The 57671-nt window shown below is 37.6% G+C and carries 56 protein-coding genes and 1 riboswitch (2 of these 57 running past the window's edge); of the genes, 5 read left to right on the top strand and 51 right to left on the bottom strand.

Annotated elements, in window-relative coordinates; translation table 11 throughout:
- From aroC to IGL36_RS06415, 9 genes are all read right to left on the bottom strand, one after another.
- Positions 1-515 carry the beginning of a chorismate synthase gene (aroC, locus tag IGL36_RS06455; protein ID WP_002357582.1) on the bottom strand. The gene continues 652 nt to the left of window position 1, outside the view, so only the first 515 of its 1167 coding nucleotides appear in the window; its start codon is at positions 513-515; the stop codon falls past the left edge of the window.
- Between the two features lies 1 nt (position 516).
- Positions 517-1593, bottom strand: a complete 1077-nt coding sequence (gene aroB, locus IGL36_RS06450; protein WP_002357583.1) for a 3-dehydroquinate synthase — start codon at positions 1591-1593, stop codon at positions 517-519.
- 22 nt (positions 1594-1615) lie between these two features.
- On the bottom strand, positions 1616-2641 hold the full coding sequence (aroF, locus tag IGL36_RS06445) for a 3-deoxy-7-phosphoheptulonate synthase (RefSeq protein WP_430608881.1): 1026 nt from the start codon (positions 2639-2641) through the stop codon (positions 1616-1618).
- A gap of 36 nt (positions 2642-2677) precedes the next feature.
- On the bottom strand, positions 2678-3544 hold the full coding sequence (gene aroE, locus IGL36_RS06440; protein ID WP_002369402.1) for a shikimate dehydrogenase: 867 nt from the start codon (positions 3542-3544) through the stop codon (positions 2678-2680).
- Between the two features lie 487 nt (positions 3545-4031).
- Positions 4032-4487: a hypothetical protein gene (locus IGL36_RS06435; protein ID WP_002357586.1), complete on the bottom strand. Its 456-nt coding sequence runs from the start codon at positions 4485-4487 to the stop codon at positions 4032-4034.
- A gap of 89 nt (positions 4488-4576) precedes the next feature.
- Positions 4577-4951: a thioesterase family protein gene (locus IGL36_RS06430; RefSeq protein ID WP_002398291.1), complete on the bottom strand. Its 375-nt coding sequence runs from the start codon at positions 4949-4951 to the stop codon at positions 4577-4579.
- Complete coding sequence (locus tag IGL36_RS06425) at positions 4951-6171, bottom strand: CCA tRNA nucleotidyltransferase (RefSeq protein WP_002398290.1); 1221 nt, start codon at positions 6169-6171, stop codon at positions 4951-4953. The genes IGL36_RS06430 and IGL36_RS06425 overlap by 1 nt, the downstream gene beginning before the upstream one ends.
- Complete coding sequence (dapB, locus tag IGL36_RS06420) at positions 6168-6947, bottom strand: 4-hydroxy-tetrahydrodipicolinate reductase (RefSeq protein WP_002398289.1); 780 nt, start codon at positions 6945-6947, stop codon at positions 6168-6170. The genes IGL36_RS06425 and dapB overlap by 4 nt, the downstream gene beginning before the upstream one ends.
- On the bottom strand, positions 6940-7290 hold the full coding sequence (locus IGL36_RS06415) for a nucleotide pyrophosphohydrolase (RefSeq protein ID WP_002363944.1): 351 nt from the start codon (positions 7288-7290) through the stop codon (positions 6940-6942). The genes dapB and IGL36_RS06415 overlap by 8 nt, the downstream gene beginning before the upstream one ends.
- A 123-nt stretch (positions 7291-7413) precedes the next feature.
- On the opposite strand from IGL36_RS06415, the gene IGL36_RS06410 reads away from it, so the two are divergent.
- Complete coding sequence (locus tag IGL36_RS06410) at positions 7414-8298, top strand: YitT family protein (RefSeq protein WP_002357595.1); 885 nt, start codon at positions 7414-7416, stop codon at positions 8296-8298.
- A gap of 37 nt (positions 8299-8335) precedes the next feature.
- Here the strand turns inward: IGL36_RS06410 and IGL36_RS06405 are convergent, their stop codons facing one another.
- The 10 genes from IGL36_RS06405 to IGL36_RS06360 all read right to left on the bottom strand — a co-directional run bounded on the left by IGL36_RS06405 (position 8336) and on the right by IGL36_RS06360 (position 18920).
- Positions 8336-8875: a ReoY family proteolytic degradation factor gene (locus IGL36_RS06405; RefSeq protein WP_002360333.1), complete on the bottom strand. Its 540-nt coding sequence runs from the start codon at positions 8873-8875 to the stop codon at positions 8336-8338.
- A 9-nt stretch (positions 8876-8884) separates the two neighbouring features.
- Positions 8885-10141: a tetratricopeptide repeat protein gene (locus IGL36_RS06400; protein WP_002398288.1), complete on the bottom strand. Its 1257-nt coding sequence runs from the start codon at positions 10139-10141 to the stop codon at positions 8885-8887.
- 9 nt (positions 10142-10150) lie between these two features.
- Positions 10151-11191: a hypothetical protein gene (locus tag IGL36_RS06395; RefSeq protein WP_002398287.1), complete on the bottom strand. Its 1041-nt coding sequence runs from the start codon at positions 11189-11191 to the stop codon at positions 10151-10153.
- 306 nt (positions 11192-11497) lie between these two features.
- Positions 11498-11773, bottom strand: coding sequence for an HU family DNA-binding protein (locus tag IGL36_RS06390; protein WP_002357604.1), 276 nt, complete (start codon positions 11771-11773; stop codon positions 11498-11500).
- Between the two features lie 247 nt (positions 11774-12020).
- Entirely contained in the window at positions 12021-13331 is a 1311-nt protein-coding gene (gene der, locus IGL36_RS06385; RefSeq protein WP_002357608.1) for a ribosome biogenesis GTPase Der, read from the bottom strand.
- Positions 13332-13504: 173 nt separating this feature from the next.
- The gene (gene rpsA / locus IGL36_RS06380) at positions 13505-14716 is read right to left on the bottom strand and encodes a 30S ribosomal protein S1 (RefSeq protein ID WP_002360341.1); all 1212 of its coding nucleotides are present in this window, start codon (positions 14714-14716) and stop codon (positions 13505-13507) included.
- Positions 14717-14829: 113 nt separating this feature from the next.
- Complete coding sequence (gene cmk, locus IGL36_RS06375) at positions 14830-15510, bottom strand: (d)CMP kinase (RefSeq protein WP_002357612.1); 681 nt, start codon at positions 15508-15510, stop codon at positions 14830-14832.
- 236 nt (positions 15511-15746) lie between these two features.
- A complete protein-coding gene (locus tag IGL36_RS06370; protein WP_002384525.1) occupies positions 15747-16367 on the bottom strand; it encodes a LysM peptidoglycan-binding domain-containing protein in 621 nt (206 codons plus the stop codon).
- A gap of 75 nt (positions 16368-16442) precedes the next feature.
- A complete protein-coding gene (locus IGL36_RS06365; RefSeq protein ID WP_002382317.1) occupies positions 16443-17885 on the bottom strand; it encodes a RecQ family ATP-dependent DNA helicase in 1443 nt (480 codons plus the stop codon).
- A complete protein-coding gene (locus tag IGL36_RS06360) occupies positions 17886-18920 on the bottom strand; it encodes a helix-turn-helix domain-containing protein (RefSeq protein ID WP_002379439.1) in 1035 nt (344 codons plus the stop codon). It lies immediately after the preceding gene.
- 35 nt (positions 18921-18955) lie between these two features.
- Here IGL36_RS06360 and IGL36_RS06355 point away from each other — a divergent pair, with 35 nt between their 5' ends.
- Entirely contained in the window at positions 18956-19174 is a 219-nt protein-coding gene (locus tag IGL36_RS06355) for a ferredoxin (protein WP_002357617.1), read from the top strand.
- 22 nt (positions 19175-19196) lie between these two features.
- On the opposite strand, the gene IGL36_RS06350 is transcribed toward IGL36_RS06355, so the two are convergent.
- The 8 genes from IGL36_RS06350 to IGL36_RS06315 all read right to left on the bottom strand — a co-directional run bounded on the left by IGL36_RS06350 (position 19197) and on the right by IGL36_RS06315 (position 27246).
- Entirely contained in the window at positions 19197-20528 is a 1332-nt protein-coding gene (locus IGL36_RS06350) for a zinc ribbon domain-containing protein (RefSeq protein WP_430609065.1), read from the bottom strand.
- A 255-nt stretch (positions 20529-20783) separates the two neighbouring features.
- Positions 20784-21449, bottom strand: coding sequence for an ECF transporter S component (locus IGL36_RS06345; RefSeq protein WP_002384530.1), 666 nt, complete (start codon positions 21447-21449; stop codon positions 20784-20786).
- Between the two features lie 71 nt (positions 21450-21520).
- Positions 21521-21640, bottom strand: a riboswitch (FMN riboswitch).
- A 151-nt stretch (positions 21641-21791) separates the two neighbouring features.
- On the bottom strand, positions 21792-22508 hold the full coding sequence (locus IGL36_RS06340) for a pseudouridine synthase (RefSeq protein ID WP_002357624.1): 717 nt from the start codon (positions 22506-22508) through the stop codon (positions 21792-21794).
- A 3-nt stretch (positions 22509-22511) separates the two neighbouring features.
- Positions 22512-23117 (bottom strand): SMC-Scp complex subunit ScpB, encoded by a 606-nt coding sequence (gene scpB, locus IGL36_RS06335; RefSeq protein ID WP_002357625.1) that lies wholly within the window; start codon positions 23115-23117, stop codon positions 22512-22514.
- Complete coding sequence (locus IGL36_RS06330; RefSeq protein WP_002381915.1) at positions 23114-23908, bottom strand: segregation/condensation protein A; 795 nt, start codon at positions 23906-23908, stop codon at positions 23114-23116. Before IGL36_RS06330 ends, scpB begins: the two co-directional genes overlap by 4 nt.
- A gap of 64 nt (positions 23909-23972) precedes the next feature.
- Positions 23973-24863: a site-specific tyrosine recombinase XerD gene (gene xerD, locus IGL36_RS06325; protein ID WP_002398286.1), complete on the bottom strand. Its 891-nt coding sequence runs from the start codon at positions 24861-24863 to the stop codon at positions 23973-23975.
- A 168-nt stretch (positions 24864-25031) separates the two neighbouring features.
- A complete protein-coding gene (locus tag IGL36_RS06320; protein WP_002357629.1) occupies positions 25032-25961 on the bottom strand; it encodes an alpha/beta hydrolase in 930 nt (309 codons plus the stop codon).
- Positions 25962-26154: 193 nt separating this feature from the next.
- A complete protein-coding gene (locus IGL36_RS06315; RefSeq protein ID WP_002360357.1) occupies positions 26155-27246 on the bottom strand; it encodes a DUF871 domain-containing protein in 1092 nt (363 codons plus the stop codon).
- Positions 27247-27427: 181 nt separating this feature from the next.
- Between IGL36_RS06315 and IGL36_RS06310 the strand changes: the two genes are divergently transcribed.
- Entirely contained in the window at positions 27428-28177 is a 750-nt protein-coding gene (locus IGL36_RS06310) for a peptidylprolyl isomerase (protein WP_002374887.1), read from the top strand.
- Positions 28178-28220: 43 nt separating this feature from the next.
- Here the strand turns inward: IGL36_RS06310 and IGL36_RS06305 are convergent, their stop codons facing one another.
- The 5 genes from IGL36_RS06305 to obgE all read right to left on the bottom strand — a co-directional run bounded on the left by IGL36_RS06305 (position 28221) and on the right by obgE (position 32584).
- Positions 28221-28595 carry a YxeA family protein gene (locus IGL36_RS06305; protein WP_002357632.1) on the bottom strand — a complete coding sequence of 125 codons (375 nt, stop codon included), beginning with the start codon at positions 28593-28595 and terminating at the stop codon, positions 28221-28223.
- A gap of 142 nt (positions 28596-28737) precedes the next feature.
- Positions 28738-29283, bottom strand: a complete 546-nt coding sequence (locus IGL36_RS06300) for a TetR/AcrR family transcriptional regulator (protein WP_002365644.1) — start codon at positions 29281-29283, stop codon at positions 28738-28740.
- A 218-nt stretch (positions 29284-29501) separates the two neighbouring features.
- A complete protein-coding gene (locus tag IGL36_RS06295) occupies positions 29502-30800 on the bottom strand; it encodes a PTS sugar transporter subunit IIC (RefSeq protein ID WP_002363934.1) in 1299 nt (432 codons plus the stop codon).
- A gap of 26 nt (positions 30801-30826) precedes the next feature.
- Positions 30827-31129 (bottom strand): hypothetical protein, encoded by a 303-nt coding sequence (locus tag IGL36_RS06290; protein ID WP_002363933.1) that lies wholly within the window; start codon positions 31127-31129, stop codon positions 30827-30829.
- A 138-nt stretch (positions 31130-31267) separates the two neighbouring features.
- On the bottom strand, positions 31268-32584 hold the full coding sequence (obgE, locus tag IGL36_RS06285) for a GTPase ObgE (RefSeq protein ID WP_002384537.1): 1317 nt from the start codon (positions 32582-32584) through the stop codon (positions 31268-31270).
- A gap of 287 nt (positions 32585-32871) precedes the next feature.
- Between obgE and gap the strand changes: the two genes are divergently transcribed.
- The gene (gene gap / locus IGL36_RS06280) at positions 32872-33882 is read left to right on the top strand and encodes a type I glyceraldehyde-3-phosphate dehydrogenase (RefSeq protein WP_002357638.1); all 1011 of its coding nucleotides are present in this window, start codon (positions 32872-32874) and stop codon (positions 33880-33882) included.
- Between the two features lie 50 nt (positions 33883-33932).
- On the opposite strand, the gene IGL36_RS06275 is transcribed toward gap, so the two are convergent.
- From IGL36_RS06275 to IGL36_RS06190, 18 genes are all read right to left on the bottom strand, one after another.
- Positions 33933-34382, bottom strand: coding sequence for a Fur family transcriptional regulator (locus tag IGL36_RS06275; RefSeq protein ID WP_002357640.1), 450 nt, complete (start codon positions 34380-34382; stop codon positions 33933-33935).
- A 115-nt stretch (positions 34383-34497) separates the two neighbouring features.
- Entirely contained in the window at positions 34498-35379 is an 882-nt protein-coding gene (locus IGL36_RS06270) for a CvfB family protein (RefSeq protein WP_002361792.1), read from the bottom strand.
- A gap of 73 nt (positions 35380-35452) precedes the next feature.
- Complete coding sequence (locus tag IGL36_RS06265; RefSeq protein WP_002398284.1) at positions 35453-37516, bottom strand: cell division site-positioning protein MapZ family protein; 2064 nt, start codon at positions 37514-37516, stop codon at positions 35453-35455.
- Between the two features lie 151 nt (positions 37517-37667).
- Positions 37668-38774 carry an RNA polymerase sigma factor RpoD gene (rpoD, locus tag IGL36_RS06260; RefSeq protein ID WP_002360364.1) on the bottom strand — a complete coding sequence of 369 codons (1107 nt, stop codon included), beginning with the start codon at positions 38772-38774 and terminating at the stop codon, positions 37668-37670.
- Positions 38775-38882: 108 nt separating this feature from the next.
- Positions 38883-40769: a DNA primase gene (gene dnaG / locus IGL36_RS06255; RefSeq protein WP_002363929.1), complete on the bottom strand. Its 1887-nt coding sequence runs from the start codon at positions 40767-40769 to the stop codon at positions 38883-38885.
- Between the two features lie 316 nt (positions 40770-41085).
- Entirely contained in the window at positions 41086-43422 is a 2337-nt protein-coding gene (locus tag IGL36_RS06250) for a cation-translocating P-type ATPase (RefSeq protein ID WP_002365641.1), read from the bottom strand.
- A 128-nt stretch (positions 43423-43550) separates the two neighbouring features.
- The gene (locus IGL36_RS06245; protein WP_002357646.1) at positions 43551-44168 is read right to left on the bottom strand and encodes a lysozyme family protein; all 618 of its coding nucleotides are present in this window, start codon (positions 44166-44168) and stop codon (positions 43551-43553) included.
- Between the two features lie 262 nt (positions 44169-44430).
- Complete coding sequence (alsE, locus tag IGL36_RS06240) at positions 44431-45147, bottom strand: D-allulose 6-phosphate 3-epimerase (RefSeq protein ID WP_002398282.1); 717 nt, start codon at positions 45145-45147, stop codon at positions 44431-44433.
- Positions 45148-45284: 137 nt separating this feature from the next.
- Positions 45285-46385 carry a PTS fructose transporter subunit IIC gene (locus IGL36_RS06235; RefSeq protein WP_002371174.1) on the bottom strand — a complete coding sequence of 367 codons (1101 nt, stop codon included), beginning with the start codon at positions 46383-46385 and terminating at the stop codon, positions 45285-45287.
- Positions 46386-46493: 108 nt separating this feature from the next.
- A complete protein-coding gene (locus IGL36_RS06230) occupies positions 46494-46943 on the bottom strand; it encodes a PTS sugar transporter subunit IIA (protein ID WP_002365638.1) in 450 nt (149 codons plus the stop codon).
- Between the two features lie 19 nt (positions 46944-46962).
- A complete protein-coding gene (locus tag IGL36_RS06225; RefSeq protein ID WP_002357651.1) occupies positions 46963-47280 on the bottom strand; it encodes a PTS fructose transporter subunit IIB in 318 nt (105 codons plus the stop codon).
- Positions 47280-47732: a PTS sugar transporter subunit IIA gene (locus IGL36_RS06220; RefSeq protein WP_002398279.1), complete on the bottom strand. Its 453-nt coding sequence runs from the start codon at positions 47730-47732 to the stop codon at positions 47280-47282. Before IGL36_RS06220 ends, IGL36_RS06225 begins: the two co-directional genes overlap by 1 nt.
- Positions 47722-49203: a BglG family transcription antiterminator gene (locus tag IGL36_RS06215; protein WP_002389096.1), complete on the bottom strand. Its 1482-nt coding sequence runs from the start codon at positions 49201-49203 to the stop codon at positions 47722-47724. The genes IGL36_RS06220 and IGL36_RS06215 overlap by 11 nt, the downstream gene beginning before the upstream one ends.
- 240 nt (positions 49204-49443) lie before the next feature.
- Positions 49444-51441 carry an N-acetylglucosamine-specific PTS transporter subunit IIBC gene (gene nagE / locus IGL36_RS06210; protein ID WP_002374894.1) on the bottom strand — a complete coding sequence of 666 codons (1998 nt, stop codon included), beginning with the start codon at positions 51439-51441 and terminating at the stop codon, positions 49444-49446.
- A 36-nt stretch (positions 51442-51477) separates the two neighbouring features.
- Entirely contained in the window at positions 51478-52311 is an 834-nt protein-coding gene (locus IGL36_RS06205) for a PRD domain-containing protein (RefSeq protein ID WP_002357655.1), read from the bottom strand.
- Between the two features lie 309 nt (positions 52312-52620).
- On the bottom strand, positions 52621-54273 hold the full coding sequence (locus IGL36_RS06200; RefSeq protein ID WP_002398278.1) for a peptide ABC transporter substrate-binding protein: 1653 nt from the start codon (positions 54271-54273) through the stop codon (positions 52621-52623).
- Positions 54274-54290: 17 nt separating this feature from the next.
- Positions 54291-55667 carry a transglutaminase-like domain-containing protein gene (locus IGL36_RS06195; protein ID WP_002398277.1) on the bottom strand — a complete coding sequence of 459 codons (1377 nt, stop codon included), beginning with the start codon at positions 55665-55667 and terminating at the stop codon, positions 54291-54293.
- Positions 55668-55683: 16 nt separating this feature from the next.
- Positions 55684-56748 (bottom strand): dipeptide epimerase, encoded by a 1065-nt coding sequence (locus IGL36_RS06190; RefSeq protein WP_002360381.1) that lies wholly within the window; start codon positions 56746-56748, stop codon positions 55684-55686.
- Positions 56749-57023: 275 nt separating this feature from the next.
- On the opposite strand from IGL36_RS06190, the gene IGL36_RS06185 reads away from it, so the two are divergent.
- Complete coding sequence (locus IGL36_RS06185) at positions 57024-57368, top strand: metal-sulfur cluster assembly factor (RefSeq protein WP_002357660.1); 345 nt, start codon at positions 57024-57026, stop codon at positions 57366-57368.
- A gap of 97 nt (positions 57369-57465) precedes the next feature.
- Here the strand turns inward: IGL36_RS06185 and IGL36_RS06180 are convergent, their stop codons facing one another.
- Positions 57466-57671, bottom strand: the end of a protein-coding gene (locus IGL36_RS06180; protein ID WP_002398275.1) for a GNAT family N-acetyltransferase. The gene runs 334 nt beyond the window's last position; only the last 206 of its 540 coding nucleotides appear in the window; its start codon lies beyond the right edge, outside the window; the stop codon is at positions 57466-57468.

The raw sequence follows: 57671 nt of genomic DNA, 5'->3' as shown, positions 1-57671 counted from the left end.
GGAATCGTAGCTTCAATCCCGCCTAACACCGCGACATGCCCAGCGACTTGGATATCCAGTTCAGCTAAGAGTTTTTTAGCAACCGCACCAATCGCCACACGCATCGTTGTTTCTCGTGCCGAAGACCGTTCTAAAACATTCCGTAAATCATCATGTTGATATTTCATGCCACCGACTAAATCAGCATGTCCTGGACGTGGTTTGCTGACGCGGCGGATTTTCTTTTGTTTTTCAGGAACTGGCTCTACTGACATCACGGAGGTCCAATTTTTCCAGTCTTTGTTTTCGACAATCAACGTTACTGGTGAGCCAAGTGTTTTACCATGCCGAATACCCGAAGTAATACGTACTTGGTCTTTTTCAATTTTCATCCGTCCCCCACGACCGTAACCGCCTTGACGTCTTGCTAATTCTCGGTTAATCTCTTCGCTACTTAAAGGCAGACCGGCTGGTAAGCCTTCAATAATAGCAGTTAATTCAGGTCCATGTGATTCGCCTGCTGTAATAAAGCGCATCTTAAATTCCTCCTTCTCTGTTTAAAAATGCTCGAATTTCTTCCGTTGGTAAAGAGACAATTTTCGCTTGACCAATTTTTTCTAAGACAATGATTTTAATCTGTCCCCCACGTGTTTTTTTATCATGTGTAATTGCTTGATAGAGACGTTCTTCTGACCAACGATCTGTGGTTACTGGTAAATGGAACTTTTCTAGCATGGTGACCAACTCTTGGGTAGTCCCAAGTGGGGAAAGCCCTTGTTGTTCTGCGACTTGAGTTATTTGAATCATTCCTAAAGAAACGCCTTCACCGTGAGCAATCACCCCGTAACCAGCTGTATTTTCTAATGCGTGGCCAATCGTATGCCCAAAATTCAGAATCAAACGTAAGCCCAAATCTAATTCATCTTCTTCGACGACATCACGTTTAATCTTGCAACAGGCCGTGATAATTTCTTCTGCATGTGCCACTAAATCTTGTTCATTTTCCAAAGAGGATAAACGGTGCCACAATTCAACATCAGCGATAGCTGCTGATTTTACAATTTCTGCAATTCCTTCACGAACACGTCTAGGTTCTAATGTTTTAAGTGTATTAGGATCAATTAAAACCCCATCTGGTTGGGCAAAAGTACCGACAAGATTTTTGGCTTTTTTAGTATTAACCGCTGTTTTACCTCCAATGCTACTATCTACTTGTGCCAGTAAGGTTGTTGGTACTTGCAAAAAGTGAATACCGCGCATATAGGTTGAAGCGACAAATCCAGCTAGATCTCCCACAACGCCTCCACCTAGAGCAATTAGACCATCACTTCGAGTCAATTGCTGTTCCGCTAAAAAATCATAAAGCAGCTGAGCTGTTTCGAGGCTCTTACTTTGTTCACCTGCCGCTACAGCAATCAATGATGTTTCAAAACCAGCAGCTTGCAATTCTTTCTCAACAGCTGCGCCATATAATTTATTCACCGTTTCATCGGTAATAATCGCTACCCGTTGTGGCTGCCACAGGCTACGTACCCAGGTGCCAATTTTATCTAAGGCACCTGTTTCGATGGTTAAATCATATGAATGTGTAGGTAACGTTACGGTTAATTTCATGTCCTCTACTCCTCTGTCTTTACTAATCTTCTAAAGCATTAATTTCTTTCATTGCTTTTTCGATGATATGAACTTCTTTCATCATACGTAGGTAAGTTTTTTCATTCAAGGATTGTGGCCCATCTGACCACGCATTCGCTGGGTCTGGGTGAATTTCTACAATCAAGCCGTCCGCACCTGAAGCAACACCTGCTCGGGCCATTGGCGGTACTAAATCCCAGATACCAATACCATGACTCGGATCAACAATAATTGGAAAATGACTTAATTTTTTAATTAAAGGCACCGCACTTAAATCAAGTGTATTGCGCGTAGCGGTTTCGTACGTACGAATCCCACGTTCAATGAAGATCACATTGAAATTTCCTTGCGCAGCAATGTATTCAGCTGCGTTTAGCCATTCATCAATCGTACCAGCAATCCCGCGTTTTAAGCCAATAGGTTTTCCAGTTTTACCAACCGCTTGTAATAACTTGAAATTTTGCATGTTGCGCGCACCGATTTGTAAAATGTCACTGTATTTTGCGACAAGTTCTAAATTCGCTTCATCCATCACTTCTGTAATGACTTGCATATCTAATTCATCAGCCGCTTGGCGAATGTATTTTAGTCCTTCTTCTTCTAGTCCTTGGAAAGCGTATGGCGACGTTCTAGGTTTGAATGCACCACCTCGTAAAATTGTTGCACCGCCAGCTTTAGCAATTCGCGCACATTCACGAATCTGATCTAAGCTTTCGATTGAACAAGGGCCCGCCATCATGGTCATACTGCCGTCACCGATTTTAACACCGTTCACATCAACTACTGTATTCTCTGGATGAAATAAACGACTCGTTAGTTTGTATGACAACGAAATGCGGACACTTTTCTCCACGCCTTCTAATGCTGTTAACTCTGCTTCAACTAATTTTTCTGTATCACCAATCAAGCCTATCACTGTTTTTCCATTATCTTGACTTGTTTGAGTAGTTAAGCCTGCACCTGTTACTAAATCAATGACTTGTTTCATTTGCTTTTCGGTTGCATTTTCTTTCATAATTACGATCATTATATTCTCTCCTCATGCCTTTAAACGGCGCTCTTTTTATCTATTTTCAATTTTACGTTTTACGACTGATACAGGCATTTTTTGTCCTGTCCATTGTTCAAAAGCAGCAGCGCCTTGATAAAGTAGCATGTCCAAGCCGTTGCTTGTTTCTGCACCACGTAAACGGGCTTCTTTTAATAACTGTGTTTCTCTGGGATTATAAATAGCATCATACACAAATAACTTCGGTTGAATCATTGCATAATTTTCTATAGGACTACTATGCGCATGTGGATGCATACCCACACTCGTTGCATTAACTAACAAGACGCTTTCAGCAACATCTTTTGCTAGTTTTTCAGTATCCGCTAAATCGTTTAAATGAATTACACAGTTGGTTCGTTCAGTGAAATTTGCCAGTTTTTTTTGACTGTCGTTAAAGCCCGCGCTTTTCCTGTTGTAAACAGCGATTTCTTTCACGCCATCTAAAGCAGCTTGGGCAATGATTGATAAGGCTGCACCACCTGTTCCTAAGATGGTCATTTTATTCTGAAAAACGTCAACCTTTTTCTCTTTCAAACTCCACATAAAACCAGTACCATCCGTGCTGTCTCCGTAAAGTTTTCCATCTTTGTTGACAATCGTATTAATCGCGCCAACCAGTTGGGCGGTAGGACTTAGTTCATCCATATAACTTACAGCCGCCACTTTATTGGGCATTGATAAGTTGGCCCCTAACATGTGAAACGTTCGAATCGCTTCAATTGCTTGTGGCAATGTCTCTTGTCCAACGTCAAACGCCAGATACCGAGCATCAACTCCTAAATTTTGAAATGCTGTATTATGAATCAACGGTGAAATACTGTGTTGGCTAGGTTTCGCGAATAACCCAGCTAAACGAGTGGCTCCAGTTATTTCTTTCATCCTGTGTGCTCCTTTACGAAATTTTTTTAGTAAGTTTCTGAAATCCTAATTTTTGGCCAAACAAAAAGGATATTCACAGTAAATTTTAAGAAAAATCTACAGTGAATACCCTACAAAAAAGCAATATAAAAGCCACTATAGATTTTCTTAAATCTACATGGCTGAAAGTCATCTTAAATTTCCCTAGCCATTATAGATACAAACGTTTGTTGTCTGTACCCATAATGTTATGAATACAAACCTATCTAAAATAGCTAAAGTAAAAGTTATTCAGTTGTGTATGGTTTTTCTTCGTTGTTGTCATAAGAATCACTCCAAAACTGATTTAATTAAGAATTGTTAACAGTATACCGCTAGAAAAAACATGTGTCAACACTTATTCGCTTATTTTTTCGACTATTCCATTAAAACCAATGTTATTTTATTCGCCAAAAGACTAAAAAAGCCACAGGAACCAGTCATTTCACTGATTCCTGTGGAGCAAAAATTATTTTAATTCTTCAGCGTATACATCATCAACTGTTTGTGTTGGGTCGATAACAATGTATAAGTTTTTAGTTTTTTCGCTGACTTTTGTAGATTGATAGATGTTATCCAAGCCCTCATCTGTTTTATCTTTGTAAGGGAAATAAACTAAATCTGGTGTGCCATTTTTGTAAAGAATTTCCATACGTTCGATATCTTCATATTTTAAAGCACGAGAGAACATCCCTAATTCTAAGCCACCTAAGTTAATATCGTGGGTTTGAACATGATCTCCTTCTTGGAAAATTTCAATTTTGAACCCTTCACATGGATGAATTTCAACAAATTCACTACCATGGATACGGCCAAAACTTGTTGTAATATGTTTGATCCATAAATCACCAATAAAACGACGATCAATCGTCCAAGTTTCACCATTTCTGAAATAAAATTTAAGTCCTGTCATTTCTCTAGCCATAGCACAAATCTCCTTACTTAAAAATAATTTCTTACATTATTAGTTTACCATACTTTTGATAAACGGTCACAAACTTTCGCTGTAGATTCTTAATCTTTTGTTATTCTTTTTAAAAAAGAATCAATCTCAACTACTGCACGTTGGTGAGAACCTTTGGCAATTTGTCGTTCTCCTTCATAAGCAACAAATTCATAGCGTATTTTGTGTGCAGTCTGTTCAATGCTGGTCATCGTAACAACGATTGTCGCCCCTACCGCGGATGGATATAAGTGGCGCAATTCTAACACCGTTCCGACAGTTGTTTCCCCAACTGATAATTGCTCCTTCACAGCTTCTTTGGCTGTTTGTTCAACCATGGCAGCTAAAGCAGGGGTTCCTAAAACTTCTAAGTCACCAGAACCGAGCATTTTAGCCGTTTGTGATTCTTTCACCAAAAATTCTTTTGTAAACATTTCTGTTGGCATTATGCTTTCTCTCCTTTTGAACGTTGTTTTTTGGCAAACGAAAGCAGAACTTCTTGTTTATTCTCTAAGCTACCTTCAACAACGTGTTGCTCGATTTCAGCAATCAGTTCCCCTAACCATTTGCCTGGTGTTTCTTCTAAGACGGCTAAAAGGTCTTTTCCTGTTATGGCCAATTCATGTCTTTGGTGGATGGGTAATGCCTTAACTAACTCTTTTGTTACTTGTACTTGACTCTCTTGGTGGTAATAATATAAAAGCCTTTCAACAAGTACTGCTGATTCTTCGCCTAATTCATAAAGCATCATTGGCTGCCAGTCGTTACTCAAGCGAAAACGCAAACCGCGTACTAATTGTGAAACGTTTTGGATTAATTGATTTGAAAGTTTCCAAGCCTTTAAGAAGGAGCGAATTTCTGCTTCTGGTAAATTCAATGATTGGATAAGTAACGTCCACGCTTCTGCTTCTGTTTCAATTTGACGAGCAGGCAAGTCCATTAAACGAAAAAGTCCAGCCCCTTGTTCTCGTAATTTTGGACAGTATTGATAGCATTCTGTTTCAATAAACGGAGCTAAGCCACCTTGTCGATTAACCCCTAAAAGCATTTTTACAAATTCAATTGTAATGCGTTCTACTGAAATTTTTTCCAATAAAGGATGAAATTCAGCGATAGCGGCTAAGGTTTTTTCTTCAATTTTAAAATCTAGTTGGCTAGCAAAGCGTAAGCCCCGCATCATCCGCAGAGCATCTTCATGAAACCGCTCATGGGGATTACCGACTGCACGAATGGTTTGACTAGTTAAATCTTCGATACCATCAAATAAATCAATGATTTCGCCTGTGCTGTCAAGCGCCAAGGCATTAATCGTAAAATCTCGTCGTTTTAAATCTTCTTTCAAGGAGCGAACAAAGGTGACTTCATCTGGTCGACGAAAGTCTTGATAAGTTGACTCGGTACGAAAGGTTGTTACTTCATACTGTTGGTCTTCCATCAATACAAGGACTGTGCCATGTTCGATGCCCACATCAACGGTTCGTTTAAAAATTTGCTTGATTTCTTCTGGATAGGCACTTGTCGCAATATCGACATCATGGATTGGTTTATTTAATAAAGCATCACGGACACTGCCCCCGACAAAATACGCTTCAAAGCCCTGTGCATTGATTTCACGAATAACGGGAGCGGCTTCTTTAAATTCGTTTGGAATAGTTGTCAATTTCATAGCATCTGTTCCAATCCGTAAAGTAGTTCTGTTCTCTGTACCACTTGCCGACAAGCTAACGCCACTCCTGTCATGAATGAACGTCGATCATAAGAATCATGCCGAATAGTGAGCCCTTCACCTACACTGCCAAATTGGACTTGTTGGTGTGCCACTAAACCAGGTAAGCGGACACTATGGATTCGCAGACCCTCGTAATCAGCCCCGCGTGCCCCTGGTATTGATTCTACCTCTTGCGGATTCCCTTGTTTTTTTGCTGGCCGAACTTCTTGAATCATTTCTGCAGTTTTTATAGCCGTTCCACTTGGTGCATCCAATTTGTTATCATGATGTAATTCAATGATTTCCACATCCGGAAAATACTGTGCCGCTTTTTGGGCAAATTGCATCATTAAAACTGCCCCAATTGCAAAGTTTGGCGCAATTAAGCCGCCGATGGCTTTTTCTCGAGATAGGTTTGTCAATTCGTTGATTTGTTCCTCCGTAAAGCCTGTCGTCCCAACAACAGGCGCCATACCGTGTTCCAACGCAAAACGCGTATTTGGATAGGCGGCTTCAGGAACCGTAAAATCAATCCAAACATCTGGTTTGACAGCTAGGACTTCTTCTAAGTGCTGAAAAACGGGAATTGCGGTTTCATCATCGAAAGAAACAGTTTCTTGTGCTTCATGAGGATCATACACACCTACTAATTCAAAGTCTGCGGTTTCTAAGACCATTTGGGTAGCAGTACTGCCCATCCGTCCTTTAAACCCAGCGACAATTATTTTAATCATGTGTTTTCCCATCCTTTCTTTCAAAGCGATAGCGATCCCGCTTGTTAAATTTGGCCATATTTTCTTCAAAAACTTCGGTTAAATCAATCTCTAAAGAATTTGCCATGCTAATCAATACAAAAAAGACATCTCCAAGTTCCTCTGATACTGTCTTTGGTTTTTCGTCTGCTTTTTTCTGTTTTTCACCATAATAATGATTGACTTCACGGGCTAATTCTCCGACCTCTTCCGTCAAACGAGCCATTTGTCCTAATGGTGAAAAATAGCCTGTTTTAAACTGTTGAATATAATCATCAACTTCTGTTTGCATCGATTGCAAACTACGTTGTTCTGATTCTGACATTTTACCCCAACCTTTCTTACTCTACCTCCTACATCTTATCAAAAACTTGGCTATCTGGAAAGGTTCTACTTGTTGTTTTATATAGAGAATGATACAGTTTATACTGTAAAAGGACGTGATTAAATGGAAGAACAAAGATTTTATTTTAAAGATGTGTTATTTATTGTATTAGGAAGCTGTATCTATGCCTTTGGTTTGGTTACTTTCAATATTGCCAATGACCTGGCCGAAGGTGGTGTCACGGGGATTACTTTGATTTTAAGAGCCTTATTTCATTTTAACCCAGCATATACGACATTATTAATCAATATTCCGCTCTTATTAATTGGTGGTAAAATTTTAGGCAAACGTTCCCTCTATTATACGCTAATTGGTACCGTGTCGTTATCGGTATTTTTGTGGTTTTGGCAAAAATTTCCTGTTGAAATTAATTTAGATCATGATTTATTGATTGCTGCTCTCCTAGCTGGTTTGGCCGCAGGATTCGGGAGTGGCCTTGTTTACCGCGTAGGCGGAACCACTGGTGGGACCGACGTCATTGCCCGCATTTTCGAAAAATACTTTGGGATTAGCATGGGCCGCTCGTTGTTACTTTTTGATGTTGCAGTCTTACTCCTCTCGTTGACCTATATTGATGTCAAACGAATGATGTATACTTTAATTGTGTCCTTTGTTTTCAGTCGTGTTGTTGATTCTGTACTCGATGGAGCCTATGCTGCGAAAGGAATTTTAATTGTTTCCAATCATTCCGAAGAAATCGGTCAAAGTTTAATGGCTTCTTTAGAACGTGGAGTAACATATTTAAATGGTGAAGGTGCTTATTCACAAGTGGAAAAACGGGTTCTCTACACGGTAGTCAGCCCTCGAGAAATAATGGAAGTCAAACGGATTGCTAATGAAATAGATGAAAAAGCCTTTGTGTCCATCATTAACGTACATGAAGCAATTGGCGAAGGCTTTACTTATGCAAAACCCAGCAAACAACGGCGCTTTAAATTAAAACAATAAATAAAACCCAGCATTTATTGAAAATGCTGGGTTTTATTTATTGTTGTTTCAAACGATTTAATTCATCGGATAATTCTAAAAACGCTTCTTTGTTGCCTGTTTCTAAAGCATCATCAATTTGAGCTTTAAGTAATGCCATTCGTTGCGTTTGTTCTTCTTGCTTAAAATATTGATCAATCGCTCTGGCAACTTCTTGATCCACTTGTTCATTCCATGGCGCAAACGGATTATCTTCTAAAACAGATAAATACTGGCTCGTTTGCCAAGCCTCTGGAAATACACATTCTAAATAAAGAGCTTTCCGCCAATTCATCCGAATCTCATGAAAAATTTGTTCCGGATCTGTAAATTCTTGTGCTTGGATAAAAAGCAATAACGGCTCCTTACCTAAACCATCCGCTACCACACGGATCCCCCGATCGGTTTTCTCTACGTTCTCAACAAAATGAACATTATTTAAAATCGCATCATGCGTTAATAAGTAATTTAAAATCCACAGTACTTCTCTTCTTCCAAAAGGCACGGTATTCACTAACCAAGTTAAAAATTTTTTCTTTTCTGATAAACTAACAAACATCGTCGTTTCCTATCTTTCTTCCATATCTGCTAGCATAGATTGCATGTCGACATCACCAGGTTCATGTTCCAAATAATGGTGCAACAAGTGTTTTGCTTTTTCAAGTTCGCCTTCTTCTCGTAAGAACAATGCGTATTCTTTTAGAAACTCTGGTTCGTGAGACAATTCTTGCGCTGCTTGTTCGTAATGAACTTTAGCGACGGCAAAGTCTTCTAATTCGTTGTACGCTTTTGCTAAGTTCCATTCAGCATAAGGATGATCCGTTTCCTCTAAATCATTTAAAATAGTAATTACTTCCTCAAAACGCTCTTCCGTGATGTAGAGATTACTTAAGGTCAAACGACTTTCATCTGTTTTCTCACCTAATTCCAAAGCTTTTAACAACCAGTTTTCAGCACCAGCAATATCGTGTAAGCGATAGGCATTTTCAGAGGCAAATTGGTATAACTCTACTTGGAAGGGGTTTTCCGCAATTCCTTCTTCGATCACCGCTTTTGCTTCCTCTAATTGCTCTTCTTCTTGGAGCGCTTCCGCTAAATATAGATAAAGTGATTGATAATGTGGGTTTAGTGTTTTTAATTGCTGGAACAACGCAATGGCTTTTTGATTCTCATGTAACTGTAAATAAGTGAAAGCTAACTGGAATAAACGATCGTCTGTTTGTTCTTCTTTGACCGCGGCTTCCAAATAAGGAACTGCTTCTTCAAAATCACCTAACATGCTGTAACTACTTCCTAAGCGTTCATTCAAGGAAATAGCAGAGATTTGCGCTGTCCCGCTTTCTACAATGCTTTGATAACGAGTAATAGCCTCGACAAATTGACCATTTGTAAAGTATAGTTCTCCCAAAGCAAATTGAATTAACGGCTCTTCTGGCATAAGATTGGCTGCTTCTTTTAATTTCGCTTCACTGACTTCTGGAATTCCTAAAACTTGGTACAAATCCGCAGTAACTAAGAGGCTTTGGACATAACTGTCACTAGTTTCTGGAATTTTTTCTAAATAGATGAATGCGTCATCTATTTCATTATTTTCAATGGCGATTTCTGCTAATGGAATGTTTAAGCCATCTGCATCGGGAAATTTTTCCAACAATTGTTGGAAAATTTGTTTGGCTTCTTCTAGAAAACCTAAAGATAATAACGTTTCCCCTAAATCAGCTAAGGTATTTTCATCATCTTTCTTTAATGCTTCTTCAAACATCAACTGTGCTTCTGCTAAATTTTCAGCTTGTAATGCTTGAACCATTTTTTCACTATATGACATAATTTCCCCTCAAATCTCTTTTAAAATTTCTTGGTATCTTTCAATCGTTGTTAACAGTTGATCGGGCGTTGGCTTTAAAGTTGCTCCTAGTTGACCGATTTTTTCCAACACCATAGGAGGACCTAGTGTTTCTGTGTGAGCCAAGACTTGTTCTGCGTAATCAGCACTTAAAATTTCTTTTGGAAACGCCACCGGAAAACCTAAGCGAATAAACCAAACGATAAAATTTTTAAATTGAAAGTCAAAGTGATTGACTTGCTGGCTCCATAAAACTTGTAACAATAATCCCAATAATCGTTTCATGGGACCTGATAACAAATGGCCATTTTCGGTTGTAGCAAAGGCCGCTTCAAAAACTCGGCCAAATTGATCCACTTTTTCCCCTGCTTGTTCATAAAAGGATAACAACTCGTCTAAAATACCATTAAATGACGTTTGATTCAACCGTTTTTTATCTGGATACGTTTGGTATAGCATTTGTAAATAAGCATAATCACAGACAAGACTCGCTCGAATAAAAACGAGCAAATCAATTAAAGGAGCGGCACCTTTTTTATTGGTCAAGGTACTATCAAACAAAATTTCTTCTGAATGATTTTCTATATGCATAGTTGCATGCTGTGCTTGCTGAATTGTGACACTTGGTAAAAGTCCTTGGCGTAACGCTTGAACAGACACAGGCATCAGCCAACATTTGGAGGAACACTCACTTACTTGGTGCAAAAATGCGGTTAATTGTAGTACCCCTTCATTACCCAAACCAATCAATAAAACATCCTGATTTTCTGGCCAATCAGCTAAGAAACGTAACACACTTTCTAATTCTGATAAGTCATTGCAATGAACATCATTGCGACAAATATACCAGTTTAATCCCAACTGTTCCCCAAAGGCATAATTAATCTTCTCCGAAAAAAGATCATAGTAACGCTGATTCGCCAAAACAACGATTGACTCCGTCGTTACTGGTCGTTTTTTTAGGACGGAAGCAAATGTTTCTCCATAAATAATAGCGACCTTGTTTTCCCCTCTAGAATAGTTGTATTTCATTGATTCACCACCTTAAGACTGTTTCCTCTTCCTTCACCCCAAGTCTAGCATAACCACTAAAAAACAGCTACTGGCAACAACTTATTTTTGTCCTTCATTCATAAATCTTTCTCTTTTTATCAAAAAAGCAAGGAGCGAGTGTCGAACCGTTCCCGCTTGATTCTCGGAGCGAAGCACGTTTTTCTCACCCAAGGTTCGTTACAATTTAGCCTTTTAGCGTGCTGTTTCGACCACCTCTTAAAATAACATTTTTTATGTATGATTCAAAAAAGAACCCTTGGAAACCAAGGGTTCTAATTGTCTGTCTTATTTCACTGCATCTTTCAATGCTTTACCTGGTTTGAATGCAGGTACTTTGCTTGCAGCGATTTGAATTTCTTGTCCAGTTTGTGGGTTACGTCCTTTACGAGCTGCGCGTTCGCGAACTTCAAAGTTACCAAAACCGATTAATTGAACTTTTTCACCTTTAGCAAGAGTTTCTTGAATTGTTGAAAAGACAGCGTCTACTGCTGCAGTAGCATCTTTTTTAGTTAAACCAGTTGAAGATGCAACGTTTTCGATTAATTCTGCTTTATTTGCCATGGATCATTTCACCTCCTCTATAAGAGATACGATGTTTTTACACACCTAAAGTTCCGTCTATTTTTGAGTGGTCCAAAAACAGACAGCAAATATTGATCTGGTTCAATATTCTGTTAACAAGATAGCATAAGAAAGTTGTAATAGCAAGGTTTTTAGTGTATTTTAACCAGTTTTTTCAAAAAATAATCATTTTTTCTCAAAGTTGATAAATTTATTTGAATATCTAAAAAAAGTATGGTAGAATGCACTATTTTCGGCGTCGCGGAATGATTTTAATTGGCGTGCCCTCAAACGTAAATGCTTTTCTGATTTGATTTTCTAAAAACCGGGCATAAGAAAAGTGCATTAGTTCTTCTTCGTTGACAAAAATAACAAATGTAGGTGGTTTGACTGCCACTTGTGTTGCATAAAAAATCTTCAAACGTTTTCCTTTATCGGTTGGTGTCGGATTAATTGCTACAGCATCCATTACAACGTCATTTAACAACGCTGAAGGAATCCGTAAGTTTTGATTCATACTAACTGTTTCAATTAGTTCAGGCAGTTTGTTTAAACGTTGTTTGGTTAATGCAGACACAAAAATAATGGGTGCATAATCTAAATATTGGAATTCATCACGAATTTCCGCTTCAAAATCACGCATTGTATTTGTATCTTTTTTGACTGTATCCCATTTGTTGACCACGATAATAATACCGCGACCCGCTTCATGGGCATAGCCCGCCACACGCTTGTCTTGCTCACGAATACCTTCTTCTGCATTCAAGACCATTAAAACAATGTCTGAGCGTTCAATCGCCCGCATTGCGCGCATGACGCTATATTTTTCAGTTGATTCGTATACTTTCCCACGTTTACGCATACCAGCTGTATCAATCATTAAGAACTTTTGACCTTCTTCAGATTCAAAATACGTATCGATTGCATCTCGCGTTGTTCCTTCAATATCTGAAACAATCACACGATCTTCACCAAGAATAGCATTAATCAATGATGATTTACCGACATTTGGACGCCCGATTAAACTAAATTTAATTGTATCTTCGTCCTCTTCTTCTGAAGTGTTAGGAAAATGTTTAACTGCTTCGTCTAACACATCGCCAATGCCTAAACCATGACTACCAGAAACTGGGAAAGGATCCCCTAGTCCTAAAGCATAAAATTCATAAATATCATTACGCATTTCAGGATTGTCAACTTTATTAACAGCTAAGATCACTGGTTTATTACTACGATATAAAATTTTTGCTACTAACTCATCTGCATCAGTAATTCCTTCACGGCCACTAGCAACAAAGATAATCACATCTGCTTCATCAATCGCAATTTCTGCTTGGTGTTTGATTTGATCCATAAATGGTTCGTCACCTAAATCAATCCCACCTGTATCAATAATACTAAATTCACGCCCTAACCATTCTCCAGTTGTATAAATACGGTCGCGTGTTACGCCAGGAGTATCTTCTACAATCGAGATACGCTCACCGGCAATGCGGTTAAAAATAGTCGATTTACCGACATTCGGTCTACCGACAATCGCAATAGTTGGATTTGCCATTTGATTCCCTCCTTGAGAATTTCAATCCTTACTAGTTTACCTAATCAAACCTTAAAGTGCAAGAAAAGTTTTAGTTTCTGCTGATTTTCTAACCAATTCAAGAAAAAATGAGTTTGACATAGCCGATCTGTTTACGGCTATGTCAAACTCATAAATTTCAAGAAAGTAACGGGTTATTCCTCTTCTTTCGCATCAGATAAAGCGTCACCTAAAATATCGCCCATGGTAAAGCCAGTATTTTCTTCAGGCAATTCATATTCCTGTTCTTCTTTTGGTTCTTCTTGAGACTCAGGTTTTGGTTCTAACGCTTTGATACTTAAAGCAATACGATGTTCCTCTGGATTAACTTCTAAAACTTTCACTTGTACTTGATCCCCTTCATGAAGGACTTCATGAGGCGTTGCAATGTGCTTGTGAGAAATTTGAGAAATATGCACTAATCCTTCCACACCAGGGAAAACTTCCACAAAGGCACCGAAGCTTGTTAGGCGTTTTACTGTGCCATCTAAAACAGTCCCAGCGGCTGCTTTTGTTTCGATATCTGTCCATGGTCCAGGCAATGTTTCTTTAATAGATAAAGAAATACGTCCTTCTTCTGGATTAATTGAAAGAATTTTTACTTGAACGTCTTCGCCAACAGTTAACGCATCACTTGGTTTGCCCACATGCTGATGAGCGATTTCAGAAACATGAACTAAACCATCCACGCCACCTAAATCAATGAATGCGCCGAAATCTGTTAAACGAGCTACTTTCCCTTCAACAACGTCTCCGTCATGTAAAGAAGAAAGTAATTCTTCTTTTTTCGATTCTTTTTCAGCTTCAACAACTGCTTTATGTGAAAGAATTAAGCGGTTTTCTGAAGGTTCGATTTCAATAATTTTAAATGCTAGTGTTTGACCTTTATATTCAGAAAAATCTGCAACAAAATGATCTTCAACCATTGAGGCAGGAACAAATCCGCGAACACCGACATCAACAACCAAACCACCTTTAACAACATTTGTAACAGGTGCTTCGATTACTTTGCCCGCTTGGAAATCTTGTTCAATTTCTTCCCAAACTTTTTTAGCATCTAAACGGCGTTTTGACAGTAAATAACTGCCGTTTTCTTTATCTTTGCCAATTGATGTGATAACAACTAAATCTAACACATCACCGACTTTCACAAGTTCGTGTACATCTTCAACTGGTAAAGTCGATAATTCCTTTGCAGGAACAACGCCTTCAACGCCCGCTCCTTCAATGCCGACAACAACTTGTTTGTCTTCAATGGCTAAAACTTCGCCTTTAACAATATCGCCAACACTGACTTCTTGAACGCTGTTCATTGCATCTTCCATTGTTTCGTTGTTTGCTACTTGTTTGTCTTCAAAATCTGTCATGCCTCTTATCCTCCTATGCCAACAAAAATTCCAAAACTTAGCTATATATACTTACATAGTACGAGATTTTTGTAAAAAAATAAAGCGATTTCTTCTATTTTTCTTAAAATTCTTTAAAAAAGTTCAAAACCTTTTTGTTTAATCACATTTTGTATGGCGGCGACGACTTCTTCAATCGTCAAGCCTGTTGTATCGATTTTCACAGCATCACTTGCTTGGACAAGGGGTGATACTTCTCTGGTTGAATCTAAATAATCCCGACGTTCAATCTCCGCCTTCAAGGTTTCAAAATCCGTCTCAATCCCTTTTTCTTGATTTTCTTTAAAACGACGTTCTGCACGTTCTTCAACGCTAGCCACCAAGAATATCTTTACTTCGGCCTTTGGTAAAACTGCAGTACCAATATCTCGACCATCCATGACAACTCCGCCGGCTTGACCAATTTTCTGTTGTAACGCCACCATTTCTTCTCTAACTTTTGCATGTTTTGAAACAGCTGAAACAGCATTCGTTACATCTGGCTGGCGAATCGCTTCGGTCACTTCATGACCGTCGATAAAAACACGTTGGCCATTCTCTGCTTGCTGAAAAGAAATAGTGTGGTTGACACAAAGCGCTACTAATGGCTCTTCCGCTTGAATGTCGATTTGATTTTGCAAGGCCAGATACGTAATCGCTCGGTACATGGCACCCGTGTCACAATACACATAATTCAATTGTTTTGCTAAAATTTTTGCAACTGTACTTTTGCCTGACGAAGCTGGTCCGTCAATAGCAATACTGATTTTCCCCATGAAAAAACTCCTTAACTGATATGCATCTTTTTAAATGCGCTTCTTCTTTTATATTAAAATCAGAAGAAAAGAACTTGGATTTAAACTGATGACGAGTCTCTAACGAAAAAGCAATAAGCCGAAATCCCTCGAAAGACGCAAAACATCTTTCGGAAATTTCTGCTTATTGGCATTCTCATGTAATCATCCGTCGCGGTTTAGCCCTTGAAAGTGCTGTCCAAACCTCTTTTTCTGGATTATTTAATACGTAATGGTTGTCCTGGATAAAACACAGATGTATCAATCCCAGGATTTAACGCTAAAATTTGTTCTAATGTCATTCCGTTACGTTCGGCAACTTGACGTGCCCCTTCGCCACTTTGAACGGTATCATAAACAGGTTGTTGGTTCTGCGCTTGTTGCTGTTGTTGATTTTGAGCTTCTTGTTGTTGTTGCTGCTCTTGTTGTTGCTGTTGTTGTGCTTGTTGGTCCTGTTGTTGCTGTGCAGCAGCATCTGAACTTGAAGGTGTTGTATTTTCAGCTGGTTGGCTGCTTGCTGGTTCTGAGCTTTCCACTGATTTTGACGTACTTTCTTTTTTCTTCTCTTTTGATGATGATTGGACTAATGAAGAAGATGGCTGGCTATTTTTGCTAGCACTTTCGTTCGGTTTCTTGTCTTGCATCATCCATAAGAAAGTCCCAATTGGAATGGCAATAATTAATAATAGCAAAATAACTAAAACAGTTAGAAATAATGAATTTCCTCGTTGCTGTTGGCGTTTTGCTAAACGAGAACCACCACCATTTTGATCAGGTTCATAAATTGATTGTTCCCATGGCTCACGAGCTTGGTTTTTCTTTTTGTCCTTTTTACTCACTGCTAATTTCCTCCTAAACTTCTCTCGCTTGTTATTATATCATAGCTTTTGCCAACTGCCGACTAAAAAAATGAATTAATCACGTTCTTTAAATAATTTTAGAAATTTAGAACGCCAACCTTCTTCATTTTGATTGCTGGTCTTGTTCGATTTTACTATTGAATCTTGGTAAATGTCAAAGAATAACGCACAATTATCACAACAAGTTTCCGGTGATTGTTTGACAATCGGTTCTTGAAAATAAGTTTGAATCAACGTTCTTCGACAGGTTGTGGTTTCAATATACGTCAGCATCCCTCTTAATTGTGCTTGGCGATCTTTTTCTTTCTCCTCTAAACGATGCTCTAGCTCTTCAAAAGAATAATCCTTGGCTAAATAGCCTTGGACCCATTTTTGTTGTAACTCGGTGGCATTTTCTAGCAAACCTGCTTGTTCTTCTCCTTCAATCAGCGATTTTAAGGTCGCTCGATTCGCTCTTGTCTCTTCTAAGAAAAACCGATGAATAAATTCATCCCCTTTTTTATACAATAATAGCGCCCAACTTTTTTGACCATCACGTCCAGCTCGCCCGATTTCTTGCAGGTAATTTTCTAAGCTATCAGGCAAATCAAAATGAATCACTCCACGAACATCAGGTTTGTCGATTCCCATCCCAAAAGCATTCGTTGCACAAAGAATATCGATTTGATTATCAATAAATTGTTCTTGCAAGCGACTACGTTCACTAGCCTCCAAGCCCCCATGATAATAGGCTACCTTAAAACTGGTTTTTGCCTGAATAAGTTGACTGATTTGTTCTGTTTTGTTGCGCGTGGCGCAATAGATAATGATTTTACCAGCCGTTTTAGATAAGTAATCTAGTAACACTTCTTCTTTTTCTGACGTTTCCTTCACGAACAAGCCAATATTTTTTCGATTCACTGAAGAAAGAACTTCTTGATAGCTGCCATGAGAAAATAATTGTTTTATAATTGCGTGCTGTACAACGGGTGTCGCTGTGGCAGTTAACGCCAAGGTCAAAGGAAAGTCTAGCTGTTTTTGGACCAGATCTAATTTACTATATTCAGGGCGAAAATCGACGCCCCACTGATAAACACAATGGGCTTCATCCACCACAAATAATGCAATTTTTTGGCGTTGTAACACACTAAGTACTTCTTGCTGCAAAAGCATTTCTGGGCTTAAAAACAGATAATCGTATTGGAACATTTTCGCTAAAATATAACGCTTTTCTGAATACTGTAACGTACTGTTTAAGGCAACCGCACCTTTAATTCCTTGTCTTTGTAATTGACGCATCTGATCTTCCATTAACGAAAGTAAGGGAGAAACAATTACCGTTAGTCCCTCTAACTTCTGGCCCACAAATTGATAACACAATGATTTTCCAGTCCCTGTTGGCAAAACAGCCAATGTATTCATACCGTCAAGTAAGTTTGTAATCACTTCTTTTTGACCAGGCTTAAACGCTGCGTAACCAAATTGAGTGAATAATTCTTGTTCTAATGTCAACAACACTCACTCCTTTTCTTGCCAAATTTGTTGGATTTGATATAACCGAAAATCTAAATAAGAAAGCGTCGCTTCTTGCGCTCGCCAATCCCGATACACCCACAGCCGCGGATCTTGTTCTGTTTGAGCCAAGTTTTGGAGCATTGCCTCCTTTTCAAGGTAAACAGACGCCTGCAGCTGCCCTTGAATAGCCAACTCTAATAGATGGTCGTGAATGGTACTCGGTTTTATTTTTCGCTGCTCAGCAATTTCTTGAAGTGTCTTACCTTCCGTTAACAATCGTTGGGTTTCTTGCATACTTTGGTTTAGATTTTTTTCTAGATACGGCCATACAAGCGTTTGTAAAGCAGGATAATTTCCTCCGTACATTATCAACTGCAGTAAATGATGAACCGCTTGCGTGTGCCACAAACGCTGTTCAAGAGCTGTCTTATGGCTTGTTAATTGCTGAGGAACTTTGCCAGTTTGCTGATAACCAGAAAGTTGCGCAACCAAATAGTCGCTTTCTGCTTCAGGTAGTAACTCAAACCCTCGCAACAGTTCTTCTTTGATTGATTGAACGCGCTGCTCTTTCTTGTCTTGTTGTAACCATCGTTTCAAATATAGTTGCGGAATCGGTGTTGATAAAAGTGGAATATACTGTTTTTCCTCAAATGATAAATATGAAGTCACTTGCACGGCAAATTGAATGAGTTGCCAACTTTCTCGATCACTTCTGCCAAAACGATAAAGATCAATTGCAGGATAATCCAGCAACGAAAAATGGTGCTCCTTTAAAAATAGTTGCCCTTCTTTTGTTAGTTGAATCTCATTTGTCTCTTCGTGATACTGAATTTGTTTCGCCTTCGAAAGTTTTTCAAGAAATTGAAAATAGGCTTGTTCGGAAATCGTTGGCCACCAGCCAATGAACCGTAAACAATCATATAAAAAACCATAAATCAAAACAGAGCTAGTCCGTTTGCCTTTTAAAAGATGATACAAAGTTGATGCACGTACCTTGTATCCATGAGATAATAACGCTAAAATAAAAGTTGCTTCCATAGTAAACCTCTTTTAGATAGGATGTGTCACTGTTTATGCAATCACGTTTAGTTCCTGAAAAATGTATTGCTTGTGGACTTTGTCAAGTTTATGCGCCTAATATATTTGATTATGATGATCATGGGATTGTCCTTTTTAAAGACGAGCCGCATGCTCGACAACAATTTATTCCAGAAAACGAACGCGAGAATGTGTTAAAAGCGTACCGCAAATGTCCCACGCGTGCAATAGAAATAAGCAAAAATGAGTGCTAAATAATTTAGCACTCATTTTTGCTTAGAGTATCTTTTCGAGCCAAGCAAGTGTTTGTTCATCTATCGAAACAAACTGTAATTGTCCTTCTTTTAACGGTTCTTTGACTAAATGAATTTGATCATTTAGGCCATTGATCCATTCATAACGAAGACCATTTTCTTTTGCTTTAGAATTTTTGGCTTCTAAATAATAATTGACATGGTAATTTTCTTTACCATCCAATTGTAGCGTATTAATGGTCACTTCAAAATCTGGTGAACCATCGGTCGATTTCTTTTCACGTAATCGTTCAAGTGCTTCTATAAAAGAAGGAAATTGAGGATTATTTTCCCCACCAACGAGATATTTTTTAGCAAATTCTGTACTATCCGTATGACTTTTCACTTGTTTGGCAAATGCTTGATAAAAGGTTTCTAGCGCTTTGCGGGCATCATAGTCGCTAGCTAACGGAAAATTCAATTGTAGCGTTGGATTATCGGAGAGCGCTTCGACAAAATCATTTTCACCAATCGTTTCTTTTGATGTTTGAATTTCTTCTCCATTAATCGTCTTTTTAAGTTGAATCGTCATCCCTTTGGACCAGAACAAAGGGCCAATCGTTTTGCTTCCATTCGTTAGCATACCAACTTTCCGATCATTAATATAAATATCTGCGTCTGGCAGATTGCTTTCCACAACAAAATTCATTCGTTTAAAATCTAAAGGAATACTAGAAATATAATTTTCCTCTTCTAATAAACGGTACTCTTCTGTGATAACAGGTTCGCCGGTGCTATCTTTCACTGTGGCTGTAAAAGTATATTGTCCTGGCGCTAAGGGGCCCAATTCCTTTTGATAAGTGGTTGAGTCGGAAGTGCCCACTTCCCGCCCGTTCATTGCCAGCGTCACACCGCGCTGATTCGTCGTTAACTGAACAGAAACAGGCGTTAAAATGAATTGATAACGGTGAAAGAAAAATGCTGTTTGACTTGTTTCACGAATAGTTAAACCATGTAACTTTTTATCCTTTAATAGCGCTTTTTCTAATTTTTTTAGCTCAGTTGGATTTTTTTGATAATAAGTGATTAAAGGCTTAATGCTTTGCGGATTCACTTGAAATTCAGACTCGTTCGTCCTCATTTTTTTACTTAATTCTTGGGCATCACCATTCTCAATCGCTTCAATAAAATAAGAAATTTGTTGTTCCTTAGAAAAATAATGCGTCCCGAGAAAATAGCTACCCGCTCCAAGAACGATGAACACAAAAAGAAACGCCCAGATCCAGCTTCTTTTTGATCTGAGAGGAGTAGATTCGTTCCCTTTATTCATTGATGGTTGTGCTTGGTTTTCCTCTTGATGCATTGATTCATTCATTAGCGGAGCGCCGCATTCTTCACAAAAGGACTCCGTATCACGATTCACGTGACGACAATTTTTACACTTTTTCACTCAGGAAAACTCCTCTTTCTTTGATGATTTCTATCATACCAAGGGAAAGTTAAAATTACAATGCAGATGGTTTAGTATTTTTTAACAGAATGATGACAGATTATGACAACCTCTTTTCTTTTAGGCGTAAATTTTAAAAACCCACTGTCAAACATTGTTCAACAGCAGGTTTTTTATCATTTATTTTGTTAACGGTGTTTTTTTCTGAATAGTATGTTGTTTTTTTGATAGCCATGGCAATAACTTCGCATGTAGTACTAGAAAAACACCACTGACTAAGAGGCCTTTAATAAGGTTGAATGGCACAATACCAATCGCCACATAGCTTGCTAAAGATGTTCCTAAAAATTGTTGTGTGGTCACACCATATAATTGTAAGTAAACTGGTGTAATGACAAAATAATTCGCAATACTCATGAAAATCGTCAAGGCTAAGATCCCACTTACTAGGCCCACTATCCGATTTGTACGGATATTTTTCTTTTTACCAAAGAAATAAAAAATTGGCAAGGTGAAGATACTACTTGCTAAAAAGCTAGCGAAATCTCCCACCATATTTTGCGGTGCTAGTCCGGTTAAGAACAGGTGTAGCAACGAACGAACAAAAGCAGTAATTACTCCTGCTAACGGTCCGTACAAGAACATTCCGAGTAGAATCGGAATATCACTAAAATCGATTTTCAAAAAACTAAACGCCGGCATAATCGGAAATGCCACAAATTGTAATACTGTACCGATTGCAGCCAACATTGCAATGCTGACCATTTTTTGTACCTTGTTGTTCATCTGAAATCCTCCAATTAAGGACCCATCTTCAACGAACTTTTTGATTCGCTTCTTTGTCATACAAAAAAACCCTATTTTTCTGCAGGGAAAAATAGAGTAGGATTATCTGATGAAAAAGCGTCTCAAATAAGCCCTATCTTCTTTATCCAGACTATACTGTCGGTATTGGAATTACACCAATTCAATCGTTAAAAACGAGTCGTGGACTATAACCACCGGTCGGGAATTACACCCTGCCCCTGAAGACGAACCTTGTATTATATTTTTTTACTTACTTAGTGTAACCGATTTGAACAATGAATGCAACTAACTAAGCTTTTTTATTAAATTTCATTGATTGTTTCATTTCTCAAAAAAAACAATCCCTTCGCCATAAGCGCGAAGAGATCGAGTCATTTTATCTTATTTAGCTTGATTTAATAATTGACTGATTTCTTTTTTAGTTAAATCACGATATTGTCCTGGTCGCAAACCTTGTAAGGTCAACTCACCATAACGTTCACGTTTTAATTTTTGAACAGGGAAACCAACAGCTTGAAACATTTTCTTCACTTGATGATTACGTCCTTCATGAATCGTTAATTCCACGACACTGCTACCTGTTTTAATATCCGCTGAAAGAATTTGAAAATTGGCTGGTGCTGTGCGTTTGCCATCAATGCGAATGCCTTTGGCTAATGGCAATAGATCCCGTTTAGTAGGTACACCTTTAATTTTTGCTACGTAGACTTTATCTACTTCATGTTTAGGATGGGTTAATTTTTGTGAAAAACTTCCATCATTCGTTAAAAGTAACAACCCAGAAGTATCATAATCCAGACGACCGACTGGATAAATTCGCTCAGTAACATCTGTAAAATAATCCGTTACTACTTTACGGCCTTTATCGTCAGACACCGCAGAAATAACCCCTCTTGGTTTATAGAATAAATAATAACCATATTCTTCTTGATAAATTGGTACACCATCAACCTCAACAGTATCTTGTTTACTTACTTGCGTTCCTAATTCTTTGACCACTTGGCCATTGACTTTTACGCGGCCTTTGACAATTAATTCCTCTGCTTTGCGACGCGAAGTCACCCCAGCATGAGCAATTGCTTTTTGTAATCTTTCCATTTTTTAAGCTTCCTCGCCTTCTGTTGTTTCAGACATTGGGTTCGTTTCTTGATAACGATCAAAAAATAGATCCATTGGTAGTTCTTCTTCTAATTCATCTTCCATTTGTTGGATATCTGGTAATTCATCTAAACTTTTCAACCCAAAGTAATCCATAAAATACTTCGTTGTGCCATACAAAATCGCTCTACCAGGACCATCGACGCGGCCTTTTTCTTCTATCAACTGACGGGCAACTAACTTTTGGATAGAGCCAGAAGTCTGTACGCCACGAATTTCATCAATTTCAATACGCGAAATTGGTTGCTTATAAGCAATAATGGATAATGTTTCTAGCGCCGCTTGTGATAAGGCGTTCGACATAGGCGATTGCGCATATTTTTTTAGTAATGAGGCATATTTTTTCTTCGTTGTTAAGACAAAATGATTGCCGACTTCTAAAATATTTAACGCCGATTTATTGTCAGAAGCATAATGTTCTTTCAATTTCGTTAATTCTTCATAGGTTTTTGCTGTTGACTTCTCTAATAAGTACGCCAGCTCTTCCAAGCCAATTCCTTCTTCGCCAACCACAAATAAAATTGCTTCAATTTGACTAACTAATGTCACTGTGTTTCCTCCACCTCTGTTGTATCTTCCTGCTGGGTTTCTGTATTAAATAACAAAATTTCACTATAATTATTTTCTTGTTCAGCATAAATCACGCCTGTTTTCATTAATTCTAAAAGAGCCATGAACGTTGTCACAATTTCTTGTTTGGAATAAGAATCGAAGAAAGAATCAAACGACACTGCCTTCCCTTTCTGTACTTGACGCATACGCTCTGAAATAGCGGTGATTTTTTCTTCGATGGAAACATCGTCACTAGCAACAGTTGTTTCAACAGGCTGGCGATTTTTTTTCTTTTCTAACATGGCGTGAAAGGCTAGAAATAAATCAATTGTATTGATTTGATTAGGCGGTAGTGTTGTATCTTCCTCTTTATAATCATCCATATCCATTGGTTCTTTTGTATAATAGAGTTTACGTTCTTCTTCTTTTTCATGTAAAACAGTCGCTGCATATTTAAATTTCCGATACTCCAATAACTGAGCTACTAAAGCTTCCCGTGGGTCTTCCTCTTCAAAAAAATTTTCATCATCAATGATCTCAAGCTCTTGTTTTGGAAGCAACATCTGACTTTTAATAGCCATTAAGGTGGCAGCCATGACTAGATATTCTCCAGCGACTTCTAACTCTAAGGTTTGCATCGCATGAATATAAGACATGTATTGTTCAGTTACTGCTGTAATGGGAATGTCATAGATATCGATTTCTAATTTTTGAATTAAATGTAGTAGAAGATCCAGTGGTCCTTCAAAGACATCTAGTTTTAAATTAATTTCTTGCAAAAACGACACCTACTTTCTTTTCTCGACTTCCTAGTTTACCATAAATTTATTCGTTTGTGGGCATTCTCGCAAATTAAGCCCGAGGAAAATGTTCCTTATAAACATCTGCCATTCGTTGTTTGGTAATATGTGTATAAATTTGTGTCGTGGAGATATCTGCATGTCCTAATAATTCTTGAACGATTCTAAGGTCTGCGCCATTTTCCAACAAATGTGTCGCAAAGCTATGCCGTAATGTATGCGGCGTAATATTTTTCTCTATCTGGGCTTCTCGGACAATCTGTTTTAAATTTTTCCAAATGCCCTGTCTAGATAACGGTTCGCCATGATGATTAACGAACAGGTGTGTTTCATTCGGATGGTTTTTAATCAATTGAGGTCTGGCTTCGTTCATATAGCGCTGAATCCATTGAATCGCATAATCGCCTAAAGGGATAATTCGTTCTTTGTCCCCTTTTCCGATTGTTTGCAATAAACCAATGGATAAATGCAGATCCCCTAATTTTATTTCAATTAGCTCACTAACTCGCAGGCCCGTTGCATACATCACTTCTAAAATAGCACGATTCCGCATACCTAGTGGTTTACTTGTATCAGGCGTTTCAATTAATCGAGTCACTTCGTCAACAGATAATGTACTTGGCAATTTTTGAACTTTCTTGGGGGAGTCAATATGTTGCATCGGATTATGTTCGCTTAAGCGTTCTTGACGTAAAAATTGATGAAATCCTCTCAAACTAGAAATCATCCGAATCACACTTGCTGAAGCTTGCTGTTCTTCGTGAAGGGATTGCAAAAATTCTGTAATCATGTAACGGTCAACTTCGTCCCAAGAATGCAGGCCTTGTTCTTGTAAAAAGGCTACGTATTTTTTTAAATCTCGTTCGTAACTCCGTCGTGTGTTATTTGATAAGCCCCGCTCTATTTGTAAATAGTGTAAATAATCGACTAATTGTTCTTCCATTATCCTTCCCTCATTTCTAGTACTATCCTATCAGATTATGCCCTAGATTGCATGGGTAAATTCCAACTTATTAAAAAAAATCAACTGACAACAAAAGACTTGTTCACTAAGTCGTTAACTTAAGAACAAGTCTTTTGTTTTTGCTACTATTAGTAAAGAATAAATTTGTTATTTTATATATTTATCTAGAAAAGCAGCTACTGTTTCCTTATATTTTTCTGGGTTTTTATTATAAGCTTTCGCATGCTCTGCTCCAGGCACGACATATTTCTCTTTAGGTCCTTGGGTTGCATTATAAACTTCGTCTAACATACTAAACGGCACAAACGTATCATTTTCACCATGAATAAAGAGCATTGGTAAATGATTCTTTTGCAATTGCTTAACAGCGCTTGCTTCCCCAAAGAAATAGCCAGCTCTAAGTTTCGTAATCCCGCTAGTAACATTAACTAATGGGAAACTTGGTAAATTGAAAAGCTCTTTCAATTGATATTGCAACTCCTGATTGACTGTAGAATAGCCACAATCTTCCACAATGGCTTTCACGTTATCTGGTAATTTTTCCCCACTCGTCATCATGACTGTAGCAGCACCCATACTGACACCGTATAAAGTGATTTGTTCTTGCTGACCATTTTCGGTTAAAACTTTCTCAATCCATTGGACATAATCTTTACGATCGGGCCAGCCGAACCCAATATAATCTCCTTGACTTTTCCCGTGACCACGCGCATCTGGCGCTAACACATTGTAGCCCCAATCATGATACATTTTCGCAAAGACAGACATCGTTTCTGCCGAACCCATATAACCATGCGCCATAATAACGGTACGATTACTTTTTTTGTCGGCTGGTAAATAAATGGCCTTTAGACGTAGCCCATCTTCCGAAGTAATTGACCATTCTTGTCGATTTTTGTCATCTTTAAACCACGCGCCTTCAGGTGTCTGGACCACTTTTGACCCTGGGGTATTCTCATTTATAAAGTCTTTCTTTCCTGGAACTACTGCATAATTATAAAAATATAAGCCTGCCGCAATTAAACCAATTGCAATTACTACAATAAGCGCAATCAAAATTTTTAACCATCGATTCATCTACGTACTCCTTTTATTTAAACTGTATGATTCATTATAAGTTGTCGCCCTTTTTTTGACAACTACCATTCAAAGATTCAGCCATCTTTCTTTACCACTACAATGGGACAATTTTGTTGCGACAAAAAAGCATAGCACAAAAATATTACCTTTTACGCTATGCTCCACTTATCTATTTATAGGAAACTAAAAATTATTTATTTTCAATAAGTTTAAAACTTGACCATGGTTTCAAAAATTCTAATAAGAAACGTTCGTCATCAGAAATACGACCAACCACATTTACACGGCCATCATTTTTCATTTCTTTTAAAGCAATTTGTGTTTCCCCTTTGTATTGTCCATAGCCAACGTTGTCAATCAAGACATCGCCTCGAACAATATCTCTCGTTGTATGAGCTGGGAAAGGACGATCTTTATAGTAAACACGTGTCATTGTTGAACGCAAAACGTAATCAGAACGATCTCCACGATAACTGTGTAAGTTATCGAACAATGCAATTCTTTCATCTTCTGTGATTTCTGGTTCTGTATCCACTTTGATCGAAGGATACGGTGCATGAAAGGCTTCTGCCATTGCTGCTAATTCTGCTTCTGAGGCATAAGCATTTCCGACAGAAATATCATCGATTAATCCTGTTAAAACTAAATGCTTAACTTGCGTTGCAATTTCTAAATCGCGGTGGTCTTCCAAAGAACATAACCCATCTTGTGTCGGCCATGGCCCAAATGTAGCATCGTGTGAGTTCACAAACGCCATCGTATTTAAATTATATTTTCTAAATTTTTCTGAACAATAAACAAAATGCTCATAGCCTAAGCCTGTATAACGATGTGGATAGAAATTATGTGAGCCTAGTAAATTTTCTGTGTTTGGTGAGTAGGCCATAATATTATCTACATAACTTGTCCCTGAACTCATATTAATTTCAATTTTAATGCCATAAGGGTTTCTTGTCATATTCGCCTCTTCTTGCCCAGTAAAACCAAGATCTAAACGAATACCGTAAGCGCCCATATCATGGAAAAATGATAAATCATCATAAGAGATGCCTAATTGTTCGAACAATGCAGGATTAATATCGACCATCACTTCCATACCTAATTGGTTGGCGTAATCTACGACTTTTTTAAACTCTGCTAATACCTTTTCCCGATCATCATTGATTTGCAATAAACTAGTAAAGACACGCTTAAAGCCGTATTTATGAGCCAAATCCAAATATGCTTTGTCCTTTTCAAATGTTGAACGTTCTGGATAAATTGAAATACCTAATTTTCCCATGTGATTGCCTCCTAAATTGTAAAACATAATAATGTATCTGCTTACATTGTAACAAAAAAAACAAAAGTGGTCTACACCTTTCCTATAGGAAATCTTATAAAAATTCCACTGGTTTGTTATCTTCTCTTTTGTTATGATAAAAAAGAACCTAATTGTCAGTGTGAAAGGAAGAGGAAAACAGATGAAACATAAGAAAATGCTTGCTGTTGCTTCAGTTGCAGCATTCACCTTGCTTTTAGCAGGCTGTAACACAACCAATAATAAAGGCACGACCGCAACGAGTGATTCTGTCGCTAAATCCAGTGAAAGCAAAACAAAGGATTCGGTCGACTTAAATTCACTAGATTTACCACAACTAGATGACAAAGTTGCCGAAGATCAAGACTTAGTCCAAATGGTTACTTCAATGGGAAATATTGAAATCAAACTATTTCCTAAACAGGCTCCAAAAACTGTCGAGAACTTTATGAAACATGCCAAAGATGGCTATTATGATGGCTTGACTTTCCACCGCGTCATCAATAACTTTATGATCCAAGGTGGCGATCCTAGCGGTGATGGAACTGGCGGAAACAGCATCTGGAATAAACCATTTGAAGATGAATTTTCAAACCAGTTATATAACATTCGTGGCGCGTTATCAATGGCGAATGCAGGACCTAATACTAACGGCAGTCAGTTCTTTATTGTCCAAAATACAGATGATCAATCTGATGGTCTTTTATATGATGATTATCCAAAAGCAATCATTGATGCTTACAAAAAAGGCGGCTATCCTTCTCTTGATAAAAAACATACTGTTTTCGGTCAAGTAACCAAAGGAATGGATATTGTCGATAAAATTGCCAAAGTCGAAGTTGGTGCCAACGATAAACCAAAAACTGATGTTAAAATTGAAAAAATCAATATTCTTCAAGAAGCAAAAAAATAACAAAAAGTCAGAACGTACGCTGAAGATACGTTCTGACTTTTTGTTATTTTTGAATCGCTTGTAATGCCTTTTCTGGTACTTGGTCTTGATTGACCTCTTCATACGTATTGATGTGGGCCCCTTTATTTGAGACTTTTAGATAATGATCTGTTTTTAATTCATGGTCCGCTGTGAAAGTTATTTCTCGCGTTTTGCCTTCCTCATCTGCGGCTACTTGCGTATAACTAGCAATTCCATAGCCATTAACGCTATCGGCTTTCTTTGTTTTAACATACACATTTCCTTCTTTAACCAATGGATTTAATTGATCTAACACACCAGCTAATTCGCCAGAGTTCTTCTCTGCGTAAAACTTGGCCCCAAATAAACCACCACCAATAACAATTGCTGTCACCACTAAAAATTTAATAAATTTCATCACATAAATCCTCCCGAGTAATTATTCTCTGTTACTTCTTCCAAAGTATAGCAAGTTTTAAACAATCCTTCCTCGGGCGCAACGACCAGTTTTTCCTCAGACTTATGTCGTATTTTTGTTATTTTGAATAAATAACAAAACACTACTCTTCTATCAATAATTGACTTAATAATTGAATTTCTTGATTCTTAGTTAAGTCAATTGTTTTCATTGTAACCGCTGTGGCTAAACCTAAATAGATTACCACCATTTTAGGAAATAATTCGACAAATTTTCCTTTGTCCATTTGTACATATTTTTTATCCAATAATAAACGCTCTTCAAAAAAAGTTTGAAGCATTTGCTGCAATTCTTCTTCATAACCATGTGCTTTCATAAATAACGCCGTATAGATTTTTTGATGTTTTTGGGCAAATAATATAAAGTTCAGACCCAATGCAATCACTGGGTCTGAGGCACCGACATCTGCTTTATAAAATAATTGCATACGATGAAATAACGATTTAATTAAGGTTCGTTTTAAATCGTCCATGTTGACAAATTCTAAATAAATTGGCTGCGTAGAAATCCCCATAGCATCTGCAATATTTCTAGCAGTTAAATTAGAAAAACCTTTATCTACTAAAATTTTTTCAGCTACGTTTAAGATTTTTTCCTTTGTATATACCTTCGTTCTAACCATTTTCATACCCCTTTTCTCTTTTAGTTAACAATAACTTTATTATGTTCACACAAAAGAAAACCATTTTCATTATATATATAATATTTTACACTTTTTTATGCGTTTCTTTTCTCAAAATTTTCTATACATTTCGAAAAAATTGAGAATTTTCATCACCTATAAACAAATAGGTCCAGAACAAAAGGTCATCACCTTTTGTTCTGGACACTAAACGGCTGCACTCTTTATTCTTCTATTTGTTTGCCTTGTTCTTTGGCAAGCTCATTTTTATCATAAGCTACAAAGAACGGATAGTAAATCAAGATGGCCACTAGAATTAAAACAATATTCAAAACAGCAGCACGCCAATCGCCGCCTGTCGCCATAAAGGCGCCAATTGGTCCTGGTAAGGTCCAAGGAGCGGTAAAGACAACTTCACTTACTAAACCTAATTTTGTGGCAAACCAAGCAATCGTTGCTAAAACCATTGGTGCAAAGATAAAAGGAATCATTAAAATCGGATTTAAGACAATCGGTACACCGAAAATAACTGGCTCATTAATATTAAAAATAGACGGTGCTAAAATAGCTTTTCCTAGTTTTGAACCATATTCTGATTTTGCCCGAAAGGCTAATAATATGGCTAAACCAATTGTGGCTCCGGCACCACCAATCCAAATGAACCATTGGTAAAAAGGTTCTGCCGCAATCCGAGGTAATGCTTCGCCAGCTGCTTTAGCAGTCGTGTTTTCCTCTAATAGTTGTAGCCATAGAGGACGCGCCAACGATCCTACGATTGAAGCGCCGTGAATCCCAAAGAACCAGAAAAATGTGGTTAAAAAGACTAACAGCAAGACACTCAATAAAGAGTCCGCTGCTTGAACTAGTGGTCCCACTAAGTTCCCTACAAATGTGTGCCAATCAAAGCCTAAATAATAAGTGATTGAACCAATCAATAACATGACAATTAAAGTCGGAGTCAATGATTCAAATGAACGAGCAACAGCAGGTGGAACGTTATCAGGCATTGTAATTTTGAACTTAGACTTATCTGTCACTCGATAGATTTCGACAGCAATAATTGACGTCACAATCCCGACAAACATCCCTGCACCACCCAAATTAGCCATTGGTAAAACAAACCCAGAAACGCCAGCTGCTTTACTGGCTTCTTCAGGAATCGCTACAGGTACTAATGTTAATAAAAAAGCAATCGTAGCCAAAATCCCTCCAGAGACTTGATCAAGATTATATGATTTCGCTAAACTAGCGCCAATGCCAAAAGTCGCATATAACGCCATAATGTACATTGTCATTCGGTAAGGCAATAAGATTGTAGCAGCATTACTTGTTAAAAATTGAGTAATGCCCCAAGATTCTGGTAACGGCGGAAACGCAATAATTAGAAAAAAAGAACCGACAATAATTAAAGGTAATGTCGCAATAATCCCATCCCGCACCGCACGTAAATGGCGCTGATTGGCAATTTTAGCCATTGGTCCAGCTAGATGATTTTCAATCCAAACAGTCAGTTTATCTAACATAAATAACACTCTCCTCTGTTTTTCTCTTAAAAAATAACTCCTTTAATCAGCCATAAATAAGAGATAAGCTCTAATAAAATAAGAGAAATTAAAAACAACCAAATAAAACGCTTACAAAAACCTGTTTTCGTTTCAATAAAATAATGACTATACGCTAACGCAAAAGCAATCCCAACAGGCAAAAAAATCATGGCACCAATATTAAACGGCAGACTGAAAGTCCATAATAAAACACTCGGCAACAGGACACCACATAAGAGCCCCATACTAAAAAGAAAACCGGCACTTTTAACTGAAAACTTAGGAACCATTGCTTGATTGTTTTCCATTTCAATTTCGCTCCTTTCGTTTGTTATTTTGTTACATTTAAAATTATAAGCTATTAAAAATATTATTTCAATCTATTCGCTAATTTAATACTAATTTTAAAATAAAAAACCAGTTCACTGAGTGAACTGGTTTTATGCTTATTCGACAAATTCAAATTCAAAATTACCAATCCGAACAATGTCGCCATCTTTCGCGCCACGTGCTCGTAATGCCTCATCGACACCCATACCACGTAATTGACGTGCAAAACGCATTACTGTTTCATCATGATCGAAATTCGTCATTTCAAATAATTTTTCTAATTTTTCACCAGATAAAACCCATGAAGCATCTGGTTCACGATCAATCGTAAATTCTGGACCTTCTGGTTGGAAGCCATAACGAACGGTTTCTTCCTCTACCACTTCATCTTCATATAATGGGAATTCAGGCGTTACTTCCAACAAGTCAGCTGTTGCATTTAATAAAGGTTCAATACCTTTACGAGTAACCCCAGAGATTGGGAAAATAGGTAGCTCATCAGCATACTCATCGGTGCGTTCCTTCGCAAGTTGCTCTTTAAATTTTGCTAAATTCTCTTCTGCTTCAGGCATGTCCATTTTATTGGCAACAATAATTTGAGGTCGCTCCATCAAACGTAAATTGTGTGAAGCCAATTCTTTATTGATTGCCAAATAATCTTCATAAGGATCGCGTCCTTCCATGCCACTCATATCAATGACATGTAAAATAACACGCGTCCGTTCAATGTGGCGTAAGAACTGTGTTCCTAAGCCGACACCTTGAGAAGCTCCTTCAATTAAGCCTGGCAAATCTGCTGCAGCAAAGCTTCGACCATCACTAGTAGTCACCATCCCTAAGTTTGGAACTAACGTCGTAAAATGATAGGCACCAATTTTCGGACGAGCGGACGAGATAACAGAGAGTAATGTTGATTTTCCTACAGAAGGAAAACCAACTAACCCAACATCTGCTAAAACTTTTAATTCTAATTCAATTTTACGTTCTTGGCCCGGTTCGCCGTTTTCGGCAATTTCTGGTGCAGGGTTTCTTGGGGAAGCAAAGCGAATATTCCCACGACCACCGCGTCCGCCTTTTGCTACTACTAAGGTCTGACCATTCTCAATTAAATCCCCAATTAAGGCTCCAGTTTCTGCATCACGAACTGTTGTACCTGGTGGAACTTTGACAAGTAAATCTTCTGAACCACGACCGTGCATTCCTTTACTCATACCATTTTCTCCAGGTGTCGCCTTAAAATGACGATTAAACCGGAAATCCATTAATGTGCGTAATCCTTCTTCAACAACTAAAACAACGTCGCCACCGCGACCGCCATCACCACCAGCGGGACCCCCGTCTGGTACATATTTTTCTCTACGGAAAGCAACCATTCCGTCGCCGCCTTTACCAGCTTTGACATCAATCGTCACTTGATCTAAAAACATGGACATATAATTTGTCCTCCTATTCTACTTCTACTATCTTTAATCACCTCAAAAAGCGTGATTCGAAAGTCTTTATTATTGTATCGGGAAAACAACCGTTTGTCTAGCAATTCTAGTTAGTTATCGTTGGAAAAAGCAAAATTTCTCATGAATCTTTCGCTTTCTTTTTGTCGCTTCGCTATCAGTCTTTTGACAAAAAAATTTTAGAGGTTCATACTATAGATAGTTGAAGAAAATCACTTTTTCAGCAAGGGTCCAAAGAAACACAAACATCTAAAGGAGGAATTTTTGTTATGACAGTCAAAGTAGGAATTAACGGTTTTGGAAGAATTGGTCGTTTAGCCTTTCGCCGAATAAAAGAAGTTTCTGATGATATTGAAGTTGTGGCAATCAATGATTTGACTAGCCCAACAATGTTGGCTCACTTATTACAATTTGACTCTACGCATGGCACCTATCCTGGCACCGTGACAGCCACTGAAAATGGCATTGTTGTGGACGGCGAAGAAACCCGTGTCTACGCAGAACCAGATGCAAGTAAAATCCCTTGGGTTAAAGAAAACGGAGTAGACATTGTCCTTGAATGTACAGGTTTTTATACCTCTGAAGAAAAAGCACAAGCTCATTTAGATGCAGGTGTGAAACGTGTGGTTATCTCTGCTCCTGCAGGCGCAATGAAAACAATCGTTTATAACGTCAATGATGATACACTTGATGCCAACGATAAAATCATTTCTGCCGGCTCATGTACGACAAACTGTCTAGCACCGATGGCTTACTTCTTAAATAATGAATTCGGTATTGAAGTTGGTACCATGACAACTGTCCATGCCTACACATCAACACAAATGCTATTAGATGGCCCTGTTCGTGGCGGAAATCTTCGTGCGGCACGCTCTGCTGCAGACAATACTATTCCCCATTCAACTGGTGCTGCTAAAGCAATTGGCTTAGTTATTCCAGAACTTAATGGAAAATTACAAGGCCATGCCCAACGTGTTCCCGTTGTGGATGGATCCTTAACAGAATTAGTTAGCATTTTAAAAACAAAAGTAACAGCTGATCAAGTAAATGAAGCAATGAAAAAACACACCATTGATAACCCTTCTTTCGGTTATGATGATCGTGAAATTGTTTCTGGAGACATAATCGGCACGACAGAAGGTTCGATTTTTGACCCAACGCAAACAGAAGTAACGACAGCTGGCGATTTCCAATTAGTGAAAACTGTGGCTTGGTATGACAATGAATATGGTTTTACTTGCCAAATGATTCGCTTATTGGAAAAATTCGCTAATTTATAATGCCAATAAATAAAAAACTGCCTTGCATAAATTAATGCAAGGCAGTTTTTTTAATGTTTACTTTGACAACTTTGACAAATACCATGAAAAGTTAAGCGATGATCTTTGACTAAAAAATGATACCGACTTTCAACAATTTGCTCTACTTCACCAAGCAAGTCTTCTTCCACTTCCTCAATTGTGCCACATTCTAAGCATAACAAATGGTGGTGAAAGTGTTTGGCGCCTTCTTTTCTTAAATCATAGCGAGCTAAACCATCGTTAAAGCTCACTTTATCAACGACTTTTAAGTCTGTTAAAATTTCTAGCGTTCGATAGACTGTTGCTAGACCAATTTCCGGACTTTTTTGTTTTACCAAGAAGTAAATTTCTTCTGCTGATAAATGATCTTTTTCATTTTCCAATAATACAAGTACGGTTGCTTCCCGTTGTGGTGTTAATTTAAAGCCTGATTCATGTAATTGTTTTTTTGTCTTTTTTAAAGCAGCAGTCGAATCCATTATTACAGCTCCTTGTTTAGAATGATTACAAATTAAGAAACTTAATTTATCAATCAAATTAAAATAATTATAAAAGAAATAACTGTAATTTGCAAGATATTCTCAATTAGCTACCTTAATTTTTTTCTTTTGATTGTTCCAACGAGCCAATTAGAATTGTTTTACCATCTTCTTGTTTAATTAATTTTTGTTTCATTAAATGGCCTAAGGCGCGTTTAAATTGAGCTTTACTAATGCCAAAGGTTTGTTTAATTTCATCAGGGCTTGATTTATCGGTGAAAGGAATTTGGTGATCGTTTGCTCTTTCTAAGAAAGTTAGAATCATTAACGCATCATCGCTGATTACTTCATGACTTCTTGGTTTTAATGAAAGATTCAATACGCCGTCCGGCCGCACGCCAATCACACGCCCCACTACTTTTTCACCTAAACGTGGTTCCTGGAATCGTTCAGAAGGATGGATAAATCCAATGTATAAATCATCAGTTAAAATATACGTTCCTGCAAGTTTCAGACGATACACATGCCCAGTTAAGTTTTGGTTTTGCATTTCAGCATTCCCGCGTTTTGCCATTGCTTTAAAGACTTTTTCATCTGCTAATTCGCCCCAAATGCGGTCTTTACTGTCCACTTTTAAAGTAACCATTACTCGGTCTTCTTTTTTAGGCCAAAGTTCCCGCATGGTTGGTAATTCATCCAACGAAATAACGACATCTTTATCTGGTAAGCCAACATCCACAAAGACACCTAAATCACGTCTCGTTCCTGTGACAGTACCAAAGCCATAGCTACCAATGCGCACAGTAGGAATTGTAGTTGTCAGTGCTGGCTCTTGTTTTTGATTTAAATAACCAAACCCTTCTACAGCCTCCCCTATAGCATGCGTACCTTCTTCTTTTTTTAAACGGAATGTGATGCCATTTTTTTGAACAAAATAAAATTGTTCATTTTCATCGACCACAATGCCGGTAAATGTTGTTGCTAGTAATTCTCTCATTTATCATTAACTCCTCAAGGAAAGCCAATCGAACAAAAGATTTCCGCTTTCGTTCGATTGTTTCTATTTTCTTTTATTGCCCTGCATTACGAGAAGCGTTCCCTTTGAACCAACCTGTTTTAGCATTGATTGTAACTAAATACATGTGAACATTTTTCTCTGTAGTGCCTTCTAATAATTTTGATTGATTGTTTGTTGCATAAAGATTGTAGTAACCTTCGCCATTCACAATTTTGGCAGGTTCTAAAGAATATCCGCCAGGAACCACATAGCCACGAGCAATCACTGTGTCTAAGACTTTTTCTTTCACACCTGGTGCCCATGTCCACGCTGGATTGCTACTATCAGCGATATCGGCAGCATCTGGCGCATAAAGCGGACTAGTGTAAACCCCGTCACTGTTCGGCGCCGTGTAGCCATTCGCTTCTGTTTTTGCTGGTTCTTCCTTCTTAGCGTTCTCTTTTTTCGCGGCAGCAGCTTGTTTCGCTTGTTCTTCTGCTTGTTTTGCTTGCTCTGCGGCAGCTTGTTCTTCTGCAATTCTTTTCTGTTCTTCTTCAACCTTGGTTAACGCTTGGTCAGCTGTCGTGACTTGTTTGACCAATTCTTTTTTCAGCTTATCACTTGTTACTTTATCTACTTCTGCCTTAGCAGCTTGATACGTGTCTCGATTCAGCTGATTGGTAGTTTTTCCATCTTTATAAATGACCTCAACCGCTTTTTTAGCTTTTTGTAATTGGTTGTATTGTTGGTTCGCTTGATCGATTGCTTGGTTCATCAATTGGTCAAATGGATCATTTCCTGTTAATTTCTTTACGGAAATTGGTTGATCAGCAGCTAGAATCGCCGGTTTCAACTCATTGCCATTGACAATCGGCGCCTCAAATAATTGGTTGATTTGTTGAATGGTTTGTTGCTTCTCTTTCAATGTTTGAATTTGTTTATTTAATTGAGAATACTCTTCTGAATCTTTAATTTCCGCGACTTGTTTTGAGAGTTTTTCTGGACTAACAGTCACCATATCGGGTTTAATAAAAACTTGCTCCTTCGTGGTATAAAAGGCTGCTAGTTCATCTTTCAGCGTATCTGTTTTCTTGGTTAGTGCCGCCGCCTCTTGCGCGGCAGCTTTTTGCGTTTGATCATGATACGCCCAAGCACTACCTCCAGCTAATAAAACAACCGCAAGCGCAACAAAAGCCACTTTTTTTGATGGTTTCTTCGGAGCAGGCGCTGGTTGAGTATTCCCAGTTTCATTCATCGGTGGTATCACACCTGAATCTGAAACTTTTTCCTCGGTTGTATCAGCGTCGCTCGGTTCCTCTAGCGACGCTGCACTTGTTAACCCTTCTTCAGAATCTGAAATGGATTCAGTTGGTGTTTCGGCTTGGGTTAATACTGCCTCACCGCTGTTTTCTAACTCTTGGGTCTCTGCTGTTTCTTCTGATGGATTTTCAGACATTTCTGTATCTGCTCGATGCGCTTGAATATAAGCTTGCAAAGTTTCGTTTGGTGTTACATCTTGATCTTCTATCGGTGGTTGTGAAAAAATTTCTTCTTCAGAAGTGGTAGAGATAACTTCAGTTCCTGAAATCTCTGTTAAAGTTTCCTCTTCTGACTTCACCGTCTCAGATACCTCAGCTGTTTCTGCTTCAACAGTAGTTGTTTCTTCCGTTGTTTCTTCTAAATTAACTGCTTCGTCCGTTGCTAGTTTTTCTTCTGTTGAATGAGTAGGCGTCGCTTCTGTCGCTGGTATCGTTTCCTCCACCGAATCATGAGTCTCCTCACTAGCCCCTTCTTGAAGCGATGTTTCTAGACCAGAAACATCCTCTGAATCAGAGACTATTAAGTTATCTTCTGTTGACTCCTCTTTTTTGTCATCATTACTTTCTTCTTCTGGTGATTCGCCAAACAGTTCCATCACATGGCCTAAGCTCATATCTTTTAACTCAGACCATTCAATATTCTCATTTAATTGATCTTCGTGTTGTTCATTTTCCTGTGTTTCAAAATCTATATTTGTTGAAGTCGTTTCCGCTTCTTCTTTATCAACTGTTGTGTCAGTTAGTGAATAGCCACATGTTGGGCAGGTCGTTAATTCTGCATCGAATTCGTTCCCGCACTTCGGACATTTTTTTGTCATTCTTCCGCCTCACATTCTGCTAATATTCCATTACTTCTAATTTACCACAACTTGCGCCTTCTTCCAATAACTAGCAATGACATTTAGAGACTTTTTAAAAATCAAAAGCGGCTCTTCTCGCATGCACGAAAAGAGCCGCTAAACGGTATGTTTATTCTAAAAAGTCTTTTAATTGTTTTGAACGAGAAGGATGTCTTAGTTTTCTTAACGCTTTTGCTTCAATTTGACGAATACGTTCGCGAGTGACACCGAAAACTTTTCCGACTTCTTCTAGCGTACGTGTCCGACCATCATCTAAACCAAAACGTAAACGTAAAACATTTTCTTCACGGTCTGTTAAAGTATCCAGAACATCTTCTAGTTGTTCTTTTAACAATTCGTAAGCTGCATGTTCAGCAGGACTGGTAGCATCTTGGTCTTCAATGAAATCACCTAAATGTGAATCATCTTCTTCACCAATTGGTGTTTCTAAAGAGACTGGCTCTTGTGCGATTTTTAGGATTTCACGAACTTTTTCTGTTGGTAAATCCATTTCCGCACCAATTTCTTCTGGCGTTGGTTCTCTACCTAAATCTTGCAATAGTTGGCGTTGAATCCGAATCAATTTATTGATTGTTTCAACCATGTGAACAGGAATTCGAATCGTTCTAGCTTGGTCCGCAATTGCCCGCGTAATCGCTTGACGAATCCACCAAGTAGCATACGTAGAGAATTTGAATCCTTTACGGTAGTCAAATTTTTCAACAGCTTTCATTAAGCCCATATTACCTTCTTGAATTAAATCCAAGAATTGCATACCACGACCTACATATCGTTTGGCAATTGAAACAACCAAACGTAAGTTAGCTTCTGCTAAACGTTGTTTTGCTTCTTGATCGCCTTCTTCAATTTTAAGTGCCAATTCAACTTCTTCTGCGGCAGTTAATAATTGAACGCGCCCAATTTCTTTTAGGTACATACGCACGGGATCATTAATTTTAACACCTGTTGGCGCAGATAAGTCTTCTGCTTGGGCCTTTTCCGCTTCTTTTTCATCTTTTTTCAAGCTATGTTCACTTGGGTCTCCATTTTCATCGACCACGCTGATACCAGCATCTTCAACTTTTTGGATCAATTTTTCCATAGCTTCTGCATCCAAAGTATACGGTGTGGCTAATTGATTCGCTAAATCATCATAAACCACTGTTCCTTTAGGCTTGTTTTCTTTGATAAATGCTGCCACTGCAGCTTCATATTTTTTACTTGTTTCTTTTTCCATGAAAGAAGGCCCCCTTCATTTTTCGGTTCACGCTTGAAATAACTGATAAATCACTGGGACTTATCAAAATAAAATGAACAAAACGCTTAGTTCTATTCATTATATTGCTTAAGTAAATGTTCGTTGAGCTTTAAGCTGTCGAGCCAATTGGATAATCTCCATTGTTAATTCGGCTTCAAGCTGTTGGTTGCCCACTCGTTTTGCTTCTTGCTGTTGAATCTTTTTCTGCTCAATTGCCTCTGCAATACTTGATAAGGCAATTACATGTAATAAATCGGCAACTTCTCGCTCAGAGCTTTCTTCCGATAAATTCTGATACGCAATTTCAATTGCTAATTGTTTGGTTTGATTATCTTGCAAGAAATTAATAAAATCGGCAATGTCGAAACTTTGATGCAGTGTCGCATAACTTTCTAGCAAGAAATATAATTCTTGGTATTCATCATGAGCGAATGAAAAATCTGGCAATTGTTGAATGGTTTGCCGTACTCCTTGTTCATTCATTAAACGAAATAATAAAGAACGTTCTGCTTTTTGAACTTGGGTTAACGGTAACTTGTTCTGGACGTGATTCTCTTCAAAAACAGGTTCTTCCATTGGTGGTGGCATCATTTCATCTTGATAAAATTGTTGCCTTTCTTGCCGTTGGACTGAACGTTGCTCTTGCTTCAATTGATTGAATTGCTCTTCCAAACTATGAACAGAAAGTTGAAATTCCTGAGCAATTTGGTTTAAATAACGATCACGTTCCAAGGGAGATTGAACATTGGTTAACTCCCGTAACAATTCGTTCACATAATCCAATTGTTCTTTTTCGTTATTCATGTTTCTAGTTAACCGATGATAATTCATTTTAAAACTAAAAACTGTTTCTCGGCCATGATTGGCTAAATTTTGAAAAGCTTCTGCGCCATATTTCCGCACATATTCATCAGGATCCAGCTTTTCAGGGATGCTGACAATACTCAAGTCAAAATGACTGTTTTCTTGCAATAATTGAATCGCACGGTTTGTGGCTTGAACACCGGCATTATCGCCATCGTAACAAATAACTACTTCCTTAGCGACCCGTTCCAAACGCCGAATTTGTTCATTGGTCAAACTAGTCCCCATTGAAGCCACCCCACTTTTTACGCCTGATTGCCAAGCAGCGATAACATCCATGAATCCTTCAAAAAGCAAGACTGTATTTTCTTTACGAATTTCTTTTCTGGCTTTATCAAAGTTAAACAGCGTTTCTCGCTTATTAAAAAGTGTTGTTTCAGGACTATTCAAGTATTTAGGCATCTCATCCCCTGGAAAATCAGCTGTTTTTAACAAGCGACCAGAAAAGGCGATGACATTGCCTTGAGGATCATTAATTGGAAACATGATTCGTTGATAGAAACGATCCAAAAACGTACCGTTATCTCTTTGGACAAACAGCCCAGAAGGCTCAAAAAGCGTTTCATCCAGTTGTTCATTTTTAAAAACTTGACTTAAGAAATCACGTTTTTGCGGCGCAAATCCAATTTGAAAGGTCTCAATTAGTTCTTGTGTTAACCCCCGCTCTAATAAATAGTTTAATGCGGGTTCGCCAATTTTAGTATTCACTAAAATATGATGGTAAAGTTCTGCGGCTTTACTATGCAGTTGTAACAAACTCCGTCTTTGTTGGTTTTCTGGGGTATCCGCTACTTCACGCGGCTCTGACCAATCAAAGTCCACAGATAAATGTTCCAAATCTGCAACACGTTTCACGGATTCTGGAAAACTAATGCCTTCAATTTCTTGCAAGAAATTAAAAACAGTTCCACCTTTCCCGCAGCCAAAACAGTGAAAAATTTGTTTGTCTTCTGCTACTGAAAATGAAGGGGAACGTTCTTCGTGAAACGGACATAAACCCATATAATTTTTACCGGATTTTTTTAACTGGACATACTGCCCAATAATATCTACTATATTCGTTCGGTGACGAACTTCCTCAATGACTTCCTGAGGAATGCGTTGTGCCATTGTCCTCACCTCCTAAGAATAGCATTGTGCTAACTCATGTGATTGACCGTTTAAAAAACGCACTGTCATTTCAGTGCGAATTCCAATGGACACATTTACACATGATTTATTGTATCACATAATCGCTGTTTTTCAAGTATCTTGTTTCAACTCAACAAAAAAAGAAAGTATCTAGGACAAAAGTCATCCTGACTCCTGCCCCAGACACTAACTCTTAAAATAATCAGTTAAACATCAAGCTTGCTCCGACTTCATTCAAGATTTAAAGAAGAACTGCATTTCTGGAGACGAATGCTTTTAACTCAACCTCTGTTTTTTATAAATCTTTAATTGTTTTTCCAGCACGTTTCATTTGTACGAAACCAATTGCTACACGCACCACAATATTAATGGCCATCATAATAAAGAAGAGACCCATTGTTTGCGAAGTTAAGAAACCAATTTCTAAAATGTTGTGGAATAACATAGCTGCTACATAAATACCAATAATGGTACTGAAAACCAAGAAAATGCGTAATGGATTTAAAGGCAGACATGCTCGAACAACAGCCATACAGCTAATTCCAACTAATAAATAATACATTAACGTCGTGGTGTCTAAAGAAGAAAATCCTTGATTTTGTCCAATCAGATAAACAGCAATGATATTCACTACAACTAAAAGCGCATTAACAGACGCATTTTTCAAAGCCGTTGGTAAAAACTTCCCGACAACTTTTCGTTTGTCCCCTTCGAAAGATAAGAAGAAAGCAGGATACCCTTCAATTGCTAAATCAATCAAGGTCACTTGAATCGGAATGAACGGGAACGCAATGGCCGTTAAGGCACAAATGATTGAGAGAATAAACGAATAAATTGTTTTAATGAAGAAAACGCTGGAAACTCGGGTTACATTATTTACCACACGTCGTCCTTCAAACAAGACATCTGGTAACGTTGTAAAATCAGAATCTAGCAAAACTAGATTAGAAATTTGCCGAGTAGCGCCATCTCCCTCTGCCATGGCGATACTACAATCCGCTTCTCGTAACGCTAAAACATCGTTGACGCCATCGCCGGTCATCGCCACCACATGCTCTGTGTCTTTCAACTCACGCACAATGGTTCGTTTTTGCTGAGGCGATACACGTCCGAACACTGTGTATTGCTGAACCGCTTCTCGCACTTCTGCTTCTGTCGTTTTGGTCGACAAATCAATATAAGACTCATAACCGGGTAGCCCAGCACGACGAGCAATATTTGAAACAGTTACCGGATTATCACCAGAAATTACTTTTAAGTCGATTCCTTCTTCTTTTAGATAAGCCAGTGTTTCTTTGGCATTTTGGCGAATTGGATCATCAATTTCTAGAATCGCTAATGGCTCTAAATAAGGCATTTTGGTTTCGTTTAACGGTTGTTGTTCCGCAATGGCTAACATCAAGACGCGATAACCATTCTCTTGTGCTGTAAAAACAGCTTCTGGCAACCGACTATCGTCTACCAAACGCTCAGGAGCCCCTAAATAAACTGTCCCAATTTCTGGAAATTCAATAGCCCCCCATTTTCGTTCAGAAGAAAAAGCCAAGACTTCTTTTGCGCCAAATCGATTGGATACTTCATAATGATCACGAATTGCTTGCATTGTAATATTATTATCCGTACTTTCAGATAGGTAGCTTCCGATAATCTGCGGGAAGAGTTCTTGATATTTGTCATGCAAGATAATCGCCTTTTGCACTTTCATTTTACCTTCTGTAATCGTTCCAGTTTTATCTAAACACAAAGTGTCCACATGGGCCAATGTTTCAATTGAGTACATATCTTGTACTAGAATACGTTTTTTGGCTAACTTAATGACACCTGTTGTCAGCGCAATACTAATTAATAGTACTAATCCTTTTGGTAACATCCCTAACAAAGCAGCTGCAGAAGCAACAACAGATGTTTTAATGCCAGCATCTCTTAGCCAAAAAGCTTCAACAAATAAAATAATCCCTAGAGGAATAATCACCCAACTTGTAAATTTAGAGACTTTACGAATCGAATTGACTAACTCTGATTGAATTGGTTTATGCACTTTGGCTTCTTGGGTGATTTTCACAGCATAGTTTTCGGCACCAACGTGGATAACACGGGCATAGGCTTGTCCGCTAACAATGAAACTTCCAGAAAGCAAGGTATCGCCGATTTCCTTTTCAATTAAATCTGATTCGCCTGTTAACAACGCTTCATTCGCTTCGACTTTACCGTCGATAACTTCCATATCAGAAGGAACTTGTTCCCCTGCAGAGATAATAACAATATCTTCCATAACTAGTTCTTTTGTATCAATTTCTTGTTGTACGCCATTTCGAACAACATGAACATTTTCTTTTGCCACAATAGATAATTTTTGAACTAAATTACGGGCATGAATTTCTTGGAAAATTCCGATTGACATGTTCACAATAATAATCGCTAAGAAAGCCAGATTGGAATACGCTCCGACAAATAGTAAACAAACAGCGATTGCAAAGTTTAAAAAGTTGAATAACGTCATGACGTTATCAAAAATAATATCTTTTGTAGATTTTGCTACATTTTCCTCATAATTATTTTGAAGGCCTAACTCTTTCTGCTTGGCAACTTCTTCTGTACTTAACCCTTTTTTCAGGTCGACTTTATTCAACATCCAGCTCTTTCCCTACCTTTTCAATTAATCAGTTACATCCCTTCTAGTTTACTTGCATTTTCATGAAACTGCAAGAAAAGCCTAAAAAATTCCTGTAAGTTGAAAGAATTCTTTAGACTTTTCTCGTTTTAATTTAACTTTTCAATAAACCAACGATTCATTTTGACAATTTCCGCATAGAACATATTGCCACCATTTTGATAAAGGTAACCACCATTGTAAACTAACGCTTGCCAACGATAATAACGATATTTCGTATTTTGGTCATTCCCTAGCAACGGTGAAAGGACTTCTCTTGAATATTCTTCTGCTAACTCTGTCGTGTGTTTCCCGCCGCGTTCTTTAACAAACTGAATATAATCCAGTCCATAATTATATGCTTGTACGCCTGTCCACTCATCGCAGCCAGCTTCTTTTGCTTTCGCTAACGCTTCCGCGAGAAATTTGACGCCATGTGCGATACTTTCCTCTGGTGTTTCAATCACTTCTTGTTGTCCATAAACACTTTCACTGCTCTGCATAATATCGCCAGATTTCCCTTTAGATTCTGTATAGATAATCGCTAAAGCTAATGTTTTGTATTCGGGTATTTTATTTTTTTTGACTTCTGCTTCTACTTGTTTTTCAAAGGTCATTACCGTTTCAACATTTTGATGTATTTTATAGCCAAGATAGCCAAGACCAGCAACTAAACCAACAAACAAAAGTAGCATGATTTTATAAATTATTTTTCTTACTCTACGCATCGAATCATCCAAACTTTTTCTTTTAAGATACGTTCTATGTTACTTGAAATAACTGAAAAAAGCGAAGTTTTTGTTACTTCTTTAGTTTTATTTAATAAAAGTAACTTTTTTGTGAACAAACCGTAACTTCGCAAGATTGAACGTTTTCACCTAGAATAGAATAACAAATAATTTTCTTCTATTGACGCTTATTTATTGCATCAAAAAAGCCCAGATAAGAATGAACAAAATTCTTTTCTAGGCTTGACTTTATACAACTTATCTATTCTTTTAACAAACAGTCAATTGTTTTATGGAATTTTTTCCCAGTCATTTCTTCATAGTCTCTACTCATCATTTTCCAAGCTTTTTCAATATCTTCATCTAATCCAAATAATCCGCTTCTACCAACAATATAAATATCAGGTCCTGCAGCATCAATTCGCTTAAATGAATTTCTATTCGATGAGCCGTCCATTTCAATTACATAACGATACCCTTTTTCTTCACGTAAATTACGAAGAGCAACAATTTTATCAAGTGTTCCTTCAATAAATCGCTGGCCAGCAAAGCCTGGATCAACGGTCATGATTGTGATTTTATCCAACAATTCAATATATGGAAAGATTGATTCAATAGGCGTTTCGGGATTAAGGACGATCCCTGCTTTAAGATTAGCATTGTGAATTTGGTCAATTAGGCGAAATGCTAGACCATCTAAAACCTCTGCATGCATACAAATCCATTCACATTTGATATCTACTAGTTGTTGTACCCAAAAACTTGGATTCGTAACCATTAAATGGGCAGATACTGGGAGCTTCGAAATTTTTCTTAACTCCTCAATAAACCACGGAGATAATGTAATGTTTGGCACATAGTGACCATCCATAATGTCTATATGATACGAAGCAACATGATCATTTAAAAAGGTGATTTGTTGTTTAAACTTGTCCAAATCCATCGTCATTAGTGACGGAGAAAATTCAACTTTGTTCATTCTAATTTTCAACTCTTTCTATCTGATTATTTGGTTGATGTTTTTGAAAATTTTTCTAACTCGTTATATTCAGACGTTGACACATCTCTGACAGGCAATATAAATTGCATTAATTTTGTTGCGCTTTTTCATTTTGTTTAGAAAATCTGAATATCTTCCAAGTTTATCTCCTCTTCTTCTTTTTCTACTAAAGCTTCCATATCTTTCTCAGTTACATCTTTCTTAATAATAGCTAAAACTAAACCGGTAACCACAGCGTTTACAACAATTGCAATAATGCCAGCCAGCGGTTTACTCATTGTTGGAATCATTAAAACACCGCCAAATGGAACAGTCGCATCTGCCCCTAAGATCATTGTTGTTGCGCCACCCACGAAGCCGCCAATCGCTGTAGCAATGACTCCTCGGACAATATCATTCATAACTAAAGGAATAACACCTTCAACAATGTTAATCACGCCCATTGGTACGGCAGACTTTAACGTTTCAACTTCTAGTTTTGTATAAATATTTTTTCTAAATAATTTAGCAAAGAAGAAAGCTAATCCAAAGCCTATTGGCGTTGCTGTATTTACTAATTGCAATGCTGTAATTGGTCCATTAAGTCCTTCCGCTTGCATTGTCAAAACAAAGGCAAAAACAGTTTTGTTAATGGGTCCGCCATAGTCTATACCACTTAATAAACCAATTACACCACCAAAAATTAATAATGACGAGTTACCTAAGCTATCTAAAAAGTTCGTTAATAATGAAGTAAATGCCGTTATTGGGGTCCCGATAATATATACCATGATTAATCCACCAGTAATTGAGGTTAAAAATGGAATAATTAATGTCGGCATTAACCCTTTCGCCCAATTGGGTAATTTCACATATTTCAAAATAGCTAATACAAGATATCCTGCCAAGTAACCACCTAAGATACCACCAATAAAGCCGGCACCAACTGCATTCGCAGTTAAACCAATAATAAAGCCTGGAGCAATTCCAGGTTTACCAGCGATTGAAAAGGAAATGCCAGTAGATATAACAACCGGCAGTAAGCCTAAGCCAGCGCCACCCATAGTAGCTAAAGCATCCCAAAGCGAAAATTCACCTGGTACCAAGGTTCCTTGACTTGAGCCACCAAACCCCATACCAATTGCAATTAAAAAGCCAGCACCACAGACAATTGGAATTAAATATGAGATTGCTGTTAATAAATGACCTTTAAGATTTAACTCTTTTAGTTTTTTCATTTTTATCCTCCTAAACATTGTTCTTTTATTTTATTTTCTATTTAAAAAAATTGCTGTTATGAATTCTTCTGTAGAAAATATCCACAATATGCTGTCTTAGTAATTTCATTAAGAGAATGCCTTCACTACATCCTCTGGCGATTTTGATTGAAGGAATTCTCTCACTACTTCATCATTTCCGAGTTTTCTGGCAAACAATGATAATAGTTTAAGATGGCTAGTTGTTTCTTTATGATCATTGCCCACAGCAAAAAGAATGATTCCTTTTACGCCATTATCATCTAAAGATTCCCAAGGAATTTCTGTACTATTAATACCAATGGCCACGCCTATTTTTTTTACATACGCACTTTTGCCATGTGGAATGGCTAGATAGTTTCCGATGCCCGTTTGGCCTTCCGCCTCTCTATCATAGATATCTTTTATAAAGCCTTTTTCCTCTGAAATATTGCCATTTTCAAGCAAAAGATTGGCTAATTCTTTTAACGCTTCCTCTTTTGTATTTACATTCATATTCGTTTTAACGGTTTTTAAGTCAATGATATCCTTTACTTCCATTACAATTCCTCCTAGAAGGTTACTTTTCTTGTGTCATAACTTCTTCTGCTTTTTCAATTAGTTTAGTGGGTGATTTTACAGCAACTTCTGTAGGTACTTGAATGATTCGTTTCCCATCAAAACGCTCTCTTCCAGAAATTTTTACATCAATGGCTAATATAACAATGTCCGCTTCCTTAATTTGTTCATCCGTTAGTTTGTTTTCAATCCCAATGGTCCCTTGTGTTTCTACATGAATCTCAACTCCTGCTTTTTTTGCAGCGTTCTCCAATTTTTCTTGTGCGATATATGTGTGAGCAATTCCTACTGTGCAGGCTGCTACGCCGACTATCTTCATTATTTTTCCTCCTCAAATTTTTCTATAATTTTATAAAAATCTGTTTCTGTTTTTAAACGCAACAACTTTTCTAAGAAGTCTTCATTTGCTAATTTTCTAGTAAATCGACTGATTTCTTTTTTTACTTTTAACCGTTCATTTTCTTTTAGTAAGATGACAATAATTAATTTCACTTGCTTAATGTCTGCCGTCCATTCTTGGATTTCTGTTTTTAAGCCAATCAGATATATTTCACTTTTTTTCAAGAGTGCATTTTCTAAATGTGGCAAGACAATTTGCTCTGCAATCTGATTACTTCCCATCTTCTCACGATTTACCAAAGATTCCTCAATCTGCTTTTTTTCTTCGGGCGTTAACCAAGGTGCTGCTGTTTCTGCAATGAATTGATATACTTGCTGTTTTGAAAGAAGTTCTTGGTTTAGGAAAACTTGGTATAAAGGATTAACGTTCATGATAGATTTCCTCAACTTTTCTTTGTAATCGATACTGATCATCCATTGTAAACATGGCACTTACCAACAATGATTTAATGGGGACCTTTTCCTGTAAATGAATCGTTGTAAGAATCAATTCAATATCAGAATAATCTTTTAATGATTTCTTTATATTTCGTGTGGCAATAATTTCAACAATTTGTAATTCAGGGAATTTCTTTTCAACTTTTACTCTCAATAGTTCTGAAGTTCCAATTCCAGTGGTACACATAATCAAAGTACGAATAGGTAACTGATTGGTTTCAATCATTCGCGCAAAATACAATGTAATAAACCCATTCTCATCTTCGTTTATAGCCGGCAGTTGATAGTTTTTACTTACTTGCTTAGAAACTTGCGCAATTTTTCCGAAAATTGTTTCATACGTCATTTTTATTTGATCCAATAAACTATTCTTAACATGTATACCGTTTTCAAGACGATTTATCATTGGTTTTATATGACTAGCCAATTCAAGAAGTAGCTGATCATTATCAGTTAAAATTTTTAGTTGTGCACTCATTTCCTCTAAATAAAATTGAGTAACTTGCATTACTTTGAAAGAAAAATTAGTTACTTTACTAAACGAACCTTGCATCCTAGAAGAAACCAAATATTGATATAAGTAATAAATTTCAACGTTAGGCAGTCTCTTATTTAAATAAGTTTCAATCTGTTGAATCGTTGTTTGCGCGACCTTTTTGAGTACTAAGTCCTTTGTTAATTCTTGTTCTTCTTCGTTAGATAATTGGTATTTTTCAGAAATAGCTACTTTTCGTGAACGACTAATTAAGATATAAAGATGCGAAAAGATGTTTACATTATATGGATGTGGAATAGTAATATCCAGTTTTTTTTCAATGTTCCTGACTTGATCTAACGTAAAAAGGACATCATAATTATTAAAATTTAATGCTTTGTTGTTTCGAAGATCCTCAATATCGATAATGTTCAACAGTTGTATTCTATCGGAAATGGCTTTCCTGATAGCTCTTTCCTCACCGATAATTGCCAACGTTCGATTTTTCCGTTTGAGTGTTAAATCATATTTCTTTAAATCTTCGGATAATTGTTGTTCATCGCTAAATATCACAGAATCACCAACATAATATCTTGCAAATAATTCATAAACATTTTTAGCTTGTGGAGAAGCTAACAACAATTCCTCCAGAATTCGATTGCGTCTTTCCCTTGGCGAAAAATCACTTTCTTTTTCGACTAAATGTCGATTCTGTTCCATAAATCGTTCATAGTCTAGCTTGTATCCTCGTCCTTTCTCAGATAATATGAGGGAACCTTCTGAAAATTCATCGTTAATTTTTTTTATCAAACGATAAACTGTCTTAGGAGAAGTACTTAGGCAGTTTGCCAATTCTTCTGCAGTCATATAATCTTGTTTTTTTGAGAGAAGTAACAACAATTTTTGTCCACGTTCTTTTTTCGAACTCATAGCAACCCCTCCTTGATATATTTATTATAATCCATATAAAAGAAAACGCTTCCTTGTTTTCTGTCCGTTACATTGGCCATTTTTGTGAGTGGTTAAAGTGTTCAATTATGCGAAACTTTCTAAGGCTATTTATAAATAAAAACCTGTAGAGCAAGCGATTTTTATTACTGGCTCTACAGACACTAATACTTTCAAAGAATACAAAAAAAGGGCTGCCTTGCGGCTAGCCCTTTTTTACTTTTATTTTACGGTAACATTTCCGATTACATCATTCATTGAAGTCGTTTGACCTGCTTTTTGTAAATCGTATTGAGCAACGATATCTTGATTTGTGAAAACAACAATTAAATCTGATTTCTTGCCAGCTTGTTCTAATGCAGCTAAATCAATGGTTGCAATTTTATCGCCTTGTTTTACGACTTGACCTTCTTCAACATGTAATGTAAATGGTCCACCTTGTAACTCAACAGTATCTAGACCCATGTGTAATAATACTTCAATGCCTGAATCTGTTTGGATACCTAACGCATGTTTTGTTGGGAAAATGCTAGTAATTTTACCAGCAACGGGTGTTGAAACTTCGCCGTCTGTTGGTACGACAGCAAAACCGTCACCCATCATTTTTGCTGAGAAAACATCATCTGGTACTTCAGAAATAGGAATAACTTTCCCATTCGCTACAGAATATAATTCAGTTTCTTTTGTTGAAACTGGTGCTTTTTCTTCAACAACTGGTTGAGAAACAGGTGTCTCTTTGACTGGTGTTGCTGGCGCTTGGTGGTTATATAATCGTTGCATTTCGTCAGCAACAAATTGTACTTCCGTACCAACAATCACTTGGATATTGGTGTCATCAATGACTTTCACACCAGGAACCCCAGTTGCTTTAATTTTTGCTTGATCCACTTTGCCTGTATCTTTCACTGTTAAGCGTAAACGAGTTGTACAGTTATCAATAGAAGTTACATTAGCATCAGCGCCTAAACCATCATAAATACGACGAGCTAGAGAAGCAAATTTGTTGTCACCTTCTGCAACATCTGGCGTTTCTTCGCCATCGCCTTCTTCACGTCCTGGTGTCATTAAGTTAAACTTAGTGATTGCAAAACGGAAACCGAAGTAGTAAATTGCTGCAAAGACAAGTCCTTGAACCACCAACATCATTGGATGATTCGCGACTGGGTTTTTCAAACTTAAGAAGAAGTCTACAAAACCTGCACTAAAGGCAAAGCCAGCTGTCCAATGCATAAACGCAGCGAATGCTAAAGAAATACCTGTAAAGACTGCATGTAAAACATATAAAGGCCAAGCAACGAACATAAATGAGAATTCTAAAGGTTCAGTTACGCCTGTAAAGAAAGCCGCAAAACCAGCAGCTAACATTAATGAAGCTGTAACTTTTTTCTTCTCAGGACGTGCACATTGATAAATTGCAAACGCGCCTGCTGGTAAACCAAACATCATTACTGGGAAGAAACCAGCTTGATACATCCCTGTTTGTCCTACAATTGCTTTACCAGTATCTAACGCTTGTTGACCAGCTAAAAAGTTCCCAATATCATTGATACCAGCAACATCAAACCAGAAAACAGAATTCAAAGCATGGTGTAAGCCTGTTGGAATTAATAGTCGGTTAAAGAAACCATACAAGCCAGCTCCTACGAAACCTAAGCTAGAGATTCCTTTACCAAAAGCAACTAATCCGTTATAAACAACTGGCCAGAAGAAGAATAAGACAGCTGAGATTGCTAACATCGAAATAGCTGACATAATAGGAACTAAACGTTTTCCACTAAAGAATGATAAAGCCATTGGCAATTTCACACCAGAGAAACGATTATACATTGCCGCGGCAACTAAACCAGCGACAATCCCGACAAAGACATTGTTGTCCATGCTGTTGAAGGCTGGGTTTACTTCAGCAATATCCTTGAAGCCTTTAATGGCTTGGATAGAAGCAGGCGCTAAAACAGTTTTTGGCACTAAATAAGCGACTAAACCAGCTAATGCTGCCGATCCATCTTTATCTTTTGACATTCCTAACGCTAAACCAACCGCAAATAATAATGCTAAGTTGTTTAAGATAGCCAAACCACCATTCATTAGAAAAGTTGTGGCTGGACTAGCGCCGATTGTTCCCACGATCCAGTTGGCAATACCGACTAATAAAGAAGCCGCCGGTAATACAGCAACTGGTAACATTAACGAACGTCCCATTCTTTGCATATACGCTTTCATTATACGTAACTCCTCACATAAACTATTTAATTTTTATTATTTGGTCATTCTTAATCGTTCAATGTGAATCGATAAATAACCAAGTTCTTCATTTGGTACTTGATAATGAAAATTTCTCATTAATAAGACTTGTACTTTTTTTGAGATTTCATAGCTTTCAGCATACTTTTTCTTTACGACTTCCAAAATTTCTTCATCTAAAACAGCATATTGATTTTGTTGGAAGCGATGAATAAACAAACGTAAATGATTCACCAAACGTGAATAACTGAGACTATTTTTATCATCATGAATATCAATAGCCAATTCCTGCTCGATTAAATGAATAATTTCAGAAACGATTGTAACTTCACGGATACTTTTACTATTATCAGTACGCCCGCTGCGAGCACTATGGATATGAATTGCAATATACCCCGCTTCATCATAACTAAATGGAATCTCTAAGGTTTGTGTTAAATATTCTACAGCCCATTGAGCAATAGCAAATTCTTCACTATATAAAATCTCAATTTCACTTAAAAGCTTGTTCCGAACAATAATATTATTTTGAATATTTTCAGCTGCAAAAGCAATGTGATCACTCAACCCAATATTAATATGTTCATTCAACTTTTCACCCAATACCGTTTCAGCATGTTGGATAATTTCTTCACTCGCTAAAAAGTATTTGTCTTCGATTTGTGATAGCAATACTTGAAGTTTTTTCAGTCCTTCTGGCTCCATCACAAACATCCGCTCCACCAATTGTCGAGATAAGACATCATTTTTAGTCTTATTAAACCCGACGCCTTTACCGACAGCTACTTTCTCCTGTCCTTCGTCAAGAACAAGTACAGCATTTTGATTTAGCACCTTTTTAATTTTCATAAATGACCCTCTTCTGCAGAAGTAATTCTAACATTTTCAGTGAAAACAACAAAAAAAGCATAGAACAATCCCGTTAAACATGTTGCGTAACCATTGTACACCACATTGTATTACGAAATTCTTCCATGCCTAGTATTATCTAGTCACATGAAAACGCTATTCATTTGTTAACAGTGCTTATTCTAACGAGTATCATTATTTTTGTCAACCTTTTTCAATTATTTTTTTATTAATTGTTGACTATTAACAAAAAAGAAGCTCTTATCGGGAAAAAAGTACCTTCAGCTAAAGGTACTTTTGTTCACTAATTTATTCTTTATAGGCATACTTATATGTGCTCGTTGCACCGAAGTTATGATACTGAATACCTTTGACACCTGGTCGTACAAGCTGACTACGGGCCTCTTGGTATAAAGGAATTAAAGCGGCATCTTCTTCCACCAATACTTTTTCAGCTTTAATTAATGTTTGCCAACGAGTTTCAGGATCATTTGCGTATTTAGTTGTTGCTTCTTCAATTAGTTGATCAAACGTTGGGCTAGAATAGTTCATACGGTTACCACTAACTGAGCTTTCTAAAAAAGTCATTGGATCCTGATAATCGGGTCCCCACATGCCAACAGACAATTCATAATCCCCTTTTCTCATTAATTCAATCGCATTATTTAAAGGAACTGTTTTGACATTAATAGTGAGACCTGGCAACGTTTCTTGTAACTGGCCTTGGATAAATTCAGCAACTTTTCGGTCACTATCACCATCTCTTGAAAGAAGTTCAATGGCTACATCTCCGTTTAGCTCTGCTTTTGCTTTATCTAAATACTCTTTGGCTTTTTTGGCGTCTGTTTTGACAAGGGCGCCTGCTTCTTGACGAAAATCTTCATTCGTTTCTGGGTTATATACAAATTTTTCTGGAATGTACCCATAAATTTCTTTTGAACCATCTGCCAAAATATTATCGACTAAACTTTTTTTATCCAAAGCATAAGCTAAAGCTTTGCGGACATTCTCATTTGCAAAAATGGATGGTTTTTCGTTTCTTTTTTGGTTTAAACGTAAGGAATAGACTTTTGACCGTTCGATTGCTTCATAGTCTGGGTTGTCTCGATTTTGTTTAGCAAAATCTCCTGTTAAGACAGCCACATCTAATTCACCTGATTCGTACAAATTATAAACGGTATTGGTTTCTTTAAGAACTTCAAAATGAATCGTTTCTGATTTTACTTTTTCTTTATCGTAATAGTCGGGATTACGCACAAAATCCCACGACATCGCTGACTGATCCCAATTTTTCATTAAAAATGGACCATTGGATACAATCATTTCACTAGAAGTGCCATAGGCTTGTCCTTTTTCTTTCACGAATGCTTCGTTTTGTGGGAAAAATGGAGAAAATGCCAATAACGACGTAAAATACGGTACAGGCTTTTCCAAAGTAACCTCCAAAGTATAATCATCAAGCGCTTTGACACCCAATTCCTCTGGTGCTTTTTCCTCTTTTGTAATAGCTGTTCCGTTCAGAATCGTTCCTTCTAACAAGAAAAAGTAATTGGCTTGGTTTTTGGGATTCGCTAATTTACGCCAAGCAAAAACGAAATCATTGGCTGTTACAGCATCACCATTGGACCACTTGCCATCTTCTCTTAGTTTAATGGTATATCGTTTGCCATCCTCAGAAATTTCTGGCATCTCTTTAGCAGCAGCAGGTATTAGTTGATCTTTTTCATCCAATTGATATAACCCTTCAAAGACATTGGACTGTGCGTTAATACTGGCTTCATCTTGTGTAAAAATAGAATCCATTGAACCGATTTCCGAGTTCTCCATTAAATTTAAAACTTTTTTCGAGACACTGGTTTTCTCAGTTGCTTTCTCGTCTCTTTTTGTTTCTGCTGTTGTGCCACAACCTACCAAGACCGTACTAACAAATAACATAATCCCCATCATTTTTAACTTTTTCATACTATTCCCCCTATGTGTCAATCAAACGGCAACTCTTCCATGGAAAGCCGTTCTTGCGAAACTATCAAGCATGCGTAGGGCAAGCCCTCATTTTCGTACTCAAATTCTCCCCGCTGGTTGTCAATTGGGTCTGCACGCAATTGCATTTTCGCCGGCTGAAAGTCTGCCTGAATCTCACTATTTGCGACCATTCTAAAAACATCTAAATTGCCGAAATAATGATTCCACCGCTGTCTATCCCCGTCTCGGTAAGCACCTCCGCCAAAAGATAAATCCGCAAAGAGCCAGCCGTACGGTTCTATATAAAATTGTGCCCAATCATGACAGCCTGTATAATGTGTAGAAACATATAATCCCGATTGCCATTTGGCTGGTATCCCTGCAATCCGACAAAGCGTGATAAACAAAATCGCTTGCACGCCGCAGTCACCTTTTAAATTAGTTGCAGCATACTCTGAAATATTGGAAATTGTAAAATATTCACGCATGAAAGAATAATGAATCTTTGTCGTCACAAAGTCATAAATCAAGCGTGCCTTTTTTAAGGGATTACTTTCATCGCCCACAATCTCATCTGCTAAATTTCTTAAATAAGGCGTGAATCGAATATGCGGTAACTGTTCCTCTAAATCAAAGCTTGGTTGCATTTTGTCTACGTTATTTTCTTCTAACTGTTGGTAAACCATCCGATTAACATAACAATATTCAACTGTAAACGTTTGATTTTCTTTTAAGATTGTTTCAAAACACAGTGTTCGTTGAGGCGCATCTTCTGCCGCAATATAGGTTGCTTCAGGTGACGTAGCTAGGATTTCAATTTCTGATTGTTGTTGACACGCTTTGGGCAGCGGCAAATGGACATGAACACGCTCACCTGGACGCTCAAATTCTTTTTTCACCTGAATGGTGGCTTTAATTGTTGTTCTCACTTTTCTACCACCGTTTTTTTGCATTTGTTCGATGTTCTCTTTTAGTTCTTTTTTGCGGAGAATTTCTAATTGATTGCTTTCTGCTTCCCGCAAACGTGCAACATATGCCGCATTTGTTTTAATTAAATTGGCCAAAAATCGAAGTTGGAAATACGGTTCACCGTCAATATAAACCCAGTCCACTAATCCCGTTTCTTTTAAACGAATTAATTCCTCTGTTTGATAATCCTGAAAAGTATCTCTCATCATTTGATCAGCTTTTGCAAAGCTATGAGGATACTCATTCATACGCATCATTTTAATGACATCTTTTTCAATTATCAAACGTTCTTTTAATGCCTGCGGAAGTTCTTTTGTCAACCAAAAATCAATGGCAATATCCGCACTTGCAAAATCGCCAAATTCTTTCACCCTTTGAATTTCCTCAGGCAAAGGAACACTAAGATACTTTAAATCATACTTCATTTGCTTTACTCCTTTTTTAATGAGAAATGCCTAATCCAGCTGCTTCTCCTAATTCCAATAATGGTTTTGCTTCTAAGGATACGCCCCCAGTTACGGGCGCAGTTTCTAAACCGAATGTCGCATCTAAATCTGCTCGTGTGATATTCTTTTGAGCAGCAGCTAAATGGGCAGCAGCCGTGATGCCAATGGTTGTTTCTTCCGCCATGCAACCAATCATGCATTCGATGCCTGCTGTTTCACAAATCTGATTAATTTTCAGCGCTTCATGAATGCCGCCACACTTCATTAATTTTATATTGATAACATCGACTGTGCCTTTTTTAACTAATTCCAACGCATCTTGAGCATCAAAACAGCTTTCATCAGCCATAATTGTCGTATTAACTTGTGAAGTAACGTATTTTAGACCTTCTAAATCGCGTCTTTTAACTGGCTGTTCCACTAATTCAATTTGATAATCTGCTAATTCTTGAATCGCTTTAACTGCATCTTTGGGCGTCCAAGCCTGATTCGCATCTAAGCGGAGCTTGATATCAAAGCCAACTGCTTCACGAATCGCTTTTACTCTTGCGATATCAGCTTCAATTCCTGTTCCGACTTTAATTTTTAATGTATCAAAACCTAGTTTGACTTTTTCGACGGCTTTTTGTGCCATCACATTTGGTTCATCAATACCTAGTGTAATATCCGTTATTACTTGGTTATCATAGCCGCCTAACAATTGATAAAGAGGCAGTTGAGCTTTCTGACCCATCAAATCATAACAAGCAATATCGATTGCTGCTTTTGCCGCTGGAGCGAAAGCAGATATTTTATCCATCACTTCATGAATTTTCTCAATATTAAAGGGGTTTAAGCCAATGATTGCTTGGCCAAATAATTCGATCGTTTCAATCGTGCCAGCCAACGTTTCACCGGTAATAAAAATGCCTGGCCCTCCTTCTCCATATCCAACTAATCCCTCTTCTGTTTCAATTTCCACAATTGCACTATCCGCTGATTCTATCGTCCCCAAAGCGATCGTAAATGTTTCTTTCAGTTTAATTTTCGATGCCCTAACATGTACCTGCTTAATTTTCATAAAATCCTCCCTTTGATATTTACAATTGACTGAAAATTCAGTTTTTTAAAAATATCCAAAAATTAAATTTAGATTGTTATCGATCATTCTAAACTCATTGTTTTCTAATGTCAACAAAATAATGAGATTTTGATTAAAATAAAATGAATTTAGATTTTTATGAGCTTTTTTAATAAATCAGTAAATTCCATGACATGTGAGATACTTCTCATTTACAAACATTCTTAAAAAAGGTATGATAGTAAAGAGGCAACTTGCAAAGGAGTAGAAGACGAATGAGTGAACAACCTCAACAACGTTCAACCGAAGAAGTTGAAGCAATTAAAGAAGATATTTTAACTGCATTAGAAACAGTGATTGACCCTGAATTAGGCATCGATATTGTTAATTTAGGACTAATTTATGAAGTTGAATTTGCAGAAGAAACTGGTGATACTGTCATCAAAATGACCTTAACCACAATGGGTTGTCCGTTAGCAGATGTTTTAACAGAACAAATCCATGGTGTTTTAAAAGATATTCCTGAAGTAAATAATATCGAAGTAAAATTAGTCTGGTACCCTGCTTGGACAACGGATAAAATGAGCCGTTACGCACGAATTGCTTTGGGTATTCGCTAGTTATTTCGAGGCTAATGATAAAAAACATATGAAAGAACCGATTGGTCCGTTCTTTCATATGTTTTTTTGTTTGTTTAATTTACTTATTTGATAAAAATTACCTAATGCCATCAATACTTGGCTTTTTCCAAATTTTTGCTACTGGATGGAAGACTAATAAAAACTGTAGCTGCGTTCCACCGAAGCCTGACGCTCCAGCAAACATGATATGAAAAGTGAGCCCTCTATCCATAATCAGATACCCCGTATCCTGCACGCCATTTCTTTCATAAAACTGATAACGTTTTTCTCTTTGGGCTTCAT

Origin of the sequence: Enterococcus sp. AZ011 (assembly GCF_050548355.1) — a bacterium.
Lineage (GTDB): Bacteria > Bacillota > Bacilli > Lactobacillales > Enterococcaceae > Enterococcus > Enterococcus faecalis.
This window is presented reverse-complemented; position numbering and strand designations above follow the sequence as displayed.

Bases quoted from the DNA above. Each gene is read 5' to 3' on its own strand.
- IGL36_RS06435 (WP_002357586.1), bottom strand. From the start codon at position 4,487: ATGGCTAGAGAAATGACAGGACTTAAATTTTATTTCAGAAATGGTGAA.
- IGL36_RS06430 (WP_002398291.1), bottom strand. From the start codon at position 4,951: ATGCCAACAGAAATGTTTACAAAAGAATTTTTGGTGAAAGAATCACAA.
- IGL36_RS06195 (WP_002398277.1), bottom strand. From the start codon at position 55,667: ATGAAGTATGATTTAAAGTATCTTAGTGTTCCTTTGCCTGAGGAAATT.
- dapB (WP_002398289.1), bottom strand. From the start codon at position 6,947: ATGATTAAAATAATTGTCGCTGGGTTTAAAGGACGGATGGGCAGTACT.
- IGL36_RS06340 (WP_002357624.1), bottom strand. From the start codon at position 22,508: ATGGAAAGATTACAAAAAGCAATTGCTCATGCTGGGGTGACTTCGCGT.
- nagE (WP_002374894.1), bottom strand. From the start codon at position 51,441: ATGAAAGCGTATATGCAAAGAATGGGACGTTCGTTAATGTTACCAGTT.
- IGL36_RS06395 (WP_002398287.1), bottom strand. From the start codon at position 11,191: ATGAAATACAACTATTCTAGAGGGGAAAACAAGGTCGCTATTATTTAT.
- IGL36_RS06265 (WP_002398284.1), bottom strand. From the start codon at position 37,516: ATGACAAAAAAATGTCCGAAGTGCGGGAACGAATTCGATGCAGAATTA.
- aroF (WP_430608881.1), bottom strand. From the start codon at position 2,641: ATGATCGTAATTATGAAAGAAAATGCAACCGAAAAGCAAATGAAACAA.
- IGL36_RS06295 (WP_002363934.1), bottom strand. From the start codon at position 30,800: ATGTTAGATAAACTGACTGTTTGGATTGAAAATCATCTAGCTGGACCA.
- IGL36_RS06190 (WP_002360381.1), bottom strand. From the start codon at position 56,748: ATGAAAATTAAGCAGGTACATGTTAGGGCATCGAAAATTAAACTGAAA.
- IGL36_RS06390 (WP_002357604.1), bottom strand. From the start codon at position 11,773: ATGGCAAATAAAGCAGAATTAATCGAAAACGTTGCATCTTCAACTGGT.
- IGL36_RS06355 (WP_002357617.1), top strand. From the start codon at position 18,956: ATGCAATCACGTTTAGTTCCTGAAAAATGTATTGCTTGTGGACTTTGT.
- IGL36_RS06305 (WP_002357632.1), bottom strand. From the start codon at position 28,595: ATGAAATTTATTAAATTTTTAGTGGTGACAGCAATTGTTATTGGTGGT.
- IGL36_RS06410 (WP_002357595.1), top strand. From the start codon at position 7,414: ATGGAAGAACAAAGATTTTATTTTAAAGATGTGTTATTTATTGTATTA.
- der (WP_002357608.1), bottom strand. From the start codon at position 13,331: ATGGCAAATCCAACTATTGCGATTGTCGGTAGACCGAATGTCGGTAAA.
- obgE (WP_002384537.1), bottom strand. From the start codon at position 32,584: ATGTCCATGTTTTTAGATCAAGTGACGATTGATGTCAAAGCTGGTAAA.
- alsE (WP_002398282.1), bottom strand. From the start codon at position 45,147: ATGAACAAAGTTGAATTTTCTCCGTCACTAATGACGATGGATTTGGAC.
- IGL36_RS06275 (WP_002357640.1), bottom strand. From the start codon at position 34,382: ATGGATTCGACTGCTGCTTTAAAAAAGACAAAAAAACAATTACATGAA.
- IGL36_RS06225 (WP_002357651.1), bottom strand. From the start codon at position 47,280: ATGAAGATAGTCGGCGTAGCAGCCTGCACAGTAGGAATTGCTCACACA.
- cmk (WP_002357612.1), bottom strand. From the start codon at position 15,510: ATGGGGAAAATCAGTATTGCTATTGACGGACCAGCTTCGTCAGGCAAA.
- IGL36_RS06185 (WP_002357660.1), top strand. From the start codon at position 57,024: ATGAGTGAACAACCTCAACAACGTTCAACCGAAGAAGTTGAAGCAATT.
- IGL36_RS06250 (WP_002365641.1), bottom strand. From the start codon at position 43,422: ATGTTGAATAAAGTCGACCTGAAAAAAGGGTTAAGTACAGAAGAAGTT.
- IGL36_RS06245 (WP_002357646.1), bottom strand. From the start codon at position 44,168: ATGCGTAGAGTAAGAAAAATAATTTATAAAATCATGCTACTTTTGTTT.
- gap (WP_002357638.1), top strand. From the start codon at position 32,872: ATGACAGTCAAAGTAGGAATTAACGGTTTTGGAAGAATTGGTCGTTTA.
- xerD (WP_002398286.1), bottom strand. From the start codon at position 24,863: ATGGAAGAACAATTAGTCGATTATTTACACTATTTACAAATAGAGCGG.
- IGL36_RS06230 (WP_002365638.1), bottom strand. From the start codon at position 46,943: ATGGAAGTAAAGGATATCATTGACTTAAAAACCGTTAAAACGAATATG.
- IGL36_RS06350 (WP_430609065.1), bottom strand. From the start codon at position 20,528: ATGAATGAATCAATGCATCAAGAGGAAAACCAAGCACAACCATCAATG.
- dnaG (WP_002363929.1), bottom strand. From the start codon at position 40,769: ATGGCACAACGCATTCCTCAGGAAGTCATTGAGGAAGTTCGTCACCGA.
- IGL36_RS06315 (WP_002360357.1), bottom strand. From the start codon at position 27,246: ATGGGAAAATTAGGTATTTCAATTTATCCAGAACGTTCAACATTTGAA.
- IGL36_RS06300 (WP_002365644.1), bottom strand. From the start codon at position 29,283: ATGAAAATGGTTAGAACGAAGGTATATACAAAGGAAAAAATCTTAAAC.
- IGL36_RS06405 (WP_002360333.1), bottom strand. From the start codon at position 8,875: ATGTTTGTTAGTTTATCAGAAAAGAAAAAATTTTTAACTTGGTTAGTG.
- IGL36_RS06270 (WP_002361792.1), bottom strand. From the start codon at position 35,379: ATGAGAGAATTACTAGCAACAACATTTACCGGCATTGTGGTCGATGAA.
- IGL36_RS06215 (WP_002389096.1), bottom strand. From the start codon at position 49,203: ATGAGTTCGAAAAAAGAACGTGGACAAAAATTGTTGTTACTTCTCTCA.
- IGL36_RS06220 (WP_002398279.1), bottom strand. From the start codon at position 47,732: ATGAACGTTAATCCTTTATACCAAGTTTTCCTAAACCAAGAACTTCTT.
- IGL36_RS06235 (WP_002371174.1), bottom strand. From the start codon at position 46,385: ATGAAAAAACTAAAAGAGTTAAATCTTAAAGGTCATTTATTAACAGCA.
- IGL36_RS06360 (WP_002379439.1), bottom strand. From the start codon at position 18,920: ATGGAAGCAACTTTTATTTTAGCGTTATTATCTCATGGATACAAGGTA.
- IGL36_RS06425 (WP_002398290.1), bottom strand. From the start codon at position 6,171: ATGAAATTGACAACTATTCCAAACGAATTTAAAGAAGCCGCTCCCGTT.
- aroE (WP_002369402.1), bottom strand. From the start codon at position 3,544: ATGAAAGAAATAACTGGAGCCACTCGTTTAGCTGGGTTATTCGCGAAA.
- IGL36_RS06200 (WP_002398278.1), bottom strand. From the start codon at position 54,273: ATGAAAAAGTTAAAAATGATGGGGATTATGTTATTTGTTAGTACGGTC.
- rpoD (WP_002360364.1), bottom strand. From the start codon at position 38,774: ATGGAAAAAGAAACAAGTAAAAAATATGAAGCTGCAGTGGCAGCATTT.
- IGL36_RS06345 (WP_002384530.1), bottom strand. From the start codon at position 21,449: ATGACAAAGAAGCGAATCAAAAAGTTCGTTGAAGATGGGTCCTTAATT.
- IGL36_RS06400 (WP_002398288.1), bottom strand. From the start codon at position 10,141: ATGTCATATAGTGAAAAAATGGTTCAAGCATTACAAGCTGAAAATTTA.
- IGL36_RS06415 (WP_002363944.1), bottom strand. From the start codon at position 7,290: ATGTCAGAATCAGAACAACGTAGTTTGCAATCGATGCAAACAGAAGTT.
- IGL36_RS06310 (WP_002374887.1), top strand. From the start codon at position 27,428: ATGAAACATAAGAAAATGCTTGCTGTTGCTTCAGTTGCAGCATTCACC.
- IGL36_RS06205 (WP_002357655.1), bottom strand. From the start codon at position 52,311: ATGAAAATTAAAAAGGTGCTAAATCAAAATGCTGTACTTGTTCTTGAC.
- IGL36_RS06290 (WP_002363933.1), bottom strand. From the start codon at position 31,129: ATGGAAAACAATCAAGCAATGGTTCCTAAGTTTTCAGTTAAAAGTGCC.
- rpsA (WP_002360341.1), bottom strand. From the start codon at position 14,716: ATGACAGATTTTGAAGACAAACAAGTAGCAAACAACGAAACAATGGAA.
- IGL36_RS06320 (WP_002357629.1), bottom strand. From the start codon at position 25,961: ATGAATCGATGGTTAAAAATTTTGATTGCGCTTATTGTAGTAATTGCA.
- aroB (WP_002357583.1), bottom strand. From the start codon at position 1,593: ATGAAATTAACCGTAACGTTACCTACACATTCATATGATTTAACCATC.